Annotated in this window: 49 protein-coding genes and 2 pseudogenes (2 of these 51 cut by a window edge); 5 read left to right on the forward strand and 46 right to left on the reverse strand. The window is 43.3% G+C overall.

What is annotated here, in order from left to right; all coding sequences use genetic code 11:
• The 15 genes from GQY27_RS21970 to GQY27_RS02050 all read right to left on the reverse strand — a co-directional run.
• Nucleotides 1–1962 carry the beginning of a S8 family serine peptidase gene (locus GQY27_RS21970; protein ID WP_160031828.1) on the reverse strand. Its footprint begins 2013 nt before the window's first position, so the window shows 1962 of its 3975 coding nt (coding positions 1–1962); the start codon lies at nucleotides 1960–1962; its stop codon lies off the left edge, out of view.
• Nucleotides 1963–2476: 514 nt separating this feature from the next.
• Nucleotides 2477–2980, reverse strand: coding sequence for a tetratricopeptide repeat protein (locus GQY27_RS01985; protein ID WP_160031829.1), 504 nt, complete (start codon nucleotides 2978–2980; stop codon nucleotides 2477–2479).
• Nucleotides 2981–3180: 200 nt separating this feature from the next.
• A complete protein-coding gene (locus GQY27_RS01990) occupies nucleotides 3181–3681 on the reverse strand; it encodes an LURP-one-related family protein (protein WP_160031830.1) in 501 nt (166 codons plus the stop codon).
• A gap of 18 nt (nucleotides 3682–3699) precedes the next feature.
• Complete coding sequence (locus GQY27_RS01995) at nucleotides 3700–4047, reverse strand: hypothetical protein (protein ID WP_160031831.1); 348 nt, start codon at nucleotides 4045–4047, stop codon at nucleotides 3700–3702.
• Between the two features lie 156 nt (nucleotides 4048–4203).
• Nucleotides 4204–5742, reverse strand: a complete 1539-nt coding sequence (locus GQY27_RS02000; protein WP_160031832.1) for a carboxylesterase/lipase family protein — start codon at nucleotides 5740–5742, stop codon at nucleotides 4204–4206.
• 363 nt (nucleotides 5743–6105) lie between these two features.
• On the reverse strand, nucleotides 6106–7272 hold the full coding sequence (locus GQY27_RS02005) for an NAD(P)/FAD-dependent oxidoreductase (protein ID WP_160031833.1): 1167 nt from the start codon (nucleotides 7270–7272) through the stop codon (nucleotides 6106–6108).
• A gap of 24 nt (nucleotides 7273–7296) precedes the next feature.
• Nucleotides 7297–8010, reverse strand: a complete 714-nt coding sequence (locus tag GQY27_RS02010) for a methyltransferase domain-containing protein (protein WP_160031834.1) — start codon at nucleotides 8008–8010, stop codon at nucleotides 7297–7299.
• Nucleotides 7997–9157 carry a type III polyketide synthase gene (locus tag GQY27_RS02015; RefSeq protein ID WP_160031835.1) on the reverse strand — a complete coding sequence of 387 codons (1161 nt, stop codon included), beginning with the start codon at nucleotides 9155–9157 and terminating at the stop codon, nucleotides 7997–7999. The genes GQY27_RS02010 and GQY27_RS02015 overlap by 14 nt, the downstream gene beginning before the upstream one ends.
• A gap of 337 nt (nucleotides 9158–9494) precedes the next feature.
• Nucleotides 9495–9845, reverse strand: a complete 351-nt coding sequence (locus GQY27_RS02020) for a hypothetical protein (protein ID WP_160031836.1) — start codon at nucleotides 9843–9845, stop codon at nucleotides 9495–9497.
• Between the two features lie 184 nt (nucleotides 9846–10029).
• The gene (locus tag GQY27_RS02025; protein WP_160031837.1) at nucleotides 10030–11136 is read right to left on the reverse strand and encodes a Gfo/Idh/MocA family protein; all 1107 of its coding nucleotides are present in this window, start codon (nucleotides 11134–11136) and stop codon (nucleotides 10030–10032) included.
• A 32-nt stretch (nucleotides 11137–11168) separates the two neighbouring features.
• The gene (locus GQY27_RS02030) at nucleotides 11169–11891 is read right to left on the reverse strand and encodes a ThuA domain-containing protein (protein ID WP_160031838.1); all 723 of its coding nucleotides are present in this window, start codon (nucleotides 11889–11891) and stop codon (nucleotides 11169–11171) included.
• The gene (locus tag GQY27_RS02035) at nucleotides 11888–13066 is read right to left on the reverse strand and encodes a Gfo/Idh/MocA family protein (RefSeq protein ID WP_160031839.1); all 1179 of its coding nucleotides are present in this window, start codon (nucleotides 13064–13066) and stop codon (nucleotides 11888–11890) included. The genes GQY27_RS02030 and GQY27_RS02035 overlap by 4 nt, the downstream gene beginning before the upstream one ends.
• A gap of 16 nt (nucleotides 13067–13082) precedes the next feature.
• On the reverse strand, nucleotides 13083–14156 hold the full coding sequence (locus GQY27_RS02040; RefSeq protein WP_160031840.1) for a LacI family DNA-binding transcriptional regulator: 1074 nt from the start codon (nucleotides 14154–14156) through the stop codon (nucleotides 13083–13085).
• Nucleotides 14157–14526: 370 nt separating this feature from the next.
• Nucleotides 14527–15561: an ABC transporter substrate-binding protein gene (locus GQY27_RS02045; protein ID WP_236570455.1), complete on the reverse strand. Its 1035-nt coding sequence runs from the start codon at nucleotides 15559–15561 to the stop codon at nucleotides 14527–14529.
• 78 nt (nucleotides 15562–15639) lie between these two features.
• The gene (locus tag GQY27_RS02050) at nucleotides 15640–16152 is read right to left on the reverse strand and encodes a nucleoside deaminase (RefSeq protein WP_160031841.1); all 513 of its coding nucleotides are present in this window, start codon (nucleotides 16150–16152) and stop codon (nucleotides 15640–15642) included.
• Nucleotides 16153–16455: 303 nt separating this feature from the next.
• Between GQY27_RS02050 and GQY27_RS02055 the strand changes: the two genes are divergently transcribed.
• Nucleotides 16456–16656: a hypothetical protein gene (locus GQY27_RS02055; RefSeq protein WP_160031842.1), complete on the forward strand. Its 201-nt coding sequence runs from the start codon at nucleotides 16456–16458 to the stop codon at nucleotides 16654–16656.
• A 120-nt stretch (nucleotides 16657–16776) separates the two neighbouring features.
• Here GQY27_RS02055 and GQY27_RS02060 read toward each other — a convergent pair whose 3' ends face one another.
• From GQY27_RS02060 to GQY27_RS22045, 19 genes and pseudogenes are all read right to left on the reverse strand, one after another.
• Nucleotides 16777–17277 carry a (2Fe-2S)-binding protein gene (locus tag GQY27_RS02060; RefSeq protein WP_201450660.1) on the reverse strand — a complete coding sequence of 167 codons (501 nt, stop codon included), beginning with the start codon at nucleotides 17275–17277 and terminating at the stop codon, nucleotides 16777–16779.
• Nucleotides 17274–19634, reverse strand: coding sequence for a xanthine dehydrogenase subunit D (gene pucD / locus GQY27_RS02065; RefSeq protein WP_160031843.1), 2361 nt, complete (start codon nucleotides 19632–19634; stop codon nucleotides 17274–17276). Before pucD ends, GQY27_RS02060 begins: the two co-directional genes overlap by 4 nt.
• 30 nt (nucleotides 19635–19664) lie before the next feature.
• Entirely contained in the window at nucleotides 19665–20573 is a 909-nt protein-coding gene (locus GQY27_RS02070; RefSeq protein ID WP_236570456.1) for an FAD binding domain-containing protein, read from the reverse strand.
• 64 nt (nucleotides 20574–20637) lie between these two features.
• Nucleotides 20638–21258, reverse strand: a complete 621-nt coding sequence (locus GQY27_RS02075) for a nucleotidyltransferase family protein (RefSeq protein ID WP_160031845.1) — start codon at nucleotides 21256–21258, stop codon at nucleotides 20638–20640.
• A complete protein-coding gene (locus GQY27_RS02080) occupies nucleotides 21206–22225 on the reverse strand; it encodes an XdhC family protein (protein WP_160031846.1) in 1020 nt (339 codons plus the stop codon). Before GQY27_RS02080 ends, GQY27_RS02075 begins: the two co-directional genes overlap by 53 nt.
• A gap of 112 nt (nucleotides 22226–22337) precedes the next feature.
• A complete protein-coding gene (locus GQY27_RS02085) occupies nucleotides 22338–23672 on the reverse strand; it encodes a 5'-deoxyadenosine deaminase (RefSeq protein ID WP_160031847.1) in 1335 nt (444 codons plus the stop codon).
• A gap of 46 nt (nucleotides 23673–23718) precedes the next feature.
• Nucleotides 23719–25314, reverse strand: a complete 1596-nt coding sequence (gene ggt, locus GQY27_RS02090) for a gamma-glutamyltransferase (protein WP_160031848.1) — start codon at nucleotides 25312–25314, stop codon at nucleotides 23719–23721.
• The gene (pucG, locus tag GQY27_RS02095) at nucleotides 25308–26561 is read right to left on the reverse strand and encodes a (S)-ureidoglycine--glyoxylate transaminase (protein ID WP_160031849.1); all 1254 of its coding nucleotides are present in this window, start codon (nucleotides 26559–26561) and stop codon (nucleotides 25308–25310) included. Before pucG ends, ggt begins: the two co-directional genes overlap by 7 nt.
• A complete protein-coding gene (locus GQY27_RS02100) occupies nucleotides 26548–27855 on the reverse strand; it encodes a M20 family metallo-hydrolase (protein WP_160031850.1) in 1308 nt (435 codons plus the stop codon). Before GQY27_RS02100 ends, pucG begins: the two co-directional genes overlap by 14 nt.
• Complete coding sequence (gene allB / locus GQY27_RS02105; protein ID WP_160031851.1) at nucleotides 27848–29257, reverse strand: allantoinase AllB; 1410 nt, start codon at nucleotides 29255–29257, stop codon at nucleotides 27848–27850. The genes GQY27_RS02100 and allB overlap by 8 nt, the downstream gene beginning before the upstream one ends.
• A gap of 43 nt (nucleotides 29258–29300) precedes the next feature.
• Nucleotides 29301–29666 carry a hydroxyisourate hydrolase gene (gene uraH / locus GQY27_RS02110; RefSeq protein WP_160031852.1) on the reverse strand — a complete coding sequence of 122 codons (366 nt, stop codon included), beginning with the start codon at nucleotides 29664–29666 and terminating at the stop codon, nucleotides 29301–29303.
• 1 nt (nucleotide 29667) lies between these two features.
• Complete coding sequence (gene pucL / locus GQY27_RS02115) at nucleotides 29668–30654, reverse strand: factor-independent urate hydroxylase (protein WP_236570438.1); 987 nt, start codon at nucleotides 30652–30654, stop codon at nucleotides 29668–29670.
• Nucleotides 30655–31194 carry a 2-oxo-4-hydroxy-4-carboxy-5-ureidoimidazoline decarboxylase gene (uraD, locus tag GQY27_RS21620; RefSeq protein WP_328802937.1) on the reverse strand — a complete coding sequence of 180 codons (540 nt, stop codon included), beginning with the start codon at nucleotides 31192–31194 and terminating at the stop codon, nucleotides 30655–30657. It lies immediately after the preceding gene.
• Nucleotides 31195–31307: 113 nt separating this feature from the next.
• On the reverse strand, nucleotides 31308–32939 hold the full coding sequence (locus GQY27_RS02120) for a PucR family transcriptional regulator (protein ID WP_160031853.1): 1632 nt from the start codon (nucleotides 32937–32939) through the stop codon (nucleotides 31308–31310).
• A 267-nt stretch (nucleotides 32940–33206) separates the two neighbouring features.
• Nucleotides 33207–33681, reverse strand: a pseudogene (locus tag GQY27_RS02125) (DMT family transporter).
• A 39-nt stretch (nucleotides 33682–33720) separates the two neighbouring features.
• Nucleotides 33721–34143 (reverse strand): DMT family transporter, encoded by a 423-nt coding sequence (locus GQY27_RS02130; RefSeq protein WP_160032037.1) that lies wholly within the window; start codon nucleotides 34141–34143, stop codon nucleotides 33721–33723.
• Between the two features lie 215 nt (nucleotides 34144–34358).
• Complete coding sequence (gene fumC / locus GQY27_RS02135; protein ID WP_160031854.1) at nucleotides 34359–35747, reverse strand: class II fumarate hydratase; 1389 nt, start codon at nucleotides 35745–35747, stop codon at nucleotides 34359–34361.
• A gap of 92 nt (nucleotides 35748–35839) precedes the next feature.
• The gene (locus GQY27_RS02140) at nucleotides 35840–36853 is read right to left on the reverse strand and encodes an aldose 1-epimerase (RefSeq protein WP_160031855.1); all 1014 of its coding nucleotides are present in this window, start codon (nucleotides 36851–36853) and stop codon (nucleotides 35840–35842) included.
• Between the two features lie 202 nt (nucleotides 36854–37055).
• Nucleotides 37056–41240, reverse strand: coding sequence for a LamG-like jellyroll fold domain-containing protein (locus tag GQY27_RS22045; RefSeq protein WP_160031856.1), 4185 nt, complete (start codon nucleotides 41238–41240; stop codon nucleotides 37056–37058).
• Nucleotides 41241–41664: 424 nt separating this feature from the next.
• On the opposite strand from GQY27_RS22045, the pseudogene GQY27_RS21640 reads away from it, so the two are divergent.
• Nucleotides 41665–42741, forward strand: a pseudogene (locus GQY27_RS21640) (serine hydrolase domain-containing protein).
• Nucleotides 42742–42808: 67 nt separating this feature from the next.
• Here GQY27_RS21640 and GQY27_RS02160 read toward each other — a convergent pair.
• Together GQY27_RS02160 and GQY27_RS02165 are read right to left on the reverse strand one after the other, a co-directional pair.
• Nucleotides 42809–43615, reverse strand: a complete 807-nt coding sequence (locus GQY27_RS02160) for an MBL fold metallo-hydrolase (RefSeq protein WP_160031858.1) — start codon at nucleotides 43613–43615, stop codon at nucleotides 42809–42811.
• Nucleotides 43616–43802: 187 nt separating this feature from the next.
• Nucleotides 43803–44069: a hypothetical protein gene (locus GQY27_RS02165; RefSeq protein ID WP_236570439.1), complete on the reverse strand. Its 267-nt coding sequence runs from the start codon at nucleotides 44067–44069 to the stop codon at nucleotides 43803–43805.
• Between the two features lie 199 nt (nucleotides 44070–44268).
• On the opposite strand from GQY27_RS02165, the gene GQY27_RS02170 reads away from it, so the two are divergent.
• Nucleotides 44269–45501 carry an aminopeptidase gene (locus GQY27_RS02170; RefSeq protein ID WP_160031859.1) on the forward strand — a complete coding sequence of 411 codons (1233 nt, stop codon included), beginning with the start codon at nucleotides 44269–44271 and terminating at the stop codon, nucleotides 45499–45501.
• A gap of 104 nt (nucleotides 45502–45605) precedes the next feature.
• Here the strand turns inward: GQY27_RS02170 and GQY27_RS02175 are convergent, their stop codons facing one another.
• Nucleotides 45606–46742, reverse strand: a complete 1137-nt coding sequence (locus GQY27_RS02175) for a zinc-dependent alcohol dehydrogenase (RefSeq protein WP_160031860.1) — start codon at nucleotides 46740–46742, stop codon at nucleotides 45606–45608.
• Nucleotides 46743–47007: 265 nt separating this feature from the next.
• On the opposite strand from GQY27_RS02175, the gene GQY27_RS02180 reads away from it, so the two are divergent.
• Both GQY27_RS02180 and GQY27_RS02185 read left to right on the forward strand, forming a co-directional pair.
• Nucleotides 47008–47598, forward strand: a complete 591-nt coding sequence (locus tag GQY27_RS02180) for an RNA polymerase sigma factor (protein ID WP_160031861.1) — start codon at nucleotides 47008–47010, stop codon at nucleotides 47596–47598.
• Nucleotides 47576–48496, forward strand: a complete 921-nt coding sequence (locus tag GQY27_RS02185) for a hypothetical protein (RefSeq protein ID WP_160031862.1) — start codon at nucleotides 47576–47578, stop codon at nucleotides 48494–48496. The genes GQY27_RS02180 and GQY27_RS02185 overlap by 23 nt, the downstream gene beginning before the upstream one ends.
• 82 nt (nucleotides 48497–48578) lie before the next feature.
• Here the strand turns inward: GQY27_RS02185 and GQY27_RS02190 are convergent, their stop codons facing one another.
• From GQY27_RS02190 to gerQ, 9 genes are all read right to left on the reverse strand, one after another.
• Complete coding sequence (locus GQY27_RS02190; RefSeq protein WP_160031863.1) at nucleotides 48579–49058, reverse strand: hypothetical protein; 480 nt, start codon at nucleotides 49056–49058, stop codon at nucleotides 48579–48581.
• Nucleotides 49059–49238: 180 nt separating this feature from the next.
• Nucleotides 49239–50204, reverse strand: a complete 966-nt coding sequence (locus tag GQY27_RS02195) for an ABC transporter ATP-binding protein (RefSeq protein WP_160031864.1) — start codon at nucleotides 50202–50204, stop codon at nucleotides 49239–49241.
• Nucleotides 50197–51180 (reverse strand): ABC transporter ATP-binding protein, encoded by a 984-nt coding sequence (locus GQY27_RS02200; RefSeq protein WP_160031865.1) that lies wholly within the window; start codon nucleotides 51178–51180, stop codon nucleotides 50197–50199. The genes GQY27_RS02195 and GQY27_RS02200 overlap by 8 nt, the downstream gene beginning before the upstream one ends.
• An 11-nt stretch (nucleotides 51181–51191) precedes the next feature.
• Nucleotides 51192–52115 (reverse strand): oligopeptide ABC transporter permease, encoded by a 924-nt coding sequence (opp4C, locus tag GQY27_RS02205; protein WP_160031866.1) that lies wholly within the window; start codon nucleotides 52113–52115, stop codon nucleotides 51192–51194.
• A gap of 12 nt (nucleotides 52116–52127) precedes the next feature.
• Nucleotides 52128–53084 (reverse strand): ABC transporter permease, encoded by a 957-nt coding sequence (locus tag GQY27_RS02210; RefSeq protein ID WP_160031867.1) that lies wholly within the window; start codon nucleotides 53082–53084, stop codon nucleotides 52128–52130.
• Between the two features lie 85 nt (nucleotides 53085–53169).
• On the reverse strand, nucleotides 53170–54900 hold the full coding sequence (locus tag GQY27_RS02215) for an ABC transporter substrate-binding protein (RefSeq protein ID WP_160031868.1): 1731 nt from the start codon (nucleotides 54898–54900) through the stop codon (nucleotides 53170–53172).
• 237 nt (nucleotides 54901–55137) lie between these two features.
• Complete coding sequence (locus GQY27_RS02220; protein ID WP_160031869.1) at nucleotides 55138–56058, reverse strand: ArsR/SmtB family transcription factor; 921 nt, start codon at nucleotides 56056–56058, stop codon at nucleotides 55138–55140.
• A gap of 93 nt (nucleotides 56059–56151) precedes the next feature.
• Nucleotides 56152–57264: a hemolysin family protein gene (locus tag GQY27_RS02225; protein WP_236570440.1), complete on the reverse strand. Its 1113-nt coding sequence runs from the start codon at nucleotides 57262–57264 to the stop codon at nucleotides 56152–56154.
• 215 nt (nucleotides 57265–57479) lie between these two features.
• A protein-coding gene (gene gerQ, locus GQY27_RS02230) for a spore coat protein GerQ (RefSeq protein WP_160031870.1) crosses the window boundary here: on the reverse strand, nucleotides 57480–57671 show its final stretch. The gene runs 267 nt beyond the window's last position; the window shows 192 of its 459 coding nt (coding positions 268–459); its start codon lies off the right edge, out of view — the gene reads right to left on this strand; its stop codon occupies nucleotides 57480–57482.

Raw genomic sequence — 57671 nt, forward strand, 5'->3', positions numbered from 1 at the left:
CGTATTTGTTAGATCAATTCGACCTGCCCCTTGCTCATTATGGGTGTAACGGTTTCCTTTTAGATCACTAATCTTAAGCGCATTATTCGTCATCAGTCCCTTGATCTCATAAGGGTTCAGGGAAGAATCTTTATCAAGTAAAAGTGCTGCAGCTCCTGCGATATGCGGCGCAGCCATACTTGTACCTTGCAGATCCGCATATGCATCCGTATAATCACCGCCATATGCTGGAACGGAAGAACGAATACCGACCCCCGGGGCTGAAATATCTGGTTTAATGCCGTATTTAGGAAGACCCGGTCCTCTTGAACTGAAGTCACCCATCAAATTTTGCTGCAAATCCACTCCAAAATTAATTTTGTAACCTGGATTCGCATCTATTTTGGTTTTAAGTGCCGTCCCATCCTCTAAAGAGATACTTAAAGTCGGAATATAATCTCCTGGCTCACCTAAAGTACCCCCGAAATTACCAGGTGCGTTGTTATAAATCACAGCCACTGCTGCTCCAGCCGCCTGCGCATTTCGTGATTTTTCGGTAAAAGAAATGGTCCCTCTCTGAATGAGTGCCACCTTGCCTGTCAGATCTTTACCTGCAAAATCTTCCGTTCTTCCAAGCCCTGCTGCCACAACTTCGATCGGCTTATCTGGAAGAGATGAATGATCAGGAGAGAAAGTCATTATACTGCCGAAAGTTTTAATCAGACCTTCTGCCTCAATTGTTGGAATGTTAAGAGGCGGTGTAGAAGCTCCTACAGAAATAGGAATCTCTGCTGATCCCGGTGAACCGAGTGTATACCCATCTGGACCGTCATTCCCATTTGCAACAACGGCTACGACTCCTGCTAGAGCTGCATTATTAAGAGCGACGGAAGAAGGATCATACTCATTGTTAATCGCACTGCCAAGCGAGAGATTAATCACATCAAGTTCATCTTGTACGGAACGCTCAATTGCAGCGATAACTCCCGATGTGGCACCAGAGCCGCCTGGTCCAAGCACACGATATGCATAGAGATCAGCACCATAGGCAACGCCGCGTACCCACCCCGTACTGCCATCTGGCTCAAGCGGATTTCCACGTCCAGCTATCGTTCCTGCCACATGTGTACCATGTTCCGTTGCTGCCTCGGGATCGTTTGGATCAGGACGTGTTTCATATGGATCGTTATCATTATCAATAAAGTCATAACCGCCTTTGTAGGCATCTTTCAAACTCGGATGGTCATAGTCTATTCCCGTATCCAAGACACCTACTTTAATTCCAGAACCATCATAACCGGTATCCCAGAACGTATCTGAACCGATAAAAGGAGCACTGTCATCCATATTCGGCGTTACACTGCTCACTGGTGTTGCTTTCATTTCTGCATCAGGATAAATTGCCTTCACACCAGGAAGACCTAGTAAAGAATCCACTTGATCTGCAGTGATCTCAAGCGCATAACCATTGAATACATCTGTGTAATTTGTTTTGAGTTTTGCATTCAGTTTCGCAGCCGCAGCAGCAAATGTGGACTGCTGTCTCTTAATGATGCTTCGCTGGTTTACTCCTGATCTACTTCCTCCTTGTTCACGGTTCGCCTCTTCTACGACCACTGGATTTTCGGTTAATTCGACAATGACAGGAATCCGGTCCGTACTGTCAGAAGCAGGGACATAGTTTTGAGGCGTTACCTCTTCGTTCTTTTTCTCGTTGTTAGAAGAATCTAGAGAGTCTACTTTCTGAATAGATGACTTGGTTTTTGTACCACCATTCCTGTTTTTCATGGCTTCTTTTTTCTTGCCTGCATTCAGTGTTTTAGATATGGCGGAAGATAATTTGCTAGAATCCACTTGAAACGTTTCGGACTGAAACTTTCTAGCTTCGGCACCAGAGACGATGGCAGGAAAAAGAGCGGATATAAAAAGAGTGGAAACGACGGAGAGCGACATCACTCTTCGCATGAAAGGCTTAGACTGCATGGTATTCCTCCTTATTCAATTCTTCCATAACTATTTTAATGTAATAGGGATAAAAAATTTGTAGAATCCCCTGTTCTACCTCTTTAATGATAGTTTTCATACCATATACCTGTTTTTTCTACAAAAAATAGTCGTATCGATGTAGTAATCTATCAATCAGATCTCGGATAGGTTAGATAACTTTACACGTTATTAATCATCCAATGGTTGAAATATGTATGATCTATTGTTATTTTGTCTTCATAAGTCATTATTTTGCCTAGTATTTCGAAAAATAGGAGTCTAGAGCTACAGCCTTTATCATAAATCCCGATGTAGCAAGACCTAGTGTGTTGCATATCGTTTACATTTCTTTTTTCATAACGGAGAAAACGATCCGTATCAAGAACTAGATCTCCTGTTCTTCTAGATAAAAAGGCCTGAACCACAGTATACTGACACCAGGGTTCAGACCTTTTTATTAAGAGATGAATCTTCCTATGAGGGATGTTATTCGACAATCCCACGCTTTATTTTATAAGTCCCAGCGTTCATCCAATTTATCTGCATAAAAAGCAATCGCTCGTTTGTATTTCTGTATACCCGCATTAGCAGAATGTTCGGCAATTTCCTGCAAAAGCAATCTCATCGCTCGCTTATGTTCCTTGAGATTATACTGAACCATCGCCATAAAAACTTGAAATTCTCGTTTCTCTGGAAACTCAAATATGGCGGTCTCAAAAATCTTCTCCGCTGTCTCATACTGCCCTAGTGTTCGATATGTACTGCCTAGTCCAAGCAATGCTCCCGCTCTATCTTCCTTGGGTAGTTCGCCTGAAAGAGCAGCTTCATAGTAAGGCACTGCTTCTTTTTCAAGTCCTAACGTATCGTACGTCCAGGCAAGCTGATACTGTAACTGTGCAGAATCGATCAAAAGTTTCCCATCACGTAAAAGTTCTTCTAGCGTAAGTAATTCCTTGAGTGCCATCTCGCTTTGTCCACTCTCTCTTAACTGAACTGCCTGTGTTAAACAATCCATAGGTTCTCCTACTCTCTTCGATTCTCTTCCATTGCTCTTCAACTGCTCTTCGATTGCTTCTCTATTGCTTTCCTATTATATTATCAGCTTACCATCTGCTTCTGAAGTAATGTTTAATTTAGAATCATTTAGTCCCAGCTGAATAACTTCACACAAAAAAAGAGACACGCACTTGTGTCCCTTCTTTATTATTACGTTCATTAGGGTGCTGAATTAGCCGCTTGATTCTGTCTTTTACGAATCGAATGAACCCCCATAATCACGGCAATCAGTTCATAGCTGTTTATTTCGGAGGTGTTATTCTGCAGACGATAGGCTCCAGAACTGAAAAAACCAGAGATTTTTTCAAAGCCAGCGACTGCGTCTCCTTGCTCATCAACGATCGCAAAATCTCTAGAGAATGCGGGTGAGGTAATCGTAAATACGCCTCTCGATCCTGCCTGGTACTCAAATTTCTTCTCAAGAAAACTCATTCTCGATCGAACGATTCCAATGGTCTCTCCATGAGAATCAAGTACATTCCATTTATTAGAGAATACTCTAAATTTACCTGAATAGATCAAATTACTCAAAGAATCATAGATATCCAGCGAAGATCCGAAGGCACTTTTCAAATCGATGCAGCCCAGTTCATTACCTGATGCGTCCATAATTTCAGATATTCCTGAACTAAAAAAACGATCTTTGAAATAGAGTTCCATACACGCTTCCCCCTAATATCAATCGTTAGATGAATTTAACCCTTTGGGTCTGAAAAATTCAATCATCTTAATAAAATCCACGTGATATACCTGCTCTACATCCTGCAATGTATATAATCTGCCATCCATCTCTTTAAGGGCATAAACATAATCATGTCTTACCATATCCATTGCTTGTTTTCCGACATACTCTCCTTCGTAAGCCGCAAGCTGTTCATTCTCACTCTTGTTAAAACTCAGTATTTCTCGAAAAGAGGCTTCTACAAACGCATTGACTACGGTAAGTGTATCCCCTTCTAGCTGAACGACGCGGTATAAATTACCACGTTCATCCTCAATTAAATCTTTGTTTATTTCAATATTCATGATATCCCTCATTTCATTTCTCATATCTCTATTGTATCAGGATATAAATGACAAAAAAATGCCTTACAGACATTTGCTCCGTCTGTAAGACATCTCTTTGAAGTTGCTCTACTGCTCCACAGATTAAGAAAATTAGGTCGCTAACCATAAATTCTACTAGGATTGCAGGGCTAATCCCTTCTTCTTGAAGTATTGCTGAACAACAAAACTCATGATCTCACTTGGTTGCTCTTTCAAAAATCCGGACTGCTCAGCAAACAACATTCCGTAAGGCTCTTCAGTAGTATATGGCTCCCATTTCGGCAATTCCTCTCCCGTAGAATCGAGTCCATTCGGATCTCCGGTTCGGATAAAGTTGGCCCAGTAATTACACATTTGGCGAGCCAGATCGTAATGTTTACCTATAAATGGTCTCCAACATTTAGCTAGTGTTTCAAAGAAAAACCAGAGATCCACGGAGTGGAAGGTACCTGGGTTATCCCAACCTGGAATTTCTGCATCAAAATTGTAATAGTACATAGGTGGGCCAGATTCTGTATTGGTATTAGCATGCGCCGCAATACGTATCGCATATTCAATACTGCTTACGGCTGCTATCTTTTTAACTTCTTCTATATTGGACGACTCGGCATTACAAAGCTTCAAAAAGATGTCGGCATCGTTCCCAAACATATCGGCGGCCATTTTTTTGAAGTCTTCAAGTGAATCGACATTTGGAGTACTAAAAAACTCAGAGGACGTGTGTCCAAACATGGTTGGAACCATTAGACGCTTGTTCTCAAGGAATAATTCAAGCGAGTTGCCTACACAAAACGTCTGATCAACGACACTTCCCCAGAACTTACCGTACTCCACCGCCTTATCTCGGAGATAAACAGAGTCTAATTGCCTTGCTTCATCAAGCGAAGATACACCAATATATTCAAAAAATTTCACGCCCTCCTGCTCCGCTTCCGGCAGGTTTCTCAAAAATCTTGGTTTACCAGGCCCTGGGTAAAGCTCAGTAAAGATCCCGCTTTGGATAATTGCCCTCTGAAAGAGCCCTTCATTCTGCGGAGAGGTAAGTTGGCTCATCACACTTGCACCGCCGGCAGACTGACCTCCTATCGTGATGTTGTCAGGGTCGCCGCCGAAAGCCGCTATATTGCGCTTGACCCATCTTGTAGCTGCTTGCTGATCGAGATTCCCAAAATTAGCAGGGGCTTCTGGCGCCTCCAAAGTGATTTCCGGATGTGCTAGAAAACCAAATACATTTAGCCGATAGTTAATGGTGACTACCACGATCCCGCGTCTTGCGATCCGTTCACCGTCGAATTCCATTTCCGCTGTATGGCCTACCTGCAGCCCGCCGCCAAAATACCAAACATATACGGGAAGCTTTTCATCTGTCTGATTGGCAGGCGTCCATACATTGAGATAGAGGCAGTCTTCATTCATGACAATATCGGGTTCCACTGCCCACTCCCGCGTATAAATATTGTTCTCGTCAATCTCTTGTCTCACCTGCATTGAAATTGGCGCAAATTCATAAGCTTTAAGAACACCTTCCCAGTCTTTTAGGGGCTGAGGCGCTCGCCATCTATTTTCACCCACAGGCGGAGCTGCAAAGGGAACTCCTTTAAAACTAGTAATTCGCGGATCAGCCGCAGGCAATCCTTGAACCCATCCTTGCTCAACCTTCACTTTTCTAAGCATATCCATCGTTCTCCTTTATACAGCCGATTTTATAAAAATATCATTCATTAATAATGAACAGCCAAGGCCTATATTAGAAAGCGGTTTCAAAAATATTTTTCTTTCATCCGGCTTACTCCTGCTTCTTCCCACCTCTCTATAAGTTACTAATTGCCACTTCGGGTACTTTTGTTATGTAGTAAAATTGTAGAATATTAACCTAATTAATACAATGATATATGTAATAATATTAATTGATAAATACGACTCCAAAGTCAAAAAATAGCGATGCAAAAACCCCCACTATAATCATTACAGAAGTGGAGGCTGGTTGATTTTTACTATTTAATGATTGCATTTTATACACTCCGGACTGTCTAAACTTTATGATTTAGTCACACCAAGTTCAGATAATCGTGTTGATTTCACCAAATAGGAAGGAAGGCTTGGAAACAATTGACCGATGATGGGGAAAATTTGATTTACTTTTGAAAAAGCCATCTTTTGAATCCTTCTGGCCCTGCGCAGTAGATCAGAAAACTCCCTATTCGCTTCCAAGGTGTAATTGCTCTCCCATTCCAAATAAGTCAGCTTACCTTTGAGATACTGGTCTGTAGCTATCGAACAGATCATTGAAGAGCGAAGTGCAATCGACATCCCATCTCCACATAGCGGCGGAATCATGAGCATCGCATCTCCTATATGCGGAAAGAAAGACCAGGGTTCCGGTGCTTCCGATAATCTTACAGGGGATATAGATACCTGAGAACCTTGTACCGGAATTCCCTTCGATAACCGGTCTGATAACCGGGGATTGGTAGAGGCTGCTTCGCTTAGAATCTCCTCGATCGATTTACCACTGCGCTGCACCATATCAAAGGACAATAATGCGGCTATGTTAACTACACCCTCTTTTACAGGTGAAATCCCCACATATCCCCCATCGCAAAAATACAGTTCTACCTCTTCCGCTGCTTGTATTCCGGTATAGTGTGATTTTACACCAACAAATACTTCGAGATCCTTTCGCTCTGCCTCCTGATCCGCAGGTACTCCTCGAGGCTTTCTAATTCCATAAGCTCCAATGACTGCTTTGGCATGATAAGTTTCCCTTATTTGTCCTTGCTTTGTCTCTATAAGATAAGTGTGATCTTCTTGTTGTTGAACATGGGTAACCATCGCTTTTGTCTTGATCTTGACGCCGAGTTCCAGCGCCTTTTTATGAAGCATAAGGTCAAGTTCATACCTGCTGATGCCCCATGCGTCACCTGGCAGACGCGCTTCCATCTCTTTACCGCTCGGCAAAATAATCCTGGCTTGTTTCATTGTTGTTGGATTAACCCCATGCTCTAGTGGATCCACTCCAAGATAAGCCAGCATTTCCTTCGTCTCGGGGGACATAAATTCGCCGCATGTTTTATGCCTTGGGAATACTTGCTGATCCAGGAGCAGAACCTGATGCCCTTTTTCAGCTAACTGAATAGCAGCCGCGCTGCCTCCAATACCTGCCCCCATAATAATCACATCGATACTGTTATCTATGTTATCCATCTTCTCCGTCCCTCCCTTCTATTTTCACTCTCTGGGTATGACGACCGCATAGCGAAATAAAGGTTTCCATGAATAGGTCATCGTCTTGTGATTCAGTTTTGATTTTAGGTCGCTCCAGTCTTTGTGTGTAAATCCTTTGGCGACAGAAAGCGGACCATCGTGCCGAATATACCTGTTCCTTGATATCATTCGTGTCGTTAACCATACTGCCGTGTAAGGTACCGGATGCCGGTGTATATCGTTAATAACCACACCATATTTAGAAGACTTCAACATGTGACTCACGATTTCAACGAGCTCCTGTCCCTCGAAATGATGTACGAACTGAGAACCCGTCACGATATCTGCATACCCTTCCGGCAGAGACTTTACATCAGCCCTCATCACATTTACCCGCTTTTCATCCCAAAAATAAGACCGCGCTTCTTCGCAGGCTTCTTCTGTTAGATCGACAAGGGTAATCTTCATCTTAATTCCTTTGCTGTCTGCCCATGTAAGAAGTTTGCGATTGACGTCTCCCGATCCGGCGCCGACATCAAGCAGTGTCAGCTCACTCGGTCTACCGATCTCCGCCCATAGCTTCTCCACACCATAACAAGTGGGACCAGGGGCTCCAAAAATCTTGTTCAATCTTCGCAAATGCTTGAGTGCCTCGCTCAGTTCTTCGCCACCAAGAGAGAAATCATCCATAAGTTCATCCTCTTTTGCTCTTCTTGAAAGATTTCTAAAGATAGACATGAGAAGGCTCCGTTTCAGCTGCTTGATAGGCAGGGACATAAGTAAACTGCATCAGTTCTGCAGTAAGTCCAGGACCAAAGGCCATAGCAATTCCCTTCGTTTTATCCTGACTCTGATCTCTCATATCCTGACGCATGGCAGCAAGTACAAACATAATCGTGACAGATGACAGGTTCCCTGCGTTTTTAAGAATATCCCTGCTGTATTTGGTCTGATCATCACGAAGACCAAGCACATTTTGTACCGAATCAACAATTCCTTTTCCGCCCGGATGGATTGCCCATAACTCAGGATGCTTGTCCCCTTGTAACAATAGTTCTAACTCTGGAGCAAGATATTCACCTAATAGTTTGGGAATTCGCGGAGAAAGGTAGAGATCAAATCCCGCATTGCCTACTTCCCACGTCATATCTTCGGCTGAATCGGGTAACAGAACGGAATACCCTTTCCCAAGTTCGAAATAGGAACTATGATTCATGTCAGCTTCTCCAATCACGCACCCAGCGGCCCCGTCTCCAAAGAAGGAAGCTGCAAATAATGCCTCTCGATCCATCGCAGGTTGAAAATGTAAACTACTCAGTTCTACACAAACAACGAGGACTTTTGATTCCGGAGAACCTTGAACTACATCTCTTGCCATTTGAATCGCTTTTAGACCCGCCGCACATCCTTGGAAAATTAACGGAAGACGGTTTACACGTGGTGATAGACCAAGCTCCTTCATTAGCATTACATCCAGCCCAGGAAGAAACTGTCCCGTACAGCTCACTGTAATCAGATGCGTAATTCCACTTTTATCTACACCGCTGTCAAGTAAAGCGGCTTTCGCAGCCGTAAGCCCAAGGGGAACAGATTCCCTTTTGTATGTATTCATTCGTTCTTCCGTAGTAGGCACCTGGGATAAATCATTGGATGGCAAATATCTGCACTCGGCTGAAGATTTTTTTGTGAATTCCGGCTCAACTGTATAGCGCATATCTACTCCGCATGATCTAAATATCCTTCGTGCAAACCGGGCTAGGTCGGGCCGGGCCTCAAGAGAAGAGGTGATCAGTTCCGATATATCTGCTTGCGGGATCGGATGTGAAGGCAGTGCGGTACCCATGCCTAATATAGAAATTCCAGAGAATTGAGAATTTTGTGTCATCTATTTACCTCCTCATGAATTTAAGCGGATTTCGTTCGATGGGGTCAGGAATAACCGCTCTTACGTTAACCCTATTGTATTAACTATCTTTATTCACCTCTTTCAATAAGTATGATGTTCTCTTAAATGAATAAGGTAAGGAATCGACTCATTCAAGTTTTATAACTACTTACCCTTAATAAATCAGTTGAAATCAATAAAAATAAAGAGTTTTCCTATTTGTGTTTTACTTGAAGAATTGCAAAAAAAAGACCCTCAAATGGGTCCTTAGATGCCGTGAATCTCTCCGCGATAATAAATGATCTTGTTAGTCAATTTAAGATAAAGAAGGATTAATCTAGGTAGAACTAGGTTTAGCATTCACAATCGATTCAAGCTGTCTCGAGATGGTGACGCGTTCATATTTTAATTGCCAGATTTGTTCCGTTACTTTCTTCTTCAATTTCAAATCTGTCTCTTCTTTTAATCGTTTAAAAAGTTCAAGTAATTCATCATTAAGTGCATCGAATCGAACCCATAGATCGCTCCGGGCAGGCAACTCTACTTGCTGAACAGATTTCGCTGCACAACTACGGATTTGCTCCAAAATCGACTGTCTCCATGCTTCGTCCTTCATTTGGGTTGCATAATTCAAGAGGTCTAGATAATCATCCATTTGTAAGGACTTTGTTTGATTTTGTATGTTCATAGTCAACCTGCATCTCCTTCGCTCTCTTTTACCTAGTATTATACTAGGTATTGTAAGATTTACAACACTTTTTTCTATTTTCTGATGTTTTCTACACTTGCCCTACAAATCATAAGCAGACTCAATAATAAACGGATGATAAAAAAAGCCCGCTTGCAAACGCAAGGGGCTCGTGTAAACATCATTACTGGTCAAGCGTATATAAAGGAAGATCCGTAGGAAGCGGTTTTGGAGTTTCGCATGTACTTTGCATCGTATAATGTTTGCCTTCGCTTGATGCATCATGAAATGCCCACATCGCTTCCAGTACGTGGTAAGCAAGTGCACCGCTTGCTCTATGGCTGCGCCCACTCCGAATGGCGTAAGCCATGTCTGCAGGTCCAATTCCCCGTGTATTTCGATCATATCCAGGAAGAAGTGGAACTTCGGTCCACTCTGCATCTCCCATCCCTCTCCATTTTACGGGACCACCAAAGGTGTTCGGATCAGGGACGAGAAGTGTTCCTTTCGTACCGTGTATCTCTATGTTTGGAAGAGTACTTCCGCCAAAGATATCAAAACTTGTAATTATACTTGCTACTGCTCCACCTTGAAATCGGATTAGACCCGTGACATGTGTGGGAATATCGACCTTAACCTTCTTCCCGCGTTTCTTGTGACTTGTAATTTCCCGTTCTTCAAGTGCAGCACTTGTCATACCGGTAATGCTTGCAATCGGACCAAGCAGCTGAATCAGCGCTGTTAAATAATAAGGTCCCATATCAAACATCGGGCCTCCGCCTGCAGCATAATAGAACTCAGGATCGGGATGCCAATGTTCATGTCCACGGCTCATCATAAAAGCAGCGGCACTAACTGGAGTCCCAATACGTCCCTCTTCAATCGTTTTCAAAGCGGTCTGGATTCCTGTTCCAAAGAAAGTTTCCGGTGCACATCCCACCAGTAAACCAAGCTCAGCCGCGCGGTCTAGTACTTGCTTACCTTCTTCCCGAGTCACGGCGAGCGGTTTTTCCACGTAGACATGTTTCCCCGCCTCAAGCGCCTCTAAACACACACTCGCATGGACCGCAGGAATCGTCAGGTTAATAACAAGCTCAATCTCAGGGTCGGCTAACAGTTCGGGAACCGTAAGCGCTTTAGGAATCTGATACGCTGCTGCTTGTTCCTTGGCACGTTCCAAATCAAGATCGGCGCAAGCGACAAGTTCCAGGATTTCAAACTTACTGCAATTCTCCATATAAATTCCGCTTATTTTACCGCAGCCAATAATACCTACCTTCACTTTATCCAAGCGTAAAATCTCCCTTCACCAAGCTCTTATTCTTACAGCTGATTATCGGCCATGCCTGTGTAGGCACTCGCGGCAGTATTTCTTGAATCGACTAATGCTTTACCTTCAGCGGCCCATAAAAGACCGCGAGTCATGATCTCTCTGACAGAAGGCTGCTCCATAATATCGGCATGATGTCCCAGTGAATTATAGAACACCCGGCCTTGCCCCCATTTTTTCGTCCATACGACAGGCATATCGACTGCGCCATTAGCACTGTGCGGACCTTCTACTTGCGGGAATCTCGTTGTAGCAAGGACCTCTACCGCTGGATCAACATGAAGATAATACTGTTCACTTTTCACCTGAAAATTGTCTATCCCTGCAAGCAGCGGACTTGAACTGTATTTGATCTCCACTGTATACTCGACACCGTCATTGCCTGGATGAGCTACCCATTGCCCGCCCGTCATAAACTGCCAATCCACATTTGTTCGGAAGGAGTCACACATTCCTCCATGACACCCAGCAAGGCCTACTCCACCAATGACTGCAGCTGACACATTCTCCACATATTTTTGTTCAATCGTACCCATTGTCCACATCGGCACAATTAGATCCAGTTCACGAAGTTTTTCTGCATCCGCATAAGCATCCAGTGTATTTGCCAGTTCTACTTCAAACCCAGCCTTGGTAAGCCACTCATCAAATAAAGCCGATACCAATTCAGGTTCATGACCGTTCCATCCACCCCATACAATTAGTGCTTTTTTCATTGGTTTATATCCTCCATTTCGGTAAGTTCAACCCAGCGACGTTCCTGTACTGACTTCTCCACTGCTTCTAATACGGCCTGACAAGCTACTCCATCTGAAAAATTAGGAACCGGCTGGCGATCTTCTTCGATTGCATTCATAAACTCTACCATCTCGTGAGTAAACGTCTGATCAAATCCAATGGGATGTCCTGCAGGCCACCATGCTTCTGCATATTGGTGAGCTGCATCTGTTGCGAGAACTCGGCGGAAGCCTTGTACGTCTTCCTCATCACTTGTAAAGTAAACATCCAGCTCATTCATCCGTTCAAAATCAAATCTGACACTGCCTTTACTGCCATTCACCTCAAACGAGTTCGTGCTGCGATGACCAGCGGCGAATCTAGTCGCCTCAAAGCTTCCAATGGCACCGTTTTCAAATCTAGCTAGAAACAGCGTCGCATCATCTACAGTGACAGGCCCTTTTTCCGTATTCGCATTTCCTTTTGTAGCCGTAAGCCCAGTCATTGCGGATGCAATAGGACGCTCTTTAATAAAGGTCTCGCTCATGCCGACGACTTCCTTAAACTCCCCTACCAGAAAACGAGCCATATCGATAAGATGAGCGCCAAGATCCCCATGCGAACCGGAACCAGCAATCTCCTTTTGCAAACGCCATACAAGCGGAAACTCAGGGTCCAAGATCCAGTCCTGTAAAAAGGTCGCGCGGAAATGATAGATTTTACCGAGTCTTCCGCTTTCAATCAGATCCTTAGCAAGCTGTACCGCAGGTGAAAAACGATAATTAAAACCGATCATATGCTTAATTCCTGCTGCTTCTGCCGCAGCTTGCATCTCACGAGAATCGGCAAGTGAAAGCGCTAACGGTTTCTCGCAAAAAATATGTTTGCCCGCTTTTGCTGCAGCAAGTGCAATCTCTTTGTGTACGTTGCTTGGTGCATTGATATCAATAAGATCAATATCTTCACGCTGGACGAGCTCTTTCCAATCCGTCACACTTTCCTGCCAGCCAAACTGTTCTTGTGCTTCTTTTACGGCTGCTTCATCGCGTCCGCAGATGACGGCCATTTCTGGCTTTTTTACTTTTGGGAAAAACATAGGAACACTTCGGTAGGCATTACTGTGCGCCTTTCCCATAAATTTATATCCTACCATTCCAACACGAATTGAACTCATCCTTACATCCTCCTCGTTAGTTATTTACATGGGTATTTCTTCTAGAAGAAGCCCGAACAATAAGCTCAGCTTGCAGCAACTCTCTTACCGGTTCGTCAAACCATGTACGGAAAAGCTCTGCATCATTCCCTATTTGGAGTAATTTATTAGCTGCGATCATTCCCATTTCATAAAAAGGAACGCTTACACTGCTAAGCGGAGGCACCGTTATTTCAGCTGCATCCGAATCATCGTATGCGACTATTTTCGGGTATTTCTCTTCAGGAATTTGCCATTCTCTGAACTTTTGCAGCACACCGATGGCCATACGATCGTTTGAGACAAACAAGCCATCCATCTCAGGAAGCAGCTCCCTCATTTTTTCTGCTGCCTCGTATCCGCTTCGGCGGCTAAAATTACCTTCGAACAAATAACTTGAATCGAGATGAAGATTTCCTTCGGCCAAAGCCTTTTGATAACCGGACAGACGATCTGCACTGTTGGAATACGTTAATGGTCCATTTAAAAATCCAATATGACTACATCCTTGCTGAATCAAATGTGTGACAGCTTGCCTGCTGCCTTCCTCATGATCCACATCCACTTCAGGAAATGACTCTCCCTTAAAATGCTGGTTCACCACAAGAAAAGGATGTCTTGCCTCTTTTAATTTACGAATGGCTTCCCGCTCACCCGGCTCATCCCTAGATCCCAGAATAATAAGAGCATCTACCTTCTGAGCCAGAAAAAAAGATTCATACTCCTGCGGTTCCTGCTCACTTCGAAATAACAACAGCAGATCATATCCTTGCTCACGAACAGCACTGCCGATCCCGCTTAGCATTTCTGAGAAATAATAGCTTGAGAATAATCGTGCTTTGGGGATATACGGCAGAACGACGCCAAGATTACCGCTTCGATTTCTCGCAAAACTGCGTGCAAGCGCACTCGGCACATATCCCAGTTTTTCTGCTGCACGAAGTACCTTGGAGCGCGTTTCCTCTTTCATGGGGCCAACCCCATTCATGACTCTGGAAACGGTAGCTTCTGACACCCCGGCAAATTCGGCAACTTCCTTCCGTGTAGCGATAAGATATCCACTCATTTCCATTTAATGTACGCGCGTACATTTTCTCATGTCTTTCCATTACTGTCAATAATAAAAGTGAAATAAGATGCTGGAAAAGAGTGTCTTATAACACCACTGTTTCAAGCATCCTGTTAACTAAACCTTTAATACAGCTCCACAATTCCTGCGATCATGAATATAAATATAGATAGCATCATTTCTTATTTTCTTCTTTTGCCTGCCTGGTATTGTTGTCTCAATGCTAGTGATTATAGCAGAATTAGCTATAGTAACGAGACGAGAAAGGAAGCCGATTCATAGATTAATGTTTCCGATATAAGAAAAACCCTGCTCCACTTGAATGAGCAAGGTTCCTACTTAACAGATGTGGATTATTCTCTCGTCTATCTCTCTAATGTTCAGGTAGATAATCCGTGGTGAACACCGTTTTCACATCCATCTCTTGATCGAGAAGACCAATCTCTATAAGCTGCTCCATAAGTTCCGTCCAGCGTTCCTCTGTCATGTAGCCAACTCCATGTTCCTCAGCATCATAACCATACACATATTCACGCTGTGCCTCTTCGCCAAATGCGATTTCATCTTCAGACAAATTCGTATTTACTTCATTTATTTTTTTGTTGATTTTTTCATAGTTTTCTTTGTAATTATTCCAGCCTTCCACCGTCCCGCCAATAAAAGCTTTCACGGTTTCTGGATGTTCTTTCAGGTATTTCTCCGTTGTATAAATAACGGCCGCATACGGTTTATAATCAGAATCAGCAATGAGCTTCGTCTTCACTTTCACGCCTTGTTTCTCAACGACAAAGGGCTCTCCATTAACGAAAGATTGACTGGCCGACTGTGGATCTTCGATAAAATTACTGTGTTGCCCGGTATACGCCACTTCTTTGACGGTATCCAGCTTATATTTATGTTTGAGAAATTCCCAGTAAGGCTGACCTTGCTGTATAAATACCGTCCGTCCGTTTAAGTCTCCAAAATCAGTAATTCCTGATTCTTCATGGTACATCAGTGCTTGCGGGCTGATCTGAAACGTTGTAGCCAGGGCTACAATGGGAATTCCTTCTTTACGTGCCAGTAAAATTTGGTCCGCATGTGCTACCCCAAACTCTGCTTTTCCAGAAGCTACAATCTGAATAGAAGATACCTGCGGACCCCCAGGTTCAATCGTCACATCTAGGTTGTTGACATCATAGATCCCCTCTTCTTCTGCAGCGTAAAAACCACCGTGTTCCGATTTAGCAAACCAGTTGAGCACTACTTTCACAGGTGTCTTCGTTGTTTGCTCTGGGGTATCTGCGGCCTGATCAGGGTCTGAGCTGGTTCCTCCTCCGCAGGCAGTTAAAGCCATACTCAAAATAATCAATAACACTCCAGCCTTAACCACATTTTTTCTGCGTTTCCCTGACTTCTTCATCCCCATCACTCTCCGCTTCCCCTGATTTTTCTTCCTTCTTCTCTACTTTAAAATAATCTAGTTCTTCTAAAGAAAGGATGACCTTTAGGCTTTTGCCTTACTGCTGTTCCAAAAGCCTTCATGTACGGCAGCAATCTCATCTGCAAGTTCAGGAAAAGGCCCAATGACCTCAATACACTTCTGGCCTCTTGCGAAAATATCCCTGCAGGGGAGATCAAAGGTTGGATTTTGCGGATCATCTGCAGTCAGTGCCAGGAGTTCCTTCTCGGATATCCCATATACCACTCTGCCGAGATTGCCCCAATACATAGCTCCCGCACACATTGCGCAAGGTTCTGCTGTCGTATATAAGGTACAATCCCATAAAAAGTCCGGACTATATGTATGCGATGCCCTTTCCATTAAAGCCGTCTCTGCATGACCTGTGCAGCGATGTTCTGTGATCTCCACATTGCCTTGCTCCATTAAGATGCGGCCGTCTTTGTCAACTAGCAAAGCCCCAAACGGTGTGTTCCCGCTTTCGCGAGCCATACGCGAAATTTCAATTGCTCTTCGTAAAAAAGTAAGGTGTTCTTTCTGATTTTCTTGACTCCCCATGTTCATCGCTCCTTGTGTCTCTGCTATAGTTCGATTTTAGCTACATCCATTTTCTACGTCAATTAATCTAACATACATTCGGTATGATGAATAAGAACTACTACACTTTTTGTGAAAATAGACATACCCCTCTTCTTTTTTCTATGAATATAAGATATTTCCCCATGTTACTTAACATATAATGTTAACAAAACGGAATATTAGACCATTCATATAAATAACCTTATTAAAAATTGATTTTGACATTCTAATTGCGTAGTATTCGATTATATTTACATATATAGATAGTGAGGTGGTTTCGTAGTGAAATTCATCATTTCATATAGTTTGGTAGTCATGAGCATGGTCGCCGAGCTGTGGACAGGATGTTTCCGTAAAAATACGGACTTTTACGATCGGCACTCTACTGCCCGCACGAAAATAGGTTACGTGTTGTTTCTCATCTATGCACTGAGTGCAGTTACACTCATTACCTTCTGGATCACTGCACAAATCGATAAATAAGATATCGTGTTCGTCTTTTAGGTTTGGATTAACATAAGCAATAAAGCCCCGTCTCCTTATGGATCGGGGCTTCTTCATTTTTTTGGATGATTTTTCATCTGTTCTCTTTTCTGCTCTCGTTTATTCTTGTTCATCTCTGGATGCAGCTGCTGCTTGCTGTACTGCACGGATGATTCCTCCATAACCAGTACAGCGGCAAAGATTACCGCAAAGTGCTTTTTCGATCTCCTCGGTCGAAGGATTAGGATGATGCTCCAGTAAATTTGCGGTACTAAGAATCATCCCTGGTGTACAATACCCGCACTGAAAACCGCCTTCCTCAATAAAAGCTTGCTGAACCGGATGCAGATCCGTCTCGTTAGAAGGAGCAAGCCCTTCAATGGTCTGAATCTCCTGCCCGTTACATTGATAGGCCATGAGCAGACAGGAATTCACCGGTTCCCCGCCAAGTAATATCATACAAGCCCCGCACCTGCCAATTTCACAAGAGATTTTGGTACCTGTCAGCAGTAGACGATCTCTAAGAATCGTCACCATTCGCTCCGTCGCAGGCACCTCCATCTCCACCTGCTTCCCGTTGATTGTGCCATTCCAGTTCATATGCGCTCTGCCCTCTGTCATGGATTAACCCCTTCTTTCCATTCAGAATGCAGCGGAATCGTAAGCTGCTCTCTATTAATCGGCAATTTATTCAGCCAAATCCCCGTTGCTTGGTGAACTGCCGATACAATGGCCGGAGCAAGTGCCACGGAACCGATCTCACCAATGCCTCTAGGTCCAAAAGGATCATTTTCAGGTAAGTTTTCAAGCGCTTCCACCGTAATTTTTCGCTGCATATCCTGAAAAGTAGGAATCAAATAGGTATCCAGATTGGTCGTTACATACATGCTATGATCCATTATTGCATCCTCCATTAAGGTGAAGCCGAGTGCCATCCCGCTTCCTCCCTCAATCTGGCCTATATAACCCATCGGATTTATGACTGGACCTGCGGCCACGATATGTTTAATTTCTTCTACTTTAACTTCACCTGTCAGCGTGTTGACTTCCACTTCCGCAATTACCGCTGCATAGGTATAGAGAAAATGTCCGCCCATTACTTCATCCGGCGTAGTTGGATATTGAAATTTTGTATCAAAGGTAAGTTCGTCTTCCGAAGCAAGGTTCGCGATTTCCAAGTAAGATAACACTTTCTTCTCTTGTTCATTTGAATCCGGATTACGGCTTCTGTGCCAAATCCCACCCGCTCCAGTAACTAACTCAGATGCAGGCAGCCCGGTTGCCTGCGCACAAAGTTCTATCAAAGTGTCGGTAAAAGGGATTTTCAAGCGCTGTAAAGCCATCCAAGCCATCGTTGTGGACCGTGAAGCGGTACTTGAACCGCTGTGCGGAACCCGGTCTGTATCTCCAATTACAATCTCTATGTCTTCCGGGGTGCAACGGAAAATATCGCATAACATGATCTCCAGCGTAGACACAAGTCCTTGCCCGAACTCTTCATAACTAAAAGCAGCTTCGATTTTTCCTGAAGCATTCAGCTTTAGTCTTCCCCCGGCAGGATCTGGAATCCCGTAACCAAGGCCGGCACCATGCATCGCAAGAGAAGCGCCTATTCCTTTTTTTATCCAAGGTGCTGCTGAAGAGTGTGATAGTGATGCTGACGAAAAATCGATGAAAGAGACAGCCTCTATTCCTTTTGTATCCATTTGTCCTTCTCTTTTCTTCCACAGATCGGAATGATCTACAGCATCCCATACTTCGTACAGTCCATTTGTAGCAAGGATCTGCTGCCCAAGCGGCCCTGGATCTGTGCTGCTCCGCAAATTACGCCGCCGAATCTCCCAGGGATCAATACCAAGTAACGCGGCCGCCCGGTCCATTTGTCCCTCCATTGCAAAGATCGCCTGATTGCCTCCAAATCCACGGAATTCTCCAGATACCCCATTATTCGTATAGACAGACAACCCTTCTACATCCACACTCGGAATTTGGTACGGCCCCATCGAATGCTCTGTTGCAAAATTAAGTACGGGCGCTCCAAGTGTCGCATAAGCTCCTGTATCCGATAAAATACGGACAAGATGAGAAGTCATCAACCCTTCTCTAGTAAAACCCGTCTCCATCTCGATCTTCATCGGATGTCGTTTGAGTCCAGCTCGGACCGATTCCTTACGAGAGTTATGGAATTTAACCGGTCGACCCGTCTTTAACGCCAAAAGTGAACCATATGGCTGAACATTCAGTTCATCCTTCCCGCCGAAAGAACCGCCGATCGGGCTAGATACGACACGAATAGACTCTTCCGGCATATCCAGAATACGGGATAACTGCATCCTATCTTTATACCCGTGCTGTGTCGGTGCATAAACGGTTAATCTACCGCTGTCTTCCGGGACAAATAAACCGCCCTCTGTCTCCATATAGGTGTGCATTTGCCGGGGCGTATAATACACTTCCTTGATAACGAAGTCACTTTTTTGTAGATCGGTTCTTGCATCGCCCCGCTTTACCTCTGTTCTATGCAGTATATTTCCGGCGGGATGCAAAGAAGGCGCCCCTTCTTTAAGAGCAGCCTCAGGAGAACTTATAGGAGACAGCACTTCATAGTCAACATGAATCAGATGAAGTGCCTGTTCGGCAATCTCAGGCGTATCCGCAGCAACCGCGGCAATCGCATCGCCCATATACCTTACAAAATCCTCACAAAATACAGGTTGATCCGGGGTAGCAATGCCAAATCCATTTAGTCCAGGCACATCCTTATGAGTCAGCACCGAATAGACCCCTGGTAAGACCTCTGCAGCGGAGGTATCCACGCTTCTAATTCGGGCATACGGATGATCGCTTCGTTTTACCCGGCCGTAAAGCATACCTGGAAGTGACTTATCAGTAAGATACTGCAGTGTACCCGTTACTTTTTCTCTCCCATCAGGACGTCTGTGCCACTTGCCCCCGCTGGTCTCTTTGTTTAGCAGCATATTCCCCAATCCCTTCTCCAATGAACATGGTTATACGGAGTACCTTGCGGATCTCATACTCTTCCATAATTCAGAAGCAAATAATCCCGCAGCCGCTTGTTTACGGTAAGACTCAGCAGCAAACGCATCGCTAATCGTGACAAATTCATCTTGTACTTGCTTCATTAGTTCAGATAAAGGCAGACTGCTTACAGGAAACTGACGAATCCATTGTTCAGTTTCAAGGAGTCTCATCGCCGTTCCAGCACCTCCTCCTGCGGCCATAGCTAGTGAAGTCCACTCGCCTTGAGCGTTCACTGTTCCCTGAAAAGCGATCGTGACCAGTGCAGGTGTAAAAGCTTCTCTTCTTCCGATTTTTCTAAAGAAAGAGACGGTATGACTTCCCTCCTCGGGTTTCTGCTCAGGCAGTGGGATCCAGATTTCGATGAGAAAATGGTCCGCATTTCGCTGTCCCCTGCGCCATTCTACCAGCCAATCCGTTAGTTTTGTCTCTGCAAGACCTGTGTCTGTCATCCACCTTAAACTTGCCTCATATACGAGCAGCACAGGAATGGAATCTCCCACTCCCGATACGATATTACCGCCAAGCGTAGCCAGACTACGAATCGATGGTGCGGAGATTACGTCAATAGCCTGACTTAGTAAAGGAAAATGAGTTCGAACACTCTCAAGGGCAGCACAGGCATTCAGCTTCATTAATGCCCCGATACGTAATCCGTCCTCTTCTGCAGTACACGCATTCAGCTCTTGTATTTTTGCAAGACTAATCAGGTGCTTTGGCACAGGTGCCGTTCCCATTTCCCACTGTGTTCGTAATAAGGTGGTGCCTGCCGCCCACTGATAATGAGGCGCTACATGATCCGCGATCTTTCTCGCTTCTTCCATACTTTCCGGTTGCCACAACTCGGGATACACAATTCGTTCAGGTCCTATTCCCATATTCACACCCCTTACTTCCCACCTAAGCTGTAACACTATTCGTTCATTTTTCACCTTGGAAAAATCAAGAGAAATCGAGTTCCTTACACGAGTCCATCAGCTCCCCAAGGTAAAGTAATGCATCAGGCGTGTCTGCATCATAGAAGACTTCTTTGTCAAATGAGATTTGTTCTCCTACATAAGCTCGGTTTCGAATGATGGATCTAGCCCCAGTATCCCCTTCGAGCTTAGAAACTACAGAAGAAACCTTGCATGATAGAAGCAGCGGAGGTTTAACTACATCCCCATCTTTCGCTGAGACATAGTGAAGTTCAGGTGCTGATGCGTATGCGGATAGCAGAGCATTGATATGTTCGGTTTGAACCAGCGGCTGATCCGCTAGTAAAATCAGAACACTGTCCATCCCCCTATCTACTGCTTCATTCCATCCGCAGCGAAGCGAATGACTCATTCCAAGCTCAGAATCAGAGCATCTAGTAATGACCAGCCTGTCATTCGCTGAGTTTACGAGCCAGCAAAGCGGATCGTCTGCTCTGACAACCAAGATCACCAAATCAAGATGAGAATGGAGTGCCGCATTCACCGCATAGGAGCCGAGGGGGGCACCGCTCAGCGCAAGATTTATTTTATCCTCACCCATGCGCCGACTTTGACCCGCTGCGAGCACAACTCCTGCTGTCCGCATCGCTGTAAGCCCCCTTCGCGTAATCATGAACTGCTGTTTTATTACGTTTGACAGCAATGAGTTCAGCGGTGATCGCAACCGCTATTTCTTCAGGACCTTCCGATCCTATCGTAAGTCCAACAGGTGCATGCAAGTGAGGGAATGGCGGCAGTCCTTCCAGAAGTCTCGAAGTCCGGGTCCGGGAGCCTAATATACCTAAGTATCGATAAGAGGAATGTTGTAATTGTTCGAGTAATGCTCGTTCCTTGGGGAATTGATGACTCATGAGGAGCAGATAGTCCTGCTCCCTAACCTGAAAAGCGCGTAAGATTTCCTCAGGAAAGCCAGCAACAAGTGCTGCATTAGGGAATCGATTTTCTGTGCATAAAGCTTCCCGCCAATCCGCGATCGTGACACAAAATCCGGTGCTCGCCGCAAGTTTAGCAAGAGTAATGGAATCATCACCTGCCCCTATAATAAGAAGTCTTGGTTTAGGGTGATAAGTATGAACATATACTCCTTGAGCTATATCATTCTCGGCGCTAAACGAATTCTCACTTTTCTCAATATCGCGGTGAACCTCCTGCTTCTGCTCGTTCCACTTGCGGCGGATGGTAACGCTATGTCCTTGATCCAGATATAATTTCATCTGAGTTAACTTCCATTTCAAATCCTCTACTACAGGCTCCAGCAAAATATGAAGCAACCCGCCGCAGCCAATATTTTCACCCCAAGATAAATCATCTTCGGGTCTCATATCGTAAAGGATGAGCTGAGGTTTGCCAGACCGTCTCACTTCTTCCGCCCGCAAAGCCAGATCCGTTTCAATACAGCCCGGGCTAAGACTTCCGATCATGCTGCCATTTTCCGTGAAGAGCATGGAAACTCCCTCCTTACGGTATGCATGACCTTCTACATATACAGCCGTAGCCAAGACGAGTTGGCTTCCTTCCATCAAAGCTGCTTCGCAAATATCATGCATCTCCATTCGAGTTTCCTCCTTTCTCTTCTCAGCTTTCAACCTGACATTGATAACCAATGTAGAAAAGCGAGCGGCAAACGATGCTCATATGATGGATAAAAGAAGATTTTCCAACCTTTTAGGAAACTTCGTTTATTCGGTTCACCATTCTTTCAATACTGCGATCCGCCTCTCTCAGTACGATGGAACGGTCAATCGTTCGCATTACCCGCTGGTCTAACACGAGCTCCCCATCAATAATGACAGTATCCACATTGCTTCTTGTTGCCGAATAGACAACCCTTGAATAAACATCTACATCGTAAGATGGATAGGTATGAAAATCATCCAAATCCAGCAGAATCACATCTGCTTTCTTGCCTGCTTCAAGACTTCCGATCTCCTTCGCCATACCGAGCACCTCCGCACCGCCCATTGTCGCCATTCGAAGTACCGTCCTGGCATCCATAGCCGTTGGTCCATGCGGTATTTTATGCATGAGAGCCGTAAGTCTCATTTCCTGAAACATATCCAGATTGTTGTTACACGATGCGCCGTCAGCACCAATGCCGACATGAATCTGCCGGTTAAGCAAATCTGGTATTTCCGCGACTCCTGAGGATAACTTCATATTTGAACCTGGGCAGTGCGTTACTTTTACACCGCGCAGACGAATAATCTCTTTCTCTTCTTCACTAAGCCATACACAGTGGGCAAGAATCAGCCTTGGTGTAGCGAGACCAATGTGATCTAGATAAACCACATTACGCATACCGCGCTCATTCTCGACAAGCTCGATTTCTCCTCGATTCTCTGAAGCATGTGTGTGGATTTTTACATGATACTGCGCTGATAAATCCCGTACTTCTGTAAGCAGCTGTTCTGTACAAGAAACAACAAATCTCGGGCAAAAAGCGTACTGAATTCTCCCACCGCCAAAACCATTCCATTTTTCAAGTAAATCAACACTTTGCTGGATAGAATCTGCCGTTGTTTCCTGTAAAGGAAGCGGCACTTCATCTCCATGATCCATCATGACCTTCCCAGAAACCACACGCATACCACTTTGAGCTATTGCCTGAAAAGCAGAGTCCGTATAATGAACGGTCTCCATATCAAGAATGGTCGTTGTACCGCTTGCGATCAGTTCTCCAAGCCCGAGAAGTGCTGAGTAATATACAGATTCCTCATCATGAGCCGCTTCAAGAGGCCAGATCCGCTTACGCAGCCAATCCATGAGTTCTAGATCATCTGCACGTCCCCGAAAAAGCGTCTGGCATAAATGAATATGCGTCTGAATGAATCCAGGAAGCAGCGCTTTTCCCTTGCCGTCAATAACCCGATCAGCGGCTGACTGAATGTTCTTCCCTATTTCTTTTATCTTGTTGCCCTCAATCAGTAAATCACCTATAAATACATCTTCATTTCCATTCATCGTCACGATCTGTGCGCCTTGAATCAATAGTGTACTCATCTTTTAGGAACCTCCCCAGACTGCAACCTTACCACCTGTATAGATGTTACCAGCCTATCGCTGCACCGTCCCCGCGTGGATCAGCCGCTCCGCTAAGTAATCCACTTTGTCCTATAAGAATCCCTTGCGCTTGCCCCATTAAGTCATCCCATTCGCTAAGCGGAATCACTTCATGCCCCATGGCCTGCAATCCTTCGATAACCTCAGCTCCGAACCTTTGCTCAAGCTTCAGTTCATCTCCTTCCACATCCCAGGTACGCCCATATACCCAGCGAGGAAGCGAGATCGCTTCTTGAACCGTGTAGCCATAGTCCAGCACTGCAGTCAGAATGGATAACTGCGTCTGAGGTTGGCCTTCCCCGCCCTGCGTCCCCAGAAGCAGATATGGTTTTCCGTCTTTTAGTACCATGCCTGGCATCAACGTGTGAAAGGTTCGTTTGCGCGGTTCGAGTACATTTGGGGAATCTGAATCAAGCGAAAAAAAGGAGCCTCTATTTTGAAGGATAATCCCTGTGTTTTCAGGGACATAAGCAGAGCCAAAATCATAATATAGGCTTTGAATAAAAGAAACGGCATTCCCTTCCCCATCAACGACAGCTGCATAAGCAGTGTCTTGACCCATCGCTTGGGATAGGAAGGGCTGTGCTTTTTCAGGAGAGTCTTCAATCTCCTCCCACAACTGTTTTGCATAGGGTTTAGATAACAAATCACCGATTGGAATTTCACGAAATTCAGGGTCAGTCAAGTAACGATCCCGGTCTCGAAATGATTTTTTAATTACTTCTGTCATGAGGTGATAATACGAAGCAGATAGACGATCTATTGAAGCTACATTTGTATTTTCCAGTATATTTAGCATCATAAGCACAGAGTAGCCTTGAGAGTTCGGGGGCATTTGGTATACTTCATACTCACGGTAATCAACCTTTAACGGAGTGACCCATTCCCCTGTATGATTTTCGAAATCTTCTTTTTGCAGAAATCCACCATCTTGAATTACGGCGTTTGTTATGGCATCTGCTAGGACCCCCTTATAAAAAGCTTCCCTTCCACCACTTTGCAAGATTCGTAGAGAATTTGCCAGATCAAGCTGAATAAAGAGATCCCCTTCAGCAAGCAACTTTCCATCTCGGATATAAATGCTCGATAATCCTTGATCTGCCCGAATATACGCTTCGTCCCGAAGCATCCAGGTATGCACATTACGAGAGATCGGGCATCCTTTTTCTGCATATTCAATGGCTGAATCAAATAACTTCTCCCAAGGCAGGCATCCATATTTCTGCGATATTTCCCACCAAGCATCTACCACACCCGGAACGGTCACTGCACTTAGAACACCTCTCCTTGGGATCGAAGTCAGGTTCATCTGCTCAAACAACTCTTTTGTCAGCGAAGCAGGTGAGCGCCCTGTACCATTGTATCCCCAAAGCTGACTTGACTTCGCATCATACATTAGAAAAAAGGCATCCCCGCCAGGTCCTGTCATATGAGGGTACACCACGCCAAGTGTAATACTGACCGCTATAGAAGCATCATAGGCATTTCCGCCTTGCGCTAAGATCCTTGCACCTGCACTTGTCGCTAAATAGTGGGGGGAAGTGATCATCACTTCCGTACCCATTGGCATTTGATTCAGCATGACACTTCCTCCTTGCTGCTCTCCGCATAGACCGAAAGCGCTGCTTGCACCGCTTCCCCGGCAGGTAGTTTATGCCCTTCGTGAATAAGTACCGCTTCAAGCGCACCTAGTACGTGCAGTACATTTTTACGATTACAGCTGTATCCCATGGTTCCAATTCTCCAGATCTTCCCTTTCAGCGGTCCAAAGGAACTCGCGATTTCTATCCCAAAATCATGAAGCAGTTTATTTCGTACTGCCTCTCCATCCATCCCGACTGGGATATTGATACACGTTACACAAGGAAGTTTACTGTCCTCATTTCCATATAACGAAAGACCCATTGCTTTGATTCCTTGTACAAGCGCCTTTTCATTCAGTTCATGTCTTGCGAAGCGGTCTTCAAGCCCCTCCTGAAGTAGAATACGCAGCCCTTCATGAAGACCGTACAGCATAGAGGTTGCTTCTGTATGATGGTTCAGTCTAGCTGAACTCCAGTAATCCTGAATCTGACTAAGATCGAAATAATTACTTCGGATGGGTACTAAAGATGACTTATGATCCAAACTTGCCGGATCCCGTAGTCCGCGTTCAATTTGTTTTCGAGATCGAAGCTTGGTTTCGATCCGCTGATTATAAGTAATCGGCGCCATGCCGGATGGTACAGAGATGCATTTTTGAGTTCCGCCTATCACCGCATCCATATGCCAAGCATCTGTCTTGACAGGTACACCGCCAATCGTTGCGACCGCATCAACCACAAACAGAATATTCTGTTCCCTGCATTCCCTTCCAATCTCAGCGAGCTGCTGCATCTGACCTGTGGACGTTTCCCCGTGCACCAAGGCAACTATATCCGGCTTATGAGTATGAATCGCTTCGATCACGATCTGCGGATCAAAAATACTTCCCCACTCCGCTTCCATAAATACAACTTCCGCACCGGAGCGCTGGGCAATTTCAACAAGCAAATGTCCAAACCTTCCGAAAATAGGTACCAGCACTTTATCTCCAGGCTGGATGATACTAACGAGAACGGCTTCAATCCCCGATCGAGAAGTTCCATCCACAGGGAAGCTCCATTCATTAGAGGTTTGAAATACATCTCTCAGCATCTCCATGGTTTCGTTCATCAGCATCGTAAACTCAGGATCAAACTGTCCTAATATCGGAAATGACATGGCCCTCAGCACACGTGGATCAACTTCCACCGGCCCGGGTGTCATAATGGTTCGCAGTGATGGGTTTAGCTCTTTATATTTCTTCATCTGTCTTCCCCCTGTAGCCATATTGGTACAGCATTTCTACAAGCACTCTGAACCCTTGATTGATCTCTTCCTCTGAGGTAAATTCCTCAGGATGGTGACTGAGACCCTTCTGACTAGGTACAAATATCATCGCCGCCTTACATACCTCCGCAAAAATCTGTGCATCATGGCCTGCACCGCTCGGCATTTTACGGTAAGAGAAATCAAAGGCTTCACAAGCATTCTGAATCCGCTCGATCCATCCTTCATCCATAGCCACAGGATCTACCGACAAATGCTCCTGCCACTCTGCATGTAAACTGTTACGTGCTGCGGACTCAGATATGATCAGAAGCGTCTCCTCTATAAAACAATCCATAATCCTTTTGTCCGTGTGCCGGATATCCAAAGTGAATACCACTTTTCCAGGAATGACATTCACTGCCCCCGGAAGGAGCTCCATTGTCCCGACAGTGGCTACCAGCGGATCACCATAAGAAAGCGCAAGCTCATGGATTTGAACGATCATCTCAGTTGCACCGATAAGCGCATCTTTTCGGTAATGCATAGGGGTTGTTCCGGCATGATTCGCTTCACCTTCGATCACTACATCAAGCCGTTTCTGTCCAGCAATATCGGTAACGATGCCGATCGAAGCTCCCGTTCTCTCAAGCACAGCCCCTTGTTCAATATGAAGCTCCAGGTATCCATCCGGCTCGAAAGGTCTCTGACGGTACGATGAATTCGGTCCAAATCCACAGATTTCAGCTGCTTCGAGCATACTGATTCCTTCCGCATCTAACAGGCTGCCAGCAGCACTCCAGTCGTTTGTTCCCGTGACACTTCTCGAACCCCAGAAAGCAAATGGGAACCGGCTACCTTCTTCCTCACATAAGGACACCGCTGCAAGTGATCGAACCGGAGGCCCGTATACTTCATTCAGATACAGAAGCGCAGCCATTCCCGCTGCAACACCGAGCGCACCATCGAATTCACCTCCCGAAATCACGGTATCGATATGTGATCCTGTAAACAGCGGCTTATGGCGACTGTTCTCATCTGTACCTTCAAGCAGTGTATATAAATTCCCGGATTGATCAAAGGAAGTAATAAAGCCTTTTTCCTGCATCACATGTTGAAGATACTGCTGTGCTTTCAGCCAGGAAGAGGAATACAAGAGCCTTGTCATTCCGCCTTCCTCGGCTTTTCCGATATTCGCAAGTTCCCTAAGTAATTCATGAAGGAGGTGACAAGAAGCGGAAAATGCAGCTTCTCTGTCTGCTTCGGCACTTTTGATGAGGGAAGGTTCAGACATAAATATCCCCCTCCTCCGCAGCCGCTTTTGACAGCATGGAAGGAATAAACCGACCTTGCTTTTGGTTGGTCAATCCGTGCAGATCGTCATAAATTTGAATCCCCCTGTTAAAAGTCGCTTTGATCTTACATGAGAATGTACGATCTATATAGGGTGATAAAGGGTGACGATATCTGATTTCTTCCTGTGTCAGTGTATACGATTCGTTCAAACTTACAATGACTAAATCAGCATCTTTACCTAGCGCAATCTCTCCCTTACATGAATCCAGTCCAAAACGTCTAGCCGGTTCTGCTGATAGTAAAGAAGCGAGCAGCGGAAGTGGTGCATTTCGCTTCAAATGAGCTTCTTCAAGCATCAAGAGCAACGTACTCTGCGCTCCTGCAATCCCGCCCCACACCTGAAAGAAATTGTCTGTGTCTTTCATGGCAGGAGGACACGGAGAATGATCGGATGCGATGATATCAATACTGCCAGACAGGACAGCTTCCCAAAGCAGATCTTGCTGTTGCTTACTGCGAAGAGGAGGTGCACATTTATAAACGGCACCCTTGTTTACCACATCCTCCTCTGTCAGCACTAAGTAATGAGGACAAGTCTCTACCGTAACATCAAGTCCGCTGCGCTTCGCTTCTGTAATGAGTTCTACCGACCTAGCCGTGCTGATATGAACAAAATGAAGTCTGCAACCTGTTTCTCTGGCGTACATGAGGGCACGAGTCACCGCTTCTGCCTCCGCTTCCGGTGGCCGGGAAGCCAAATAATCTTCTGCCCCTACTCTTCCTTTGGAGATTCGCGCACAGGCAAGTGCATCCGTCATTTCATTGCTTTCAGCATGAAGAGCCAGCACCCCTCCAAGACTTGCAATCACTGACATCCCGCGAATCAGTGCCTTATCATCCGTTCGAGTAAAGATCTCCTCTCCTTCTCCGCCAGGTTCAGACATAAATGCTTTAAATCCTGCCACACCTGATTTGGCAAGAGAACTTAGTTCTGCTTCATTGTTCTTAACAAGCCCACCCCACAAAGCATAATCTACATAGCTTTTTCCGCTCGCAGCCGACAGCTTGCATTCAAAGCCGCGTCTCGTGGTCGTCGGTGGTACACCATTCAGCGGCATATCAATATATGTAGTTATTCCGCCTGCAGCAAGTGCGGCAGAACCGGTCTCAAATCCTTCCCACTCTGCTAGTCCGGGTTCATTAAAATGAACATGCGCATCGACCACACCCGGAAATACAAGCTGATCGTGAGCAGAGTATAGAATAGCTGCTTCATCTGCATCTAACTCAGAAGCGATTGCAGTAATAACACCATCCTGAATGCCGATGTCCACCTTTTCCACACCATGGGGTAAAACAGCACAGCCACCTTGGATGATGACTTCATATTTTTTCGGCATCAGGAGCACTCCTTCTACAATAAGATGACCTGCATACTTGCTATTACGTTCCCCGGTACGTACTATATCCTCCCGGTGCAACAAGTAAAGGAACGTGGTAATGCTCATGAATGCTCGTGATCTTACATCGGAGCGGAATTACATCCCAGATGGTATGTATTCCACTTTCCAATAGAAAAGTCTCAAAATACGCTCTGGCGTGAAAACGAAGTTCATACACCCCTTCTCTCAGGTCATCTTCGAGAAAAGGAGAATCCAAGCGCCCATCTGCATTCGTGAACCGGGCATCTAGCAGAACAGCCTGCTCTACTCCCAGCTCCTCCTGAATCAAGTACAGTTCAACCTTCATATCACTTCCCGGTATCCCACGGCTCGTATCCAGCACATGCGTTGTAAGTTTTCCGCTCATTCTAGACCCTGCCTGCTTGCTGTGCTTCATTCTGCTTTGCTGCTGTCAGATCTTCCCTTGTCATGGAGAAACCTTGAAAACCATAGGGTGGACGCGGTTCTGTGAATACAGATCCCGGACCTTCTAATACTGTTTCGACAATCGTTTCCCAGGTACGGTTATTGGATTCAAAAGATACCTCTGCGAGCTGGCTGAAGTTTTGAAGCATTCGTAGTCCGATGAGGTAGATAAGCGACTGAATGGAAGGAGAATTATTTTCGTGGAATACGGTAGCTGCAATATCACGTATTTGCTCTGCATCGATATAATTACCGCGGGTGTCATCAAGGGCGTCTTCTATGTCTGTGTATTTCCAGTTAATGTTCAAAAAGATGAACAATGGACGGTCAGAGGTCTCCGGAAGTGTCGTATATTCATCTCTTACAAAACCGGAAAAGCTGCTGCCTTTCACTTTAATCAGTCTAAGATTCACTACACCGCTTTGATGCTCTGCCACATTTATGCTACTCTCTTCCCTCTCAAGGACAAATGCAGCACTCGCACTTTCGTTGTGAGAATACTTAAATACAAGATTACTTGCAGCGATTCCACTCGGATCTCCAACTTCAATCTCTTCAAAAGGGACCTGTTCTGCTGACATTCGCACCCCCGTCATTTGCGGGTAGGTTTCAAGGAAAGAACGGCTTGCGTATTCTAGAAAACCTTCCACCGTAGCCCCTGTATACTCCGCAGCATGACGTAATATGAAATTTTTCATAGAGTCTGTTGCTACAATCAGAGAATTATCCCCTTCTGTAAAAGAAGTGATAAATCGTTCTCCTTTGACCGCTACCTTGATATTCATCCCGAACAGCACATTTTCTCTCCCGCGAAAAGAAGATTCAGGAATCACCTTCACACCCGTCAACGGTTTGGCATAGGAACGAAATACCCATACATCCCCTTTTCCGTAATACATCGTTCTTTCTTTAGGCGCTTCGTAAGTCATTCATACCCTCTCCTCTGTCATGTTTTGTTCCATCCAAGACGTAAGACGATACCAACTAATTAGATAAACCTCTTCCAGCGAAGTTTGAAATTCTTCTTCCGGCGTATGCTCCAATCGTTCCTTCAAGGCTTCCCGAATATCTTCGGGTGTTTTTCCCTTCACCGCAATGATAAAAGGAAACCCAAACTTTCCTTTATACCTGTCGTTATCTCTCGAAAGTTCTTGTTGCTCTACGGCAGGCAGCGTACCTAGTCCTGCTCCTTTTTGCTCGTTAACAGAATGCTGGCTCATGGTAAGACGTGATCCAAGATCCGGATGATGACAAAGCAGTGTCATTTTCTTATTGTTATCTGATTGTTCCACTTCTTTGACCATGAAATCATGCATTTGTTCTAAAGAATCAAAAGGCCGTTTGTGGTAAGCTGCTTCAGCAATCCATGATGAATGTTCAAATAGATCACCAAAAGAAGCGATATACCTTTCTTTAGTGAAAGAATTTATATCTTTTAATGTTAGGTTCAGTGAATAACACCTCCTAATCTACGTTTATATTTACATTTTATGTTATTTGGATTTAGTTTTACAATATACATTTTACATATTTGTTATATAAACTAACATATAAGATTTGTTTTGTGTTTAATGCACGTATCCTATTTGGCAAAGTGTGGTTTAGGGGTGGCTTCATTCGTTTCATGAGCCTGTAAATAGTTCCGAAAGGTAAATACAAGTTTGAGTTTGAGAAGATCATTTGATTTTCTGAGGTCCATTTGCAGGAGAGTGCTGATTTTATCCATACGGTAAGTAATTGTGTTACGGTGTACAAACAATTGTTTTGCTGCTTCATTAATGAGTCCGTCATTTTCGATAAATGCTTCAAGCGTGTTCATTAGAATCTGACTCGGATCTCCGCCCTCCGTCTGTAAAGGTTCCAGTACTTTATTGCAGTAATTTTCCATCACAGATTCAGGGACATAACTAAAAAGATAAGCGAATTCGAGCGTTTCAAACTGAAGGGCAACTTCTTTCATTCCAAAACGAGCGGCAAGTGCGCGGGTGTCCAGGCATTCTTGATAAGCTTCACGAAGTGACTTAGGTTCATATTTCATTTTACTGATCCAAAATCTTGGCATGGAGCCACCTGCCGTCTTCCCAGGCTCAATGATATCTTCGAACCGACTGAGAAGAAAACGAGACAATTCTTCACCATAATCTTTTCCGGCAGGACAGGTATAGATCGAGAGAATACCTTCGTCTGTTTTGATATGTGAAGAGTTTGTCAGCTGCATCATCGGGTTATATTGCAGTTCTCGGTGAATCTGTTTCAGTAGTTTCCCATCAGCAAATATTTCGGGTTCCACTGTTGTCAGCACGCATTGATAGTTCCCTTGGAATAGCTGTATCCCATACCCTTCTGAACGTCTCACGAGTTCATCCGCGTTTATCTTCCGCTCCAAATATTGTTTCATCACAAGGCATATTTCATCTTGCAGGGTTGGATTCATATGTTCTCGGTAGGTCATATCCATATCATAAGCAAGAACTTCCGCTGCTTGTTGAAACAGCTCTTCTTCCTCTTTTAGAACATAGGCCCCATCCGTATATATTAGTAAAAAGCCGAAATCTTCATCTTCCTGCGTGATCGGTACACGATAGCAACTGCCATGATCCCATTTCACTCTCTGAAACAAGGGTTTATATGGCCAGCCTTGCTGTACATTCAGGTCCTTCGTCTCTTCACTCGCAAATAATAAATGCCCTCTCGAACCGATCACCGCGATAGGGTAACCTATAATACTAACCAATTTAGCAAACATATCTTTTTTATGATTCTGATGAAGAGCGAAATGCATGAGCTTTTTCTGTTTCTCTACCACAGTTTGCAGTGTTTTTGTATTCCGTTCATATTCAGCCTTAAACAAGGCATTCATTTGGTCGGAAAACGTAAACTGAAAAGGTAATTCGATCAAGGGGAGTCCGAGGTGATTGGCTTCTTCTACAATTTTACTAGGGATCTGCTCCCAGAATCTGCCGAGCTTTATACCGAGGCCCGCGCATCCTCGTTCATATAACTTCCGAAGGAGCATGACTGCATCTTCTTCACTGTCTTTCATCACAAAGGCGGTCGTAAATAGCAGTTCACCGGCTTTAATCCATTCCGCAATATCGGGAGCGTCCATTACATTAACCGATTTAATCACTCTCCCCCCGCCCTGTGCTCCTGCGACCAATTTAGCTTCAGAGAGAGGGTAGATACCTAAAGCTTCATTAACAGTAAGCTGCATGCAAAACACCCTTTCTATACTTAACATGTAATGTAAATTTATCTCCCCATTTGTTAATTATTATAATGTTTACAGCGGGATATGGAATAGAGGAGTCGGATGTTTATTTGCATTTATGTTCTACTGCTCGCTTCTAATGGATTTCACTTTCTGATTACGCAAAAAAACACAACCTTTCGCTCTTATGCGAAAAATCGTGTTTTTGATTCCTACATTCTGCTTTCCTGATTACTACATTCGCTTTCCTGATTACTACATTCTGCTTTCCTATTTACTCTGTTTTGGTGAATTCCGTACTTGGCTTAAACGTTCTCCATACTTAAAGACAAGAATTCCCCCTATAATCACAAGAACGCCAATTAATTTATTCATTGTAAGCTCAATCTTCTCTAGTCCAAAAAAGCCAAGGGAATCCCATAAATAACGCAAAACTAAGCTGAGACGTCAGCACAATGGATGTCGAAAACGTAGGTCCGAGAAACTTGATGCCCTGCATCAAACTAAATACCACACCTACCCCGATGGCTCCGCTGATCCAGTACCAACCCTTCATATTCTCCAAATGATACCCGCCAGTTCCTTCAACCAGTAAACTTATTGTAAGAGAAGCGATTGCTCCAAGTCCTAGCACGATAGTCGTTGTAAGCCAGGAACCTGTATGCTCACCCATTCTACTGTTAAAAACAACCTGCATTGCTACAAACGAGCCTGCTATCAAAGCTATAATAATACCTAATGTCATATCATAACGGTTCCTTTCAAAGTCTAGGATGAATTTGATTCACTTAAGAATAATAACGCCCAAAATCATCATCGCAATCCCAAGCAGCTGAGGAATGGTAATTTTCCGTTTCACTACTCCAAACCAACCATTGATATCTATTAGATAAGTGAGACTCAGCTGGGCAATTAATAGGGCAGATATGGTGAGGGTTACCCCGATTTTTTGGATCGCAGTCACTTCACTAAAAATAATGATTGCTCCCATCAGGCCGCCCGTTATATATAAAGGGTTCACCTTTTTAATCGCACCGAAATTTCCTTCACGCACACACAGCATAATGATTAATGCAATCACAAACCCGGTAGTTTGTGTAATGGCAGCGGCCTGCCAGGTCCCCATATCTTCACTAATTTGAGTGTTCGCGATCCCTTGCAGTGTAATACATGCTCCACCCAAAATGGCAAATAAAATTCCTTTCAATTCGCGTTCTCCCTTCTGTCCGAAAAATCTTGCAGCATTTCTTATCATACAGGCTTCCTAGGAAAAAAGGCAACCACACCACAAAAGGACCAGAAACCTAAAAAGGTTCCTGGTCTATTGGTAGTATAAAGTGTAAGCAAGCTCTCTTACACTATGTTGCTTCTATTTTGTTGCTTCTACTTTTGTTGCTTTTATTCTTGTTGCTGCTATTACGATTATGCTTTTGGAGCAATCATTTTTGATGGATCAACATACTCGGCGAACTGTTCTTCCGTCAAAAGCCCAGAAGCAAGCGCCGCTTCTTTCAAGGTTAAACCGTTCTTATGTGCATGTTTTGCAATCTTCGCTGCATTCTCATAACCGATATGCGGATTGAGCGCCGTAACTAACATGAGGGAATTGTCCAAGTTTTGCTTAATCGCCTCTCTATTCGGCTCAATACCGACAGCACATTTGTCATTAAAGGCACGAATGGAATCTGCAAGCAGCTGCACCGATTGTAAGAAGTTATAGATAATAACCGGTTTAAATACATTCAGTTCAAAGTTACCTTGGCTGGCCGCAAAACCAATGGAAGCATCATTTCCCATTACTTGTGCAACGACCATCGTGAGGGCTTCGCTTTGTGTAGGATTTACTTTTCCTGGCATAATGGAGCTTCCCGGCTCATTTTCTGGTATCGAAATTTCTCCGAGACCACTGCGAGGTCCACTTGCCAGCCAGCGTACGTCATTTGCAATCTTCATGAGATCTGCAGCGAGTGCTTTGACAGCACCATGGGTATAGACCACTTCATCATGACTTGTCAGGGCATGGAACTTATTCACCGCAGAAGTAAAGTTTTTGCCTGTTGCTTTACTAATCTCTTCTGCTGTCATCTCGCCAAACTTAGGATGAGCATTAATTCCCGTACCTACTGCAGTTCCTCCGATCGCAAGCTCTTTCATCGACTCTACACTTGCTGTGATCATGCGCTCGCTTTTGGCAAGCATGGCTTCCCAGCCGCTGATTTCCTGCCCGAGTGTAATCGGAGTTGCATCTTGCAGATGAGTACGACCTATTTTAATGATATCCATAAATTCTTCTGATTTCTGATGGAGCGTTCCTTTTAGCAATTGAATAGCCGGAAGCAATTCATCTTCCACCGCAATAACCCCTGCTACATGAAGTGCTGTAGGGAATGTATCATTAGAGCTCTGTGACATATTCACATGGTCATTCGGGTGAAGGCGCTCTTCCTTGCCTTGTTCAGCAAGCCACTGATTACCGAGATTGGCAATCACTTCATTTGTGTTCATATTGGACTGCGTACCGCTTCCGGTTTGCCATACAACAAGCGGAAAATGATCATCTACCCGTCCAGACAATATTTCATCGGCAGCATAAACAATGGCTGCTGCTTTGTCCTCTGAGAGCTTACCAAGCTGAAGATTGCTTTTAGCAGCACTTTTTTTAAGTATCGCAAAGGCACGAATGACTTCAAGCGGCATTTTTTCCTGACCAATTGGAAAATTCTCTTTACTGCGCTGTGTTTGCGCACCCCATAAACGATCAGCGGGAACTTTCATTTCACCTAGCGTATCTTTCTCAATACGGAATTCCATTTGCAATTCCTCCTTCACCAAATCTTATGGGTTCATACGTTATTTTTCTAAAGAAAAGCTCGCCCAGCCAATCATCTTTGCTGCCCGGCTGACTATAGTGATCTGTTTACCATATACAGACGGCTCACTTGTTCATAGACAAAACCTGGTTCTAGTGCAATAAGTCCGATTTCCTCGTTTGATTTTCCTGTTACATTCGGTGCATTAACGAGATTCATCTGCGGTTCTGGGCAGAAAAATTGATTACTCGCATTGTTGTTCCAAATCATCCAGTGCTTGTATGAAGTACCTACGTCATAAACAAGAGTATCTCCTGTTTTAGTGTTCGTAAGTTCCATGTAGTTACGTCCATTCTGAGGCTCTGAAGTATAGTGATTATCCATGGCTTCAAAATAAGGATTCACTCCTTCTGTCTTTAAGAGTTCTTCCTCTTTAGATAAAGGCTGAATGTTGCCTGTTGGCAAACTTCGACCATTCAGCTCATAACGCTGACCAATCGTTGCTTTGACTTTATAGTCGCAAGCTTCGCTTGTCTCATCAAATGGCGCTTTAATAGCCGTATGAAAAGCTAACAAATTAGGCATGAATTCCTTACCTTCGTTTTTAATAGTCACTTGCTGCTGAAGTCCCAGCTCGCTGAGTGTATAACGAAGACGGATTGTATATTCAAACGGGAGATACTTATAAAATTCATGTCCTTCTCGTACAATCTGTTCGACAACGACAAAGCTCTCCTGCTCATTAGTTCCATAACTTACAACCTGCCACGGTATGTAGTGCATAAATCCATGAAGATGGTTACCTGTTGCTTCTTCATTAATTGGCAGCTGATATACCTTACCGTTCCAAGGAAACTTCCCATCCTCGAATCGATTCGGCGGGAATAATACAGGGATTCCATATACTCCTGGGTTCTCTTTTAATTCCTCTGCATGATCTTCACCCGGTTCTCTCAGATAGCTATGACCTCGCTCTACATCACGAAAAGAAACTAGATTGCCCCCAATTTCCGGGATCATCTTAGCTTCATAAGGACCTGACTTCAAAATAATAGCAGTGTAACTTCCGTAAGTTCCTTCATATGCCTTATTTGTTTCTTGTACCATCGATTCTTACGCCTCCTATATGTAGCGCTTTCATATCTAATATGAAGCAAGGTTGTTCTCTTGACGAATATATCATGTTCTACAAATAAATTCTATCATAGTGCCTCCATAGGAACAATGAATAGAGTAGCCCTCTCATGAAGAAATCCAATGAAGCACTCCTCCTGAGAAGTGCTTCATTGGTTATTAACCACAATGAATATTATGAAGCAAGTTCTGCTGCTTTTTCTGGGGTAATAACTCCTTTGTAAATCTGCAGTTCATCAATCATGCCTTTGAAAGGAGTATCCCACCAGTTTGTACCTAGACTGAAGGTTCCCTTATTATCTGTAAAAATATCGGGGAATCCTTTGCCCGTATACTTCGCTACTCCATCAACATATACGGTAACGGCATCACCATTCACCGTAAATGCATAGTGAGTCCACTTTTGAAGCGGTGTTTTCACATCTGTTATGGCATCGTACCACGCTTCACCTGACCACAACATCGCGTTGTTTTTTGCTCCGTCATGTCCCATCGGGAGCATACTAATCCAGTTTTTATTCGACTGTGCTCCGAAGAACACGGGAGTGTAAGGCTTCAATTCATCTGCATATACCCACATTGTAACTGAATAGCTATCACTTGAAATGAGCCCGCTCGGAAGAAGTATCCCTGACTTCCCGTCAAATGCGGCTGCTTTCCCTTTTACCCCATCCTTATATGTGATTGTTCCACCATCTGGGTTCCCAATTTTATCTCCAATGACTGTTCCGGTTCCAAAGTCGCCTTGGGTATCGTTTAGCTTATCCTCGAAAGAGAATTCAGCCATGAGTTCAGCTAGTCCTTGTTCCTCCTCTGCTAATTCCTCAGCTAATTTTGTAGCCACTTCCGCAGTAATGGCAACATCGTAGATGCGGAGTTCATCAATCAAGCCTTGATAAGGAGTATCCCAGAAGTTAACACCTAAACTGAATACACCATCATTTGTAGTAAACACATCTGGGAAGCCCGAGCCTGAGTAAGCTTCTGTTCCATTAACAAATACTTTTACAAATCCACTGTCAACAGAGAACGCAATATGTTGCCACTGATTCGTACGAATTCTTGATCCGATGGATGCATTATACCAATTCTCACCAGACCATAGTGTTGTCGTATTATCTCCTGCTTGCGGTACAAAGCTGATCCAACTCTTGTTTGATCCACCAAAGAAAGTCGGAGTATACTGTGTGATCTGCGAAGGCTTCAGCCACATGGATACAGAATACTCTTTCCCCTCAATCAGACCATTCGGAAGTTTGATACCAGATTTGCCGTCAAAAATAGCTCCGTTTCCTACGACACCCTCATCGTAAGTAATTGTACCGCCTGAATTATCAATACGGTCTCCTGTTGTGAGTCCATCACCAAAAGAACCGACGGAAGCGGATAGATCATTTTCAAAAGAATACTGCGCAATTAGACCATATGAAGCGTCAACCGGTGCTACTACAATATCAAATGTTTTCGTCACTACGGCGTTGCCCTTCGAAATGGTTGCCATAAGTGTTGCCGTTACATTCTGCTCACCAACCTCTGGAGGCTTCACTTCTCCTGTCTCAGACACAACGCTTGAATCAGAAGTCTTCCAAGAGATTTGAGTGTTGCGCGCTCCCTTTACAGGAAGTGTAAAATTTGAAGAAACATTGGATGTATTACCTAATGTAAGCGCCCGCTCCACATCCTTTACAACCTCTTGATCTGTTTTCTCAGGCTGTCCAATACCCCAGATCGTTTCTCCCGCACTTGAAATGGCCGTAAATGTCATCGTTTCCTTCTGCAAAGTTTCATTCCATTGTTTTACGAAAACTCCATCATATGTGACTTCATCTACAGTAAGTTCTGCATAATAATCATCCTTCAATTTCCAAGATCCGGTTACCTCTCCAGATATCGTTTGATTTTCATTCAGACTAATATCAACTGAATTTGTAATATCTCCGGAATAGGCTAAACCGTGATTCACAAATTTGTATTCGCCTGAGATATCTTTTGTATTCAATTTCGAAAGCGTCTCGCCCGCATAGCGATTAGCAGCTACTACTGGCCAACCATCCTTATTCCTATACATTTGGTGAACACGAAGCTCGTGTGCTTCTCCTTTTTGCGGGAAGCGAGCATGGAAGAACAAGAATTGTTTACCTGTCTCTTCATCGTAATATACCGAGTTATGACCAGCAGATACGTAACCATAACCTGTACCTGTTCCCGGATCACCAATCTCTCTCTTGAAGAGGAAGTTACCGATCATCTTAATGCCATAAGTTTCATTTTCCGCGCCACTTGGCAATACTGCATTTTTCCCTTCAGCATCCACATACGGACCGTCTGGATTCTTAGATCTGAACTGTCTCATGTTGTATCCGCCGTCAGCCCCAAGCCAGCCGTAAGTAACCGTCAAGAAATAGTATCCCGTCTCTTTATCATAGACAATAAACGGACCTTCTCCCGATTTCGTATAGCCACCGGCAATTTTTGTACCAAAATAACGATCAATGATTCGTCCATCTTTCGTTGTTCCATCTTCTCCTGGATAAATTACTTTCCCTGTTTGCGGGTCCAGTTCGAGTAAGAAAATACCGCCTGACCAAGAACCATAGGTCATCCACAGTTTACCGTCTGTATCATAAAATAAGGTGGAATCAATCGCGTTAGGATACATGGAGTTATTGAATGATCCATCTGCTTTAAACCATTGTTCATTTGGACCGCTCAAAAGCTTCACGTCAACCAATGTTTTGATATTGGTATTTGTCCATTTTTTATTAACTTGACTATCCGTATCTTTCGCATCGTTTTTAGTGAAACCAGAGTAAACAATCGTGTCTACATATTCATAAGGTCCTTCGATATTTTGAGATACTGCATAACCAATCGCGGAACGAATATAGGTGGATGATGCACTATAATACATCATATAGGCACCCTTTGTGTTGTCCTTATTGATGTAATTTTCGTTCCAGAACACGTCCGGTGCCCATACGGAAAAACCGCCTTTACTATCCGAGTCATTTTCACCAGCCCAAGCGAATGAGCCCTTTAAATTTTCTGATAGATTGCCAAACAGAACGTTATTAGGGGTTGTATATCCATTCGTAAACGTTGTCCAGTTCATCAGATCAGTCGATTTAGCTGCCTCAATATGAGATCCAAATACATAATATTCTTTCCCGTCTTTAATGATCGAAGGATCGTGGACCGATACATTTTTAAACGTAGGTACAGGAACTTGATCCGGGTCTGTTGATGGATTTGGTGACGGATTTGGTGACGGATTTGGAACGGAAGGTTGACTAGGAATTCCTGCTTCCGGTGTAGATGTTACGTTATCCTTACGTATAATTCGATCGTCAGTCGTTTTAATTACCCCTTTACCGGTCACCGTGATCATTAGATTTCCTTCAATCACAACTTCATTGATAACTGCACCTTCTTCTACATGAAGCTCCGTCTGCTGATTCAATATCAGCTTTTGGATCACTCCTTTTACTAGTTTCACCTGTGGATGATTTAATGATCTTACTTCCACGGTCCCAAAATCACCATTCAAATGAACAGTTCCGCCACTAGCGACAATAACATCACCTTTGACTGTGACTTGATCTAGTACTACTTCACCCTTTTCGATACCTTGCGTCAGAACTATATTTCCCTCAATTGTTGAATTATTCAGTGTAACTCCTGAGTGGTTAATAAGTACATTTCGTGCTGTTACGCCAGAGTATGTACCTTCTTTGTTAATAATTTCTCCTGAAATATTCTTTAGCAATACCAAAGCTTCCGCTCTCGTAATGGACTTGGCAGGTCTAAAGGTTTGATCAGGATAACCAGTAATATAGCCTGAATTCAGCAGGGTATTGACTGCAGACTTACTCCAATCTGGAAGCCCTCTCAAATCAGTAAGCTGCGAACTACTACTTTCTTCAGGTGATAATCCGAACACATTTCTAAGCATTACAGCAGCTTCTTGTCGTGATACAAGGTCATCAGGACGAATTGTGCCATCCGTATATCCTTTCACATACCCAGCGGCAACCGCTTTCATTATATTGTTGTAATAAGAGTTATCAGCAGATAGATCTGAGAAAGAATAGCTGCCAGATACCTCAACAAAGTTAAATGTACGATTAATAAGAGTTATTAATTCTGCTCTTGTTATGGCTTGGTTCGGCTTGTATACGCCATTTCCATAGCCTTGAATCATTCCATTCTGAATCCAGGATTCAAGTGATTCCTCCGCCCAGTGACCGCTTACATCTGTCTTCGTTCGGGATGTATCCGAGCTGTCTGCATAGATACTTGTAGGTACAAGCAAAGCAAATACGAGAATCATAGCTACATAATTCGATAAAGTTCTTTTCACATTAAAGTCCTCCCTATAAGGTATGACAAGCATGTTTCTCTTTATTTTGTAAACGAATACAACCATCCAGCCTCAGAATGGCTTCTTTCTTATCCACCACCTATACCGACCATAAATCACGCCCCATTAATTGCATTGTTAATACATATCCTAACTAGTTAACATTTGTATTCTAACTTCATTTACCAAATTTCGTCAATGCTACAATATATTAAACGAAAATGAGGAACGCACTATCTACCAATAGAAGCTAACAAATATATGAATTATTTTACTTGTCTATTAATTAATGGTTCTATATACTATATAATCTGGATTATATTTCTATAAAAGGAAGGTGGATACGATGTTACGTAATGGATCACCAGAAGAAGCAGGAATGTCTGCATCCAAAGTAGCTTATGCTAACACCTATGCGAAGCAGATGGTTGATAACAACATTACCCCTGCTGAGGTCATATTTGTCGCAAGAAAAGGGATCATTGTCTCTCACCAAGCGTTTGGAACTCTCACACCCGCTGCCAATTCACCACCGTTAACTGCTAATGCTTTATTTCCCTTGTGCTCGATTACTAAAGTGTTCACTGCTACTTGTATTATGATCCTGGCCGAACGAGGGCTCATCGGTCTTAATCGACCGGTGATTGACTACATACCCGAATTTCAAGGACTCGGAAAAGAGAAGGTGCGAATTCATCACCTGCTTACTCACACTTCTGGAATGAATGCAGAAGACATCTATACTTACGCGAAAGGGGATGGCTCAACGATCGATATCCCTCCTTGCGAAGAATCAGAAGAACCTTATTTCCATGAGTACCTCCATATGAGATACCGCGCTCCTTTATCCAGCAAGCCGGGTGAAATCATGTCTTACCTTGGATTTGGATATGATCTACTTGGAGACATCATACGCAAAGTCAGCTGAATCTCCTATCCAGACTTCGTTAAGCAAGAACTGTTTAAGCCGCTTGGGATGAATGACTCTTATTTCAAAGTCCCCCAGGCAGAACGTCATCGCATTGTGAAACGATCGCCCGAAGACCCTTGTGCAGAATGGCTCGAAACAGACGAAATGATAGACTCCGTCTCTCCTTCAGCAGGTATCTATAGCAGTGTTATGGACCTCGCTATCTTTGCTCAGATGTTTCTCAATAAAGGTACGTATGGAGATCAGCGGATCCTCTCTCCCATTTCCATAAAAGAAATGACCAAAAATCATATTCCAGGGGTCTCCTCTGTCTACAGAGATGAAACTTTTCCAGAAGCAAGCTGGGGCTATGGCTGGAGTATTAATGGAAATAAAAAAGATGGCGGAGATTTGTTTTCGCAGCAGGCGTACTCTCACTGGGGAGCAGCCGGTGTATTTGTGGCAGTCGATCCGGTATATGAGATTGTATTGATTCATTTTACGATCGAACGAGATTTGGAGAAGCCTTTCAAAAATATGTATACAGACCACTTTAACAATGTTGTGCTGGACGCGATTGAAAAATTTTAAATTCATAACAACAAAAATAAAGATATCCCAGATTATAGGATATCTTTATTCGTCATTTCCTGATCTATTAGACGTATTTCCCTTGTCTCGGTAGGGCAAGCCGGTCAAAGTCCCGAGCAAGACGATCCAATTGACCTCTAAGTTCTGTACTTGCCATCATATGGCCATGTCCCGTAATGGCCAGCTCTGGCTTAAGATCAGCAAGCGTCTGAACAGAATTTTTAGCAGCATCCCAATCGGTAGTGAAATACATTGGAGGTCCATGAAGTTCTTTATCCTGGAAAATAACATGCCACAGCGATTCTTGCTGAACAGTGATGAATGCATCACCTGCAATGAGTGCCCCATCCTTCTCTCGGTACAAAGAGATATGACCTGGAGAATGACCCGGTGTAGCAATCCATCGCCAATCGGGGGCATAAGGTACACGATGATCGGAAGGAAGCGCATCAACCCGATCGTCCAGATGAATCGCTTCATTAGGAAAAATAAAGGATGTACGAGCTAGTAATCCACCGCCAACCGTCGGATCCGCTGGAGGGTAATCCGATAAACCGGTTAGATAGGGTAATTCTAATGTATGCGCAAATACAGGTGTTCCCCAGTGCTGCTCCAGTTCAATTACATTACCCACATGATCAAAATGTCCATGAGTTAACACAATCGCTAAAGGCGGTCCATCAAAGCGTTCTTCTGCAATTTGAATAATATCTCTCGCGAAGCCAGGCATCCCTGTATCAACTAGAATCCATTGTCTAGAACCTGGAGTTCCGACAAAAAGGACATTAACAAACAATGTTCGCAGACACAATAAATCGGGTGCAACCTCTTCTAGAGCCGTCTTGCCTTCCGTTATCAGATTATCAGATGCCATGCGACGGATACCTCCCATTCTTATTGGAATGCCCCCTATGTGCAATCAATCATCTGTAGAATTCCCAAGTTCCCAGAAAATATGTGCTTTCGTAAGAAAAATCTCACCCTACTATCTATAGTCAGCATGTCACAAAAATAGAACAACCATTCATGATAAGACAAGCTGTTCCAAATACTTCATCTCTTTATTCAGGAATCGTATCAATCGCAGCGTCTAGAAGATCGTTATATAAATCATCATCTACTTCAAGCCTTGCATCCAGTTGTAAGAATTCTTCCTCGACTCCCGGTTCATCTGCAAAATGCAAACTATAATCCCAATCCTTGCCGTTCTTACTGAAGAAGGAAATCTCATATTCAGTCTTGCTCTCCCCAATAGTAAATACCGTATTCCCTAACCAATGTTTTTCTTCATCCCTGTGCATGGATGCTCTAATTATGTTATAACTCACGTTTTTCTCTCCTTGTAATCCTGATTTCTTTTTTTGAAAACCATTTGCAATAGTTCATTTTTACCACTTCTATTGTACAATAATAAAATAGCTTTGCGAAAGAGTCTGGATTCACTCATCCGGGCATGCTAATCACATCGCTTTTTTTAACCTAAGGTAGAAAAGTATATCATCGCGTGTGAAATGGAGGAACTTTACCATGTCTAATTTTGCTCAAAAACTAAAAGCTTATGCTGAACTTACCATTAAAGTGGGGGTAAATATCCAGCCAGGACAAGCGCTTATTGTTCATGCTCCTGTTGAAGCAAGAGAATTTGTACGTCTGATCGTAAAAGAAGCATACGATACGGGCGCTAGTTACGTTAAAGTTCAGTGGAACGATGAACAGGTTACTCGTATGCAGTATGACCTAGCTTCGGATGAAATATTTGAAAAAGAGCCAAAATGGTATGCCGGCGAGATGACAGAAATGGTGGAAGAAGGGGCTGCTGTCCTACATATTCTGTCCGAAAATCCTGATTTACTTAAAGGTGTGAATCAAAATCGCATTGTTGCTGCCCAAAAAGCTCGCGGCAAAGCGATGGCTAAATACCGTGCATATCAGCAAGCTGATAAATTCAGCTGGTGTCTGATTGCTGTTCCTTCTCCAGAATGGGCTGCGAAAGTATTCCCGGATGCCCCAGAAGAGGAACAAGTATCCTTGCTCTGGGAAGCTATTTTTAAAACGGTACGTATTGGCGAAGCCGATCCTGTTGCTGCATGGCAGAAGCATATTACTAACCTTGAGAACAAATCAAAAGTGCTTAATGAAAAGAAATATAAAAAATTACACTATATCGCACCTGGTACAGATCTTACGATTGAGCTTCCTGAAGGACATTTGTGGGCTCAGGGAGACAGTATCAACGAAAAGGGCCATACATTTGTAGCGAACATGCCTACAGAGGAAGTGTTTACTGCACCGCTGAAGACGGGTGTTAATGGTACAGTAAGCAGTACAAAACCTCTCAGCTATGGCGGAAACCTAATTGATAAATTCTCGCTAACATTTGAGAATGGTCGGATTATCAAAGTGACTGCTAAAGAGGGCTTAGAAGCTCTGCAAAATCTCGTTGAAATTGATGAAGGCTCTCATTATCTGGGTGAAGTAGCCCTGGTTCCTCATCAATCCCCAATCTCAGATACCAACATTTTGTTCTATAATACACTGTTTGACGAAAATGCATCTAACCACTTGGCTATCGGAAGCGCCTATGCCTTTACCTTGGAAGGCGGCAAAAACATGAACCAAGAACAGCTTGTAGCAGCTGGACTTAACACAAGTCTAACACATGTTGACTTTATGATTGGTTCTGCTGAAATGGACATCTACGGAATTAGCGCTGACGGCACAAAAGAACCGATCTTCCTTAAAGGAAATTGGGCATTTTAATTAGTAAAATGTAGATTCTTACGTTCTAATGCACTCTATTAAAAAGGTTGCCCGGCGGTCTATTCTTTAGACCAAAGGCAACCTTTTCTTTTTACCTACCAAAGTTATGGCTTAAGTATCACTTTCAGACAGTTCTCTTCTTTTTCCGAGAATACTTCATATCCACGCTCTGCATCTTCGAGGTTCATCCGGTGCGTGATAATATCGGTTGGATCGATCTTACCTGCTTTGATTTGCTGATAGATCTCCGGGATAAAATGAATCACAGGAGCCTGTCCTGTACGCAGCTGGATATTACGTTCAAATAGATGTCCTAGCGGGAACATATTATAATTAGCTCCGTACACCCCAATCAACTGAATCGTACCGAACTTTCTAACCACTTCCGTTGCTGTTCTAAACGCTCCTAAGGAGCCTCCCTGAAGCATAAGGGCGGTTTCCACTTTTTCAGCAGCCGTTCGTTTTGCATCCATTCCTACACAATCAATAACTACATCGGCACCACCATGCGTAATTTCTTTCATGTAACCTTCAAAGCCTTTGATCTCTTCAAAATTAAAGGTTTCTACCTGATTTGTCCGTTTCGCATGTTCTAACCGATAGTTAATATGATCTACAGCGATAACTCGCTTAGCGCCTGCCTGCCAAGCAAATTTTTGGGTGAATAAACCAACAGGACCACAACCTAACACGATTACCGTATCTCCCGGCTTAACTCCTGCATTTTTCACGCCCCAATACGCGGTCGGTAAAATATCTGAAAGAAAGAGCAGCTTCTCATCTTCCATCTCTGCGTCTTCGGGAATGACAAAAGGCATAAAGTCACCATAAGGGACACGTAATAACTCTGCCTGTCCACCTTGGTAACCCCCATAAGAATCCGAATAACCTAACATGCCTCCGGTATCTTTAGCCTCATTCGCATAATCACACTGACTTTCCATCTCATGTTTGCAAAAATAACATTCTCCGCACGATACATTAAAAGGAATAATAACTCGATCTCCTTTTTTTACATGTGTCACATCGCGTGATACTTCCTCTACAATTCCCATCGGCTCGTGACCAATAACGTAGTCTTTGTGCATACCGGGAATAAGTCCATTATAAATATGAAGATCAGATCCGCAGATGGCTGTTGATGTAACTCGGACTAGAATATCTTTGTCACCTTGCAAAGCAGGATCTGCCACTTCTTTTACCTTCACTTTTTTCTTTCCTTGGTAAGTTAATGCCTTCACTTCCTTCACGCTCCTTCATGCACATTTAATTTTTCCAAGTAAATCCTTGTGCTTATATAGTAACCATCACACCTGAAACTAAACTAAAAATTAAAGTTCGTGACATTTCAGTTCTTTATTTACGAGGTTCTCACATAAACATAGAAAGATGGGTTAGCAAAGATAGAAGTAAGAAGTTTAAATTTATGGAGAATATTTTCATTTTATAGTAAAATAATGGAATACTTGTTTGACAATAGAGAGATGTATTAGAGAGGGGATAATCATGTCTACCCGGATCCAACTGTTGTTGGCTGCGGACTATAATGATCTTGGCGAATCCCTACAGAGAGAAATCTACTATGAATACTATCAGATGATGTATGGATTTATCGTATACATTGTAAAGGATCGCTCTGCAGCTGAAGACATTATTCAGGAAGCATTCATCAAAATCATCAAAAATAAACCCGAATTTGAGAACGAAATCAAATTAAAAGCTTGGCTGAAAGTCGTCACTAAAAATACAGCAATTAATTATTTAAGAAAAAACAAAAAATATCGTAACCTTTTGGATGCTGACAGTGTTTTCTTAGATGTAGAGACTGTACAACAAACCTCGGTATCCATCGAATCGATGGTAGAGACCAAACTGATGCAGGAATCCATAGAGCGCTATATGGAGACGCTGAAACCAGAGTACAGATCTCTCATTGAGCTTCGCTGGAAAGAAGGACTTAGCTATCGTGAGATGGCTGAACTTCTTGATCTTCGGGAAGATGTAATCAAGCAGCGTCTTTTCAGAGCCAGAGAAGCAATTAAGAAACTCCTGTATAGAGAGTGGGGTGCGGCTAATGAGCAGCGAAAAGTCCGGTAATCAGTCTGCTGACGATTCAATTAACATCTATGACAGGGAATTTGAGGATGTTTTTGACCTTGCTTTCGAAAATGCTGCTGCTGCCTCCACCACAGTAGATAAAGAAAGTATGGAGGCATCCTGGAATAACATGCAGACTGAGCTTCAGAAGATCCGCAAACGAAAACGCAGGTCAAAACGATGGCAGCTTGGAGGAGTCGTTGCCGCTTCTATTATGCTTGGTGCTACGATTTTTAGTGTTCCTGCAGGACTTCAAGCGAACACACTGTTTGTTGAAAAGCTGGAGAAGATTGGTGATGACTTTATACTAAGTTTTACGGGTAAGGAAAAAGAAGACGTCAATACCGGAGCCTTAACAGCTCCTCCGCCCGAAATTTCTGATCCTCCTCCAATCGTGGAAGGAACGGGACTGCCAATCGGCACAACGATCGAGAAACATGATCTAGAACGAGTCACGGTCCCGAGAGAAACTGCTTTGGACGGAGCTACTTTTGTCTACCGTGATTTTGAGGTTCCATTTACTCCCGATCGGAAAGAGTACCAGCTTTTAATAGATCAGAATAACCCGATTGACCCTGATCATATCTATCATTCAGAAGAATTGACGCTTGAATATTACAAAGGTAATGAAAATCCACTAACAATCGAAATGTATCAAAGGTTCAAAGAAAACGATGATACATCCTTCCACATCGGCATTAATGGAGAACCGGAAGAAATCACGCTTGAGGATGGAACTACTGCTGTATTCTATGACGTCTCTTTATCTGAATACGATCACCTGGCTTATCGGAACAATCTTGTATTTATCATTATTACTGGTACCCTTGGAAAAGAAGATTTAATTGCCACTGCGAATGCAATCCAAGCTAATAATCGTTTTGAACTGAAGCCTTAGTCAACCGTTACTATTCAAAAAAGCCCAGTACATGTACTGAGCTTCTTTCTTTTATGTAGAATTGCAAATGCCAAGAAATAAGTTATTTTAACAGACGTGATGGACTTGTGTACGTCGCTTTTTCAATATCTGAACCTACTCTCACGGTATGTGTGGATACCACCCGATAGTAATAACCAGCACTTGCTGCAAAACTCTCATTAAGACTCACTGTCTTTGATGTGTTCTTAGAAGAAGTTTTACTTGTAACTGCAACCCATTCCTCTCCTGTCCAGCGCTGTATGGCAGCATCGATTCCGATAAAATCCGCAGTAACGGATGCACCCGTATTACCAATAACAGAACCTTTCCCACCACTGGAATACGAAACATCACTGGTATAAGCACTCAAATACTTATAAGCAGCTTTGACCTCGGCCGTATCTTCTGTTGGCGGTTTTGTAGTCAGTGCACCTTCTTCTTTTGCCGGATCGGCGCTAGCAGCACCAGCAAATCCTAAAGATAATACCAACACAAGCAAACATAACGCATGAAGTTTGGTAACGCATACATTCTTTTTCATAGTCTCCCTGCCTCCCTTTTAAATTTTAACGTGAATGGTATCACGTTTCATTAATATAACGCAGCGAGCGTGTAATATGTTTCAAATAAAGTAAAATATTTACATAAAAAGACCGTCTCCATCAGGAAACGGTCTGCTTAGGTTTTCTTATTTTATTATATCTGAGGTATCAGCTTACTGCTACACTAGATGGCAAGCCACATGATGCCCCTGCTCAACTTCTCTAAATAGCGGTATTTCAGAAGAACAACGTTCGACTGCAAAAGGACAACGAGTGTGAAACTTGCAACCGGAAGGTGGATTCATGGGAGATGGGATATCTCCTTTCAGTACAATTCTTTCCCTCTTCAGTTTAGGTATCGGAATAGGTACAGCAGACAACAAAGCCTTTGTATAAGGATGCAGCGGGCGAACAAATAGATCATCCCTTGTTCCCATCTCCACCATGGAACCGAGATACATCACTCCGATGCGGTCACACAAATGTTCAACCACACTTAAATCGTGAGAGATGAATAGGTAGGTGAGTCCTCTTGAGACTTGCAATTTTTTAAATAAATTAATGATCTGTGCCTGTATAGAAACATCAAGAGCAGATACCGGTTCGTCCGCTATAATCAGTTCTGGGTTTAGGGCAAGGGCTCTCGCAATCCCGATCCGCTGACGCTGTCCCCCGGAAAATTCATGTGGAAATCGATCATAATGATAAGCAGATAAACCGCATGAAGTTAATACCTTTGTAACAACTTCACGTATCTTCTCTTTAGGTACAAGCTGGTGATCTAAGAGTGCTTCCCCAATGGCGTCTCCCACACGAATCCTTGGATTTAGAGAGCTATATGGATCTTGAAAGATCAGCTGCATTTTGGGTCGAAGTTGTCTTAACTCTTGCGGTGATAGAGCATACAGGTCTTTCCCTTGAAACCGTATCTCTCCTGCAGTCTTGTCATGGAGACGTAAAATGGTGCGTCCCACCGTACTTTTTCCGCTCCCAGACTCCCCTACGAGACCAAATGTCTCGCCGGGATACAAAGTGATGTTGATATCATCTACGGCTTTTACATATCCTACCGTTCGGCCCATCAGCCCTTTTTTTACGGGAAAATACTTTTTCAGTGACTTCACTTCAAGTAAGGCCTCAGACACGTGCAGCCACCTCCTCGTATAACCAACATGCCGTTTTTTGCAGTGGAGCTACTTCTTTCAGTTCCGGTTCATTTGTTCTGCAGATCGGCATACAGTGTTCACACCGATCACTGAAGTAACAAGATTTTGTAAGGTTCAGCGGATTCGGTACTTGTCCCGGTATCGAGTATAGTTCATCTTGCCGCTGATTAATTACCGGCTTAGACTTAAGAAGTCCTTGGGTATAAGGGTGTTTGGGAGAACGGAAAAGCTCAACTACTTCGCCCTCTTCCACTACTTTGCCGGAATACATAACAACAACATAGTCGGCCATTTCGGCAACCACACCCAAATCATGCGTAATCATCAGAATCGACATATTCGAATCTTCTTTGATTTTACGGAGCATTTCGAGAATTTGGGCTTGAATCGTAACATCAAGAGCGGTTGTTGGCTCATCGGCAATGAGTAGTTTTGGATTACATGAGATTGCGATTGCAATCATAACACGCTGCAGCATTCCTCCGCTCAGTTCATGAGGATAAGAATCTGCAATTTGCTCAGAACGAGAGATTCCAACTTCTTTCAAAAGTTCAATCGCTCTTTTTCTAGCGGTTTCTTTTTTCATTTTTTTATGAATGATCAGCGGCTCCATAATCTGTTCACCGATTTTCATTACAGGATTTAAACTCGACATCGGTTCTTGAAAAATCATCGTTATGTCATTACCACGAATGGTACGAAATTCATTTTTGTCCATTTTGAGCAAATCTTGCCCTATAAAATTAATTTCTCCATTTACAATTTTGCCCCCAGGTTCCTCAATCAAACCCATGATGGACATGGCAGTTACACTTTTACCGCATCCCGATTCTCCAACAATACATACGGTTTGTCCCTTAGGTACGGTAATACTCACATCATCTACTGCTTTTACGGATCCTTCATCTGTATAGAAATGTGTTTTCAGGTGATTAATTTGTAGTAACGATTCCATTTCGTGTTCACCTACCTCTTCTGTTTGGGATCAAGTACATCACGTAAACCGTCCCCAAATATGTTAATGGCAATGACGGTGATAAAAATAGAAAAACCAGGCGGCATCCAAAGCCATGGATGCTGTTGAAAATCAATTAAGTTATTCGCAGCATCAATCATATTGCCCCAAGTTGGCGTCGGCGGCATAACCCCGAGTCCAAAGAAGCTCAGCACCGATTCACTTAGAATCGCACCGCCGATACTTAAGGTTGCCATTACAATAAGAAGCGGATAAATATTCGGCAGTAGATGATGGAACAGTTTTTTCCTGTCCCTGAGTCCAAGAACCGTTGCGGCATGCATAAATTCTCTTTCTCGTAAGCTGAGCATCTGTCCCCTTACCATTCTGGCGAGACCCGGCCAATTGACGAGTCCAAGCATCAGCATAACCACGTACATTCGGTAATCTGGGGGTATTTTCCATTCCGACAAGAGCGCACCAACGATAAATAACAGCGGGAGGCTCGGAATGGTTAGCAGCAAATCTGCAATTCTCATAATGAGCTGATCTACAACCCCTCTATAATACCCTGCTACTGCTCCAAGCGTCGCTCCAATCAGAACAGATAACATCATTGAGGCTAGCCCTACTGTCAGAGATATACGTCCTGCTTGCATTACTCTAGTAAGTACATCTCGTCCTAAGTTATCTGTTCCAAGCCAGTGTTTTGCATTCGGCGCTTTCTTCATCTCCAGCATATTAATTTTGTTATCTGCGTAAGGAGAAAATAGCGGACCTAAGAAGCAGATAAGAAACATCAGGATCACCACAACAAGACCGAAAATTGCCAGTTTGTTTCGCAGCAGTTTTCGAACGGATTGGCGCCATAAGGATGATCTGTGCTCCACTCCAGGACCTGTACTTGTTTTTGTAGCTCCGCTAATTGATGACATTCGATCCACCCCTTAATCCAGCTTGACACGCGGATCTGCAATTCGATACAGCAGGTCCGACAACAAGGTGCCAAGGACAGTTAAAATCGCGATAAATACAGTAAAACTCATCAGCAGAGGATAATCACGTAAAGAAAAAGACGACATATAAAGCTGCCCTATACCCGGCCAGTTAAAAATCTTTTCGATAATTAATGATCCACCAAACAGTCCCGGAAGTTCAAAACCGATGAGAGTAATCGCCGGAAGGAGAGCATTTCGGAGAGCATGTGTGAAGAGCACTTTACGCTCAGTAAGCCCTTTTGCTCTCGCTGTTCGAATATAATCCTGTTTAATTACATCAATCATATTACTGCGGATATATCTTGTGAGTGAGCCGATTCCAAGCAGTGTCATAACAACGACAGGCAGTGCCATATGCTGAATCACTTCTTTGGCATAAGCAAGACCGGTTGCATTACTGCCCGTTGTTGTCATTCCGCCTGGTGGAAGCCATTTCAGGTCAACGGCAAACATCTTGATTAAATAAAGTCCAATAAAAAAGGAAGGAATGGACATCGCTGCAAAAATAATCAGCATGACAAGGGTATCAAACCAAGAATACTGTTTGTAAGCAGAAATGACTCCAATCACAACAGCAATGAGCCATGTGAAAAAAGTCGACACGGCAGCAAGTAGAAATGAATTCCAAATATATTCATTAAAAAGGGTTAATACAGGTTTTTGTTGAGCTAGCGAATAACCAAAATCCCCTTGGAGTGCGTTTTTAATCCAAATCACGTAGCGATCGAGCAGCGGTTTATCAAGTCCATATAGCTCGCGCAGCTCTGCTTTACGTTCTGGACTTAGTTTGATGTTACTCGACACATAATCTCCTGGCGTAAGAGCATATAGACTGAAAATAAGAAATGATGCAGCTAACAAAATAACAAGTATGTAGGTGAGTCTCTTGACAAGGTAAGTGCTCATGTTATGCTCCTTATCTGTTAAAGCTTATGTCCACCTAGGGGTCTAGGCTGGACATAAGCTAACTTTTTGTTTCTCTAACCGAATGCTATTGTTCTATTTTCCATTCAGGGAGTGATTGGGCAATCCCTTGGTAAGGGCTGATACTTACGTTCGTAAGTCTTCCATTGTTTGCGTATACTGATTTTCTGTAGGACGTAAAGATGACCGGGAGCTCATCGTTCAGAACTTGATACAATTCTTGATACACTGCTTTACGTTCCTCTGTATCTACCGTAGCAAGACCTTTAGCATATAGCTCTTTTACTTTTGGATTGTCATAGCCTGGCAATGAACCATCGATAAATTGGATAACGCCATCAGAAGGATCTGTCAGCATTGGGGTTGAGAATGCAGCCATATCATAATCTTTACTTTCTACTTTTGACACTAAAGCGTTAAAGTCTGCAAATACTTCAGGTTGAAAATCGATGCCGATTTCGGCGAAGTTCTCTTTGGCTACCGCGATAAAAATATCAGTCGCTGGGCTTTTGGAGCCAAGATAGTGAATGGATAATTTCTTACCGTCTTTCTCACGAATTCCATCTCCGCCTACAGTCCATCCTGCAGCATCAAGAAGTTCCTTCGCTTTTTCTGGATTATACTCATACGGGTTAATTCCTTCTTCAGTATAAGACCATGAGATCGGTGCTGCTGGAATATTAGCTACTTCACCGGCTCCTTGATTGGCATCTACGTAAATAGCTTGACGATTTAATCCGTAAGTAATGGCTTGGCGCACTTCTTTTTGTTTCATCTGTTCGTTCTCAAGATTCAACTGGAAGTATCCATAAGTGCTTGGTGTATAAGGGAGGATATCGACATAGCCGAGACCTTTTAATTTATCAATGTTTTCTTGTGTTGCTGTATAGGAAGCAAGATCTACTTCACCTGTTTCAAGGAACTGCCATGTATCACCCTGAGAAGTTTTATAGATAAAACGTTCTACACTTGGTTTTCCTTTGAGATAATTTTCATTCGCAGTGAAACGAACCTCTTGTCCTGGCAAGAATTTCTCTAATATGTAAGGTCCATTACCCAGTGGAGCAGAATGCAACTTTTGCAAATAAGTCAATTCACCAAATTTATAATCTTTACCGTAGTAGGCTTTAGACAGCACTTTACCGCCAAGATTTAGAAGTGCAGTCGCATTAGGTTCCTCAAGCGTTACTGAAATCGTATAAGGATCAATGATGTTAATACCTTCAATGCTGTCTGCTTTCCCCTCTTTGTAAGCAAGACCGCCTTTCACTTTCATCAGGGTAATATTGGTATCGCCATCGTAAGCTTTGTCATGCAGAAGCGTCCAAGTAAATGCAACATCTTCTGAAGTGAGAGGTGATCCATCACTAAACGTACCTTTTTCAGGTAAATGGAATGTATAAGTTAATCCATCTTCAGAGACATCATAACTGTCAACATAATCTGCTACAGGGAGTCCCTCTGCATCCGATGTAATAAGAGATGTGTATAAAAGAGCAGAGACGTTACCGTCATAACCGCTCTGTGAGAAATACGGAGTGAACGATCCGCTTGGATCTGTGAGTCCCACAATAACTGTGTCTGTTCTTTGAACAGCGGTTTGAGGTAATTTACTGATATCTGATGCAGGAATCTTTTCCGTTAACAGGTTCGTGGTTGCAGGAGCTTCACCTGACGGAGCACCAACTGATGTACCTGTGCCCGTATCGGCCGGTGAAGCACTTTCTCCAGAACATGCAGATAACAAAAGCGAGCCAGCAAGCAATAACGAAGAAGCATAGACAATCCTTTTTCTCATAAAATATCTCTCCATCTCTTTATTTTTTTAGTAACGCCCTTACAAAACACCCGAGGAATAATTCCGATAAACTAGGTATGTTTTTATTGATTAGTCATTATTATAGAAACGAAATGCAGTTCTGTAAATAGAGAACCAGTTAAATTTATGGATTTTTTTCAACTTTTTATCTTTTTCTGAAAAATAAAACCATCAAACTCCCCGTCGCACAAGGAAATTGATGGTTTTTAGCATCTTTTAAACTTCTATGTAATTTAGTAAACGATGTTCCACTTGACGCAGCGCATGCGATCTGATGCTGTATTCGATTAGATTCTCTCCATCAAAATGAGCATATAGGAGTCCACTGCTGCGCAGTTTGGAAATATGATCATGTGTAATCCCCTTTGAAAGCTGTAAATGCCTAACAATTTCAATAAAGGATCGCGGTCCTTGGTGCAGATACTTAAGTATTTTCAGACGGTTTTTCTCTCCCAAACTACGAAGCACTCGCAAATCATGCGGAGGAATAACGGTATCATCGCCAAGGTAAACAGACGCTGCATAGTGGCAGACAATCGTATTTCCATAATGCCAAAATATATGCAGCGGCTGAAAATGGTACTGCGGAATAAGCACGATCCGAACAAGACCCTCCGTTCTGTTAAACATGAGCCCTCGAGTCGTTTCATCGACTAGTGAATCTACCGATTTATATTCTTTTTTAGCAAGTCGAACTGCATTTTCTGCTTGAAGGGCTTTACACACCTCAGAACTAATCTGTTTGAAATACTGTTCATTCCATTCGTAAAATAGTTCCCTATACCTCTCTTTAAACCTCTTCATTTCAAAATCAGGAACTTTAAAATTCCAATCTTTGCAAAGAGTAACGAAATGGTCCAGCAGATCTTTGTCTGATGTATTTTCTAAAAAGTTTATGTAATCTTCTGCAGTGTATATGTCTTGTTGTTCTAACAATAGATAGGCGTACTTCCATTCTTCATCCATCTGCCATTCGCGGAGTATAGAATTGTACTCTGTAGTCAGCATAGCTTGAGTCTCTTTGACCCACTTCGGTGAAAGTTCAATCTTTTTATGTGATTTACGGCAAATAAAAGTATGAAGACTGTTCATAAATTCATATACGGGTTTAAACCGAAAGGTAATATCATAACTCATAGCTTCACACTCCTTCGTACCACTTATTATAACGTTCGAAGGAAGTATGGAATAGTAAGCAATTTATAAGATTTCTTTATATAAGGCAGCGAGTTACGTACCGGTTTGCTCATTTGCAGCCTGCTTAGGGGACAAAAGTATTCTGGAAATTCGCAGGTGTTCGATCTCTTCTATAACATACTTAAAGCCTGCTTTGATAATATATTCCCCTTTTTGCGGAGAGGAAGATCTTAATTCAGAAAACAACCAGCCCCCAATCGTATCATATTGATTGTCGTCCAGACACAGTTCAAAATGCTGGTTTACATCTTCAATTAACATCAATCCATCAATAGAATAGACGTCATCACCCAGATATTCCACAAGCGGCCGTTCATTATCAAACTCATCCTGAATTTCACCAACAATTTCTTCAACGATATCTTCTAAGGTTACGAGTCCAGATGTTCCCCCATACTCGTCAATCACAATGGAAATTTGCGTCTTCGATTCCTTCATTTGTTTCAGTAAAAGGTCAATCGAAGTGGATTCAGGGATACTTAAAACAGGTCTAATTGCCCTTATATAATCCTCCATTCCCGACATAAATAAATCTTTGATATGAACAAATCCAATGATATGATCTTTATCTCCATGACATACGGGATAGCGAGTACGCATCTCTATACTTGCCAGCTTCAAATTTTCATGAACACTCCATTCTGTGTTGAGGCATATCATTTCTGTACGTGGAATCATGATTTCCCTTGCTGTTCTTGTAGAGAATTCCAGAAGATTTTGGTTAAGTAACGCATTTTCCTTATGATCTAATGAAGAAATATTTACTGGAGAAGAGAACTCTTTTTTACTTCTTCTTATCCACAGTTTGGAAATGATACGGCCGAAAACCAGATATTGAGTCACAAAAAGAACCATAAAAACAGCTGTAAGGATACGCGATATACTTCCTGCAGCCATCATTCCGAGTGCTATTGGCGGTAATATCAATCCTGCTCTGCATAAATAAATATAGATTCGCACATGTGCTTGCAGATGCAGTCCAGCCTTGTTAAATGCAGACGGAACCGTATTATTTATGGGTCTCGGCGGTTCTAAGTCTGAAGCAAGATAATTTAACTGATTCTGAAAAAAACCAAACATGGCACTAATCAGCGAAAGACCTGTCATCATCATGAATAGCTCGATAGCCGGTAAAGGATCAGCCAATGATTGTCCTATCCACCATGAAAATTCAGTGAATAGGTTCACCTCCTTTTGTCCCTCTTTGTCTTTGATCTTGATCCTATATATATGAGGTAAAGCCCAAAATAAGTGCTATAAAAAACCACAGGGTACACAAAAAATTAATTGTGACCCTGCGGCTTACTAATGCATTATGTGTTTTATTAGGGATTATGAGAAAACGTCCATAATCCTAACTTTTACCGCCGAGCACTAGGCGGTGCATATGGATATTCATAATTCAGAGGCTCATCAAATGTAGCGTAATCAAAGTTCACCATTAGAATTATTGTACGTTGGCCTGTATTTGGGTCACTTATGATAATATGATCACGTCCTGCTGCTTCTAAAACTCCTTTAAAGATTTTTGCATTCCACTCCCGGTTCCCTTC

The organism is Paenibacillus sp. An7 (genome assembly GCF_009870785.1).
Classification (GTDB): domain Bacteria; phylum Bacillota; class Bacilli; order Paenibacillales; family Paenibacillaceae; genus Paenibacillus.

Excerpts from the sequence above, each read along its gene's own strand:
- GQY27_RS02140 (WP_160031855.1), bottom strand. The coding sequence starts at position 36,853 with ATGGTACAAGAAACAAATAAGGCATATGAAGGAACTTACGGAAGTTAC.
- GQY27_RS02170 (WP_160031859.1), top strand. The coding sequence starts at position 44,269 with ATGTCTAATTTTGCTCAAAAACTAAAAGCTTATGCTGAACTTACCATT.
- GQY27_RS02015 (WP_160031835.1), bottom strand. The coding sequence starts at position 9,157 with ATGACACAAAATTCTCAATTCTCTGGAATTTCTATATTAGGCATGGGT.
- GQY27_RS02075 (WP_160031845.1), bottom strand. The coding sequence starts at position 21,258 with ATGCGGACAGCAGGAGTTGTGCTCGCAGCGGGTCAAAGTCGGCGCATG.
- GQY27_RS01990 (WP_160031830.1), bottom strand. The coding sequence starts at position 3,681 with ATGGAACTCTATTTCAAAGATCGTTTTTTTAGTTCAGGAATATCTGAA.
- fumC (WP_160031854.1), bottom strand. The coding sequence starts at position 35,747 with ATGGAATTCCGTATTGAGAAAGATACGCTAGGTGAAATGAAAGTTCCC.
- GQY27_RS02220 (WP_160031869.1), bottom strand. The coding sequence starts at position 56,058 with ATGAGTTATGATATTACCTTTCGGTTTAAACCCGTATATGAATTTATG.
- GQY27_RS02190 (WP_160031863.1), bottom strand. The coding sequence starts at position 49,058 with ATGAAAAAGAATGTATGCGTTACCAAACTTCATGCGTTATGTTTGCTT.
- pucG (WP_160031849.1), bottom strand. The coding sequence starts at position 26,561 with ATGAAGAAATATAAAGAGCTAAACCCATCACTGCGAACCATTATGACA.
- GQY27_RS02070 (WP_236570456.1), bottom strand. The coding sequence starts at position 20,573 with ATGGGAATAGGACCTGAACGAATTGTGTATCCCGAGTTGTGGCAACCG.
- GQY27_RS02160 (WP_160031858.1), bottom strand. The coding sequence starts at position 43,615 with ATGGCATCTGATAATCTGATAACGGAAGGCAAGACGGCTCTAGAAGAG.
- GQY27_RS02215 (WP_160031868.1), bottom strand. The coding sequence starts at position 54,900 with ATGAGAAAAAGGATTGTCTATGCTTCTTCGTTATTGCTTGCTGGCTCG.
- GQY27_RS02040 (WP_160031840.1), bottom strand. The coding sequence starts at position 14,156 with ATGGAAATGAGTGGATATCTTATCGCTACACGGAAGGAAGTTGCCGAA.
- GQY27_RS02080 (WP_160031846.1), bottom strand. The coding sequence starts at position 22,225 with ATGGAGATGCATGATATTTGCGAAGCAGCTTTGATGGAAGGAAGCCAA.
- GQY27_RS02200 (WP_160031865.1), bottom strand. The coding sequence starts at position 51,180 with ATGGAATCGTTACTACAAATTAATCACCTGAAAACACATTTCTATACA.
- GQY27_RS02100 (WP_160031850.1), bottom strand. The coding sequence starts at position 27,855 with ATGTCTGAACCTTCCCTCATCAAAAGTGCCGAAGCAGACAGAGAAGCT.
- GQY27_RS02030 (WP_160031838.1), bottom strand. The coding sequence starts at position 11,891 with ATGAAAAAAGCACTAATTGTATGGGGTGGATGGAACGGTCATGAACCT.
- GQY27_RS02185 (WP_160031862.1), top strand. The coding sequence starts at position 47,576 with ATGAGCAGCGAAAAGTCCGGTAATCAGTCTGCTGACGATTCAATTAAC.
- pucL (WP_236570438.1), bottom strand. The coding sequence starts at position 30,654 with ATGACTTACGAAGCGCCTAAAGAAAGAACGATGTATTACGGAAAAGGG.
- GQY27_RS01985 (WP_160031829.1), bottom strand. The coding sequence starts at position 2,980 with ATGGATTGTTTAACACAGGCAGTTCAGTTAAGAGAGAGTGGACAAAGC.
- GQY27_RS02020 (WP_160031836.1), bottom strand. The coding sequence starts at position 9,845 with ATGAACATACAAAATCAAACAAAGTCCTTACAAATGGATGATTATCTA.
- GQY27_RS02060 (WP_201450660.1), bottom strand. The coding sequence starts at position 17,277 with ATGACAGAGGGCAGAGCGCATATGAACTGGAATGGCACAATCAACGGG.
- opp4C (WP_160031866.1), bottom strand. The coding sequence starts at position 52,115 with ATGTCATCAATTAGCGGAGCTACAAAAACAAGTACAGGTCCTGGAGTG.
- uraH (WP_160031852.1), bottom strand. The coding sequence starts at position 29,666 with ATGAGCGGAAAACTTACAACGCATGTGCTGGATACGAGCCGTGGGATA.
- GQY27_RS02050 (WP_160031841.1), bottom strand. The coding sequence starts at position 16,152 with ATGGGGAGTCAAGAAAATCAGAAAGAACACCTTACTTTTTTACGAAGA.
- GQY27_RS02210 (WP_160031867.1), bottom strand. The coding sequence starts at position 53,084 with ATGAGCACTTACCTTGTCAAGAGACTCACCTACATACTTGTTATTTTG.
- GQY27_RS02010 (WP_160031834.1), bottom strand. The coding sequence starts at position 8,010 with ATGTCTATCTTTAGAAATCTTTCAAGAAGAGCAAAAGAGGATGAACTT.
- GQY27_RS02180 (WP_160031861.1), top strand. The coding sequence starts at position 47,008 with ATGTCTACCCGGATCCAACTGTTGTTGGCTGCGGACTATAATGATCTT.
- GQY27_RS02045 (WP_236570455.1), bottom strand. The coding sequence starts at position 15,561 with ATGGGGATGAAGAAGTCAGGGAAACGCAGAAAAAATGTGGTTAAGGCT.
- pucD (WP_160031843.1), bottom strand. The coding sequence starts at position 19,634 with ATGCTGCTAAACAAAGAGACCAGCGGGGGCAAGTGGCACAGACGTCCT.
- ggt (WP_160031848.1), bottom strand. The coding sequence starts at position 25,314 with ATGCTGAATCAAATGCCAATGGGTACGGAAGTGATGATCACTTCCCCC.
- GQY27_RS02120 (WP_160031853.1), bottom strand. The coding sequence starts at position 32,939 with ATGCAGCTTACTGTTAATGAAGCTTTAGGTATCTACCCTCTCTCTGAA.
- allB (WP_160031851.1), bottom strand. The coding sequence starts at position 29,257 with ATGCCGAAAAAATATGAAGTCATCATCCAAGGTGGCTGTGCTGTTTTA.
- GQY27_RS02085 (WP_160031847.1), bottom strand. The coding sequence starts at position 23,672 with ATGAGTACACTATTGATTCAAGGCGCACAGATCGTGACGATGAATGGA.
- GQY27_RS01995 (WP_160031831.1), bottom strand. The coding sequence starts at position 4,047 with ATGAATATTGAAATAAACAAAGATTTAATTGAGGATGAACGTGGTAAT.
- GQY27_RS02035 (WP_160031839.1), bottom strand. The coding sequence starts at position 13,066 with ATGAGTTCAATTCGTGTTGGAATGGTAGGATATAAATTTATGGGAAAG.
- GQY27_RS02005 (WP_160031833.1), bottom strand. The coding sequence starts at position 7,272 with ATGGATAACATAGATAACAGTATCGATGTGATTATTATGGGGGCAGGT.
- GQY27_RS02000 (WP_160031832.1), bottom strand. The coding sequence starts at position 5,742 with ATGCTTAGAAAAGTGAAGGTTGAGCAAGGATGGGTTCAAGGATTGCCT.